This is a genomic window from Saprospira grandis, from assembly GCF_027594745.1.
GTDB lineage: Bacteria > Bacteroidota > Bacteroidia > Chitinophagales > Saprospiraceae > Saprospira > Saprospira grandis.
In genome coordinates this window covers 4,191,615-4,249,285 of the sequence record NZ_CP110854.1, presented here as the reverse complement: position 1 = coordinate 4,249,285, position 57,671 = coordinate 4,191,615, and the positions used below count along the sequence as shown (strand labels likewise).

General features: G+C 44.9%; 45 protein-coding genes and 2 pseudogenes (2 of these 47 cut by a window edge). 26 read left to right on the top strand and 21 right to left on the bottom strand.

Translation table 11 applies throughout. The annotated features are described in order from the left end of the window. Positions 1 to 16 carry the beginning of a bifunctional metallophosphatase/5'-nucleotidase gene (locus OP864_RS16695; protein ID WP_270099279.1) on the bottom strand. It extends 944 nt beyond the left edge of the window, so the window shows 16 of its 960 coding nt (coding positions 1-16); it begins with the start codon at positions 14 to 16; its stop codon lies off the left edge, out of view. A gap of 3 nt (positions 17 to 19) precedes the next feature. Beyond that, a complete protein-coding gene (locus OP864_RS16690) occupies positions 20 to 778 on the bottom strand; it encodes a 5'-nucleotidase C-terminal domain-containing protein (protein ID WP_270099278.1) in 759 nt (252 codons plus the stop codon). A 227-nt stretch (positions 779 to 1,005) separates the two neighbouring features. Here OP864_RS16690 and OP864_RS16685 point away from each other — a divergent pair, with 227 nt between their 5' ends. The 12 genes and pseudogenes from OP864_RS16685 (at position 1,006) to OP864_RS16630 (ending at position 16,459) form a co-directional block, all read left to right on the top strand. Then, on the top strand, positions 1,006 to 2,898 hold the full coding sequence (locus OP864_RS16685) for an SH3 domain-containing protein (protein WP_270099277.1): 1,893 nt from the start codon (positions 1,006 to 1,008) through the stop codon (positions 2,896 to 2,898). Positions 2,899 to 3,177: 279 nt separating this feature from the next. Then, the gene (locus OP864_RS16680) at positions 3,178 to 3,894 is read left to right on the top strand and encodes a hypothetical protein (RefSeq protein ID WP_270099276.1); all 717 of its coding nucleotides are present in this window, start codon (positions 3,178 to 3,180) and stop codon (positions 3,892 to 3,894) included. Positions 3,895 to 3,944: 50 nt separating this feature from the next. Beyond that, on the top strand, positions 3,945 to 4,481 hold the full coding sequence (locus OP864_RS16675; RefSeq protein ID WP_270099275.1) for a hypothetical protein: 537 nt from the start codon (positions 3,945 to 3,947) through the stop codon (positions 4,479 to 4,481). Between the two features lie 436 nt (positions 4,482 to 4,917). Next, a complete protein-coding gene (locus OP864_RS16670; RefSeq protein ID WP_270099274.1) occupies positions 4,918 to 5,349 on the top strand; it encodes a DUF6756 family protein in 432 nt (143 codons plus the stop codon). A gap of 317 nt (positions 5,350 to 5,666) precedes the next feature. Next, positions 5,667 to 5,822, top strand: a pseudogene (locus tag OP864_RS16665) (transposase); the annotation flags it as partial. Positions 5,823 to 6,535: 713 nt separating this feature from the next. After that, positions 6,536 to 7,441 (top strand): hypothetical protein, encoded by a 906-nt coding sequence (locus OP864_RS16660; RefSeq protein ID WP_270099273.1) that lies wholly within the window; start codon positions 6,536 to 6,538, stop codon positions 7,439 to 7,441. Positions 7,442 to 7,465: 24 nt separating this feature from the next. Then, a complete protein-coding gene (locus OP864_RS16655; protein ID WP_270099271.1) occupies positions 7,466 to 8,086 on the top strand; it encodes a hypothetical protein in 621 nt (206 codons plus the stop codon). A 581-nt stretch (positions 8,087 to 8,667) separates the two neighbouring features. After that, positions 8,668 to 8,979, top strand: a complete 312-nt coding sequence (locus OP864_RS16650) for a hypothetical protein (protein WP_270099270.1) — start codon at positions 8,668 to 8,670, stop codon at positions 8,977 to 8,979. A 638-nt stretch (positions 8,980 to 9,617) separates the two neighbouring features. Further along, positions 9,618 to 10,388: a cyclase family protein gene (locus tag OP864_RS16645; RefSeq protein ID WP_270099269.1), complete on the top strand. Its 771-nt coding sequence runs from the start codon at positions 9,618 to 9,620 to the stop codon at positions 10,386 to 10,388. A 97-nt stretch (positions 10,389 to 10,485) separates the two neighbouring features. Next, positions 10,486 to 11,151, top strand: coding sequence for a peroxiredoxin (locus OP864_RS16640; RefSeq protein WP_270099268.1), 666 nt, complete (start codon positions 10,486 to 10,488; stop codon positions 11,149 to 11,151). Positions 11,152 to 11,436: 285 nt separating this feature from the next. Beyond that, a complete protein-coding gene (locus tag OP864_RS16635; protein ID WP_270099267.1) occupies positions 11,437 to 11,835 on the top strand; it encodes a GTP cyclohydrolase in 399 nt (132 codons plus the stop codon). Between the two features lie 28 nt (positions 11,836 to 11,863). After that, entirely contained in the window at positions 11,864 to 16,459 is a 4,596-nt protein-coding gene (locus OP864_RS16630) for a CUB domain-containing protein (protein ID WP_270099266.1), read from the top strand. Positions 16,460 to 16,811: 352 nt separating this feature from the next. Here OP864_RS16630 and OP864_RS16625 read toward each other — a convergent pair whose 3' ends face one another. Next, positions 16,812 to 17,588 carry a DUF4846 domain-containing protein gene (locus tag OP864_RS16625; RefSeq protein WP_432423430.1) on the bottom strand — a complete coding sequence of 259 codons (777 nt, stop codon included), beginning with the start codon at positions 17,586 to 17,588 and terminating at the stop codon, positions 16,812 to 16,814. Positions 17,589 to 17,945: 357 nt separating this feature from the next. Next, positions 17,946 to 21,203, bottom strand: coding sequence for a CHAT domain-containing protein (locus OP864_RS16620; protein WP_270099264.1), 3,258 nt, complete (start codon positions 21,201 to 21,203; stop codon positions 17,946 to 17,948). A gap of 146 nt (positions 21,204 to 21,349) precedes the next feature. Between OP864_RS16620 and OP864_RS16615 the strand changes: the two genes are divergently transcribed. After that, positions 21,350 to 22,840 (top strand): hypothetical protein, encoded by a 1,491-nt coding sequence (locus OP864_RS16615; protein ID WP_270099263.1) that lies wholly within the window; start codon positions 21,350 to 21,352, stop codon positions 22,838 to 22,840. A gap of 322 nt (positions 22,841 to 23,162) precedes the next feature. Here OP864_RS16615 and OP864_RS16610 read toward each other — a convergent pair whose 3' ends face one another. Both OP864_RS16610 and OP864_RS16605 read right to left on the bottom strand, forming a co-directional pair. Beyond that, positions 23,163 to 23,483, bottom strand: coding sequence for a hypothetical protein (locus OP864_RS16610; protein ID WP_270099262.1), 321 nt, complete (start codon positions 23,481 to 23,483; stop codon positions 23,163 to 23,165). A 36-nt stretch (positions 23,484 to 23,519) separates the two neighbouring features. Beyond that, positions 23,520 to 24,143 carry a hypothetical protein gene (locus OP864_RS16605; RefSeq protein ID WP_270099261.1) on the bottom strand — a complete coding sequence of 208 codons (624 nt, stop codon included), beginning with the start codon at positions 24,141 to 24,143 and terminating at the stop codon, positions 23,520 to 23,522. A gap of 517 nt (positions 24,144 to 24,660) precedes the next feature. Here OP864_RS16605 and OP864_RS16600 point away from each other — a divergent pair. Both OP864_RS16600 and OP864_RS16595 read left to right on the top strand, forming a co-directional pair. Continuing rightward, positions 24,661 to 26,940 carry an ATP-dependent helicase gene (locus OP864_RS16600; RefSeq protein WP_015694487.1) on the top strand — a complete coding sequence of 760 codons (2,280 nt, stop codon included), beginning with the start codon at positions 24,661 to 24,663 and terminating at the stop codon, positions 26,938 to 26,940. Next, on the top strand, positions 26,940 to 27,731 hold the full coding sequence (locus OP864_RS16595; protein ID WP_270099260.1) for a hypothetical protein: 792 nt from the start codon (positions 26,940 to 26,942) through the stop codon (positions 27,729 to 27,731). Before OP864_RS16600 ends, OP864_RS16595 begins: the two co-directional genes overlap by 1 nt. Before the next feature lie 44 nt (positions 27,732 to 27,775). Here the strand turns inward: OP864_RS16595 and OP864_RS16590 are convergent, their stop codons facing one another. The 3 genes from OP864_RS16590 to OP864_RS16580 all read right to left on the bottom strand — a co-directional run bounded on the left by OP864_RS16590 (position 27,776) and on the right by OP864_RS16580 (position 29,909). Continuing rightward, entirely contained in the window at positions 27,776 to 28,768 is a 993-nt protein-coding gene (locus tag OP864_RS16590) for a cytochrome-c peroxidase (protein WP_270099259.1), read from the bottom strand. Between the two features lie 4 nt (positions 28,769 to 28,772). Further along, a complete protein-coding gene (locus OP864_RS16585) occupies positions 28,773 to 29,057 on the bottom strand; it encodes a hypothetical protein (RefSeq protein WP_270099258.1) in 285 nt (94 codons plus the stop codon). Between the two features lie 96 nt (positions 29,058 to 29,153). Beyond that, positions 29,154 to 29,909: an MbnP family protein gene (locus tag OP864_RS16580; RefSeq protein WP_270099257.1), complete on the bottom strand. Its 756-nt coding sequence runs from the start codon at positions 29,907 to 29,909 to the stop codon at positions 29,154 to 29,156. A 446-nt stretch (positions 29,910 to 30,355) separates the two neighbouring features. Between OP864_RS16580 and OP864_RS16575 the strand changes: the two genes are divergently transcribed. Both OP864_RS16575 and OP864_RS16570 read left to right on the top strand, forming a co-directional pair. After that, entirely contained in the window at positions 30,356 to 30,853 is a 498-nt protein-coding gene (locus tag OP864_RS16575) for a hypothetical protein (RefSeq protein ID WP_270099255.1), read from the top strand. Between the two features lie 193 nt (positions 30,854 to 31,046). After that, on the top strand, positions 31,047 to 31,538 hold the full coding sequence (locus OP864_RS16570; protein WP_015694480.1) for an acyl-CoA thioesterase: 492 nt from the start codon (positions 31,047 to 31,049) through the stop codon (positions 31,536 to 31,538). Here the strand turns inward: OP864_RS16570 and OP864_RS16565 are convergent. Further along, positions 31,535 to 32,017 (bottom strand): Lrp/AsnC ligand binding domain-containing protein, encoded by a 483-nt coding sequence (locus tag OP864_RS16565; RefSeq protein ID WP_270099254.1) that lies wholly within the window; start codon positions 32,015 to 32,017, stop codon positions 31,535 to 31,537. The genes OP864_RS16570 and OP864_RS16565 overlap by 4 nt on opposite strands. Positions 32,018 to 32,027: 10 nt before the next feature. Next, positions 32,028 to 32,873, bottom strand: a complete 846-nt coding sequence (locus OP864_RS16560; RefSeq protein ID WP_270099253.1) for an N-acetylglucosamine kinase — start codon at positions 32,871 to 32,873, stop codon at positions 32,028 to 32,030. 160 nt (positions 32,874 to 33,033) lie between these two features. On the opposite strand from OP864_RS16560, the gene OP864_RS16555 reads away from it, so the two are divergent. The 4 genes from OP864_RS16555 (at position 33,034) to OP864_RS16540 (ending at position 38,621) form a co-directional block, all read left to right on the top strand. Further along, a complete protein-coding gene (locus tag OP864_RS16555; RefSeq protein ID WP_270099252.1) occupies positions 33,034 to 34,734 on the top strand; it encodes a S41 family peptidase in 1,701 nt (566 codons plus the stop codon). A gap of 75 nt (positions 34,735 to 34,809) precedes the next feature. Continuing rightward, positions 34,810 to 35,229 (top strand): BrxA/BrxB family bacilliredoxin, encoded by a 420-nt coding sequence (locus OP864_RS16550; protein WP_015694476.1) that lies wholly within the window; start codon positions 34,810 to 34,812, stop codon positions 35,227 to 35,229. Between the two features lie 261 nt (positions 35,230 to 35,490). Further along, positions 35,491 to 37,329 carry a purple acid phosphatase family protein gene (locus tag OP864_RS16545; protein ID WP_270099251.1) on the top strand — a complete coding sequence of 613 codons (1,839 nt, stop codon included), beginning with the start codon at positions 35,491 to 35,493 and terminating at the stop codon, positions 37,327 to 37,329. Between the two features lie 218 nt (positions 37,330 to 37,547). Then, positions 37,548 to 38,621, top strand: a complete 1,074-nt coding sequence (locus OP864_RS16540) for a ligand-binding sensor domain-containing protein (protein ID WP_270099250.1) — start codon at positions 37,548 to 37,550, stop codon at positions 38,619 to 38,621. A 345-nt stretch (positions 38,622 to 38,966) separates the two neighbouring features. On the opposite strand, the gene OP864_RS16535 is transcribed toward OP864_RS16540, so the two are convergent. The 4 genes from OP864_RS16535 to OP864_RS16520 all read right to left on the bottom strand — a co-directional run bounded on the left by OP864_RS16535 (position 38,967) and on the right by OP864_RS16520 (position 42,293). After that, positions 38,967 to 39,680 (bottom strand): class I SAM-dependent methyltransferase, encoded by a 714-nt coding sequence (locus tag OP864_RS16535; RefSeq protein ID WP_270099249.1) that lies wholly within the window; start codon positions 39,678 to 39,680, stop codon positions 38,967 to 38,969. A 111-nt stretch (positions 39,681 to 39,791) separates the two neighbouring features. Next, positions 39,792 to 40,223, bottom strand: a complete 432-nt coding sequence (locus OP864_RS16530; protein WP_270099248.1) for a proline and serine-rich protein 1 family protein — start codon at positions 40,221 to 40,223, stop codon at positions 39,792 to 39,794. Between the two features lie 373 nt (positions 40,224 to 40,596). Then, on the bottom strand, positions 40,597 to 41,202 hold the full coding sequence (locus tag OP864_RS16525; RefSeq protein WP_015694468.1) for an RNA polymerase sigma factor: 606 nt from the start codon (positions 41,200 to 41,202) through the stop codon (positions 40,597 to 40,599). After that, positions 41,199 to 42,293, bottom strand: a complete 1,095-nt coding sequence (locus tag OP864_RS16520) for a glycosyltransferase (protein WP_270099247.1) — start codon at positions 42,291 to 42,293, stop codon at positions 41,199 to 41,201. The genes OP864_RS16525 and OP864_RS16520 overlap by 4 nt, the downstream gene beginning before the upstream one ends. Positions 42,294 to 42,331: 38 nt before the next feature. Here OP864_RS16520 and tgt point away from each other — a divergent pair, with 38 nt between their 5' ends. Beyond that, a complete protein-coding gene (tgt, locus tag OP864_RS16515; protein WP_349294461.1) occupies positions 42,332 to 43,462 on the top strand; it encodes a tRNA guanosine(34) transglycosylase Tgt in 1,131 nt (376 codons plus the stop codon). 6 nt (positions 43,463 to 43,468) lie between these two features. Beyond that, a complete protein-coding gene (locus OP864_RS16510) occupies positions 43,469 to 44,554 on the top strand; it encodes an LptF/LptG family permease (RefSeq protein ID WP_015694465.1) in 1,086 nt (361 codons plus the stop codon). Positions 44,555 to 44,941: 387 nt separating this feature from the next. Here OP864_RS16510 and OP864_RS16505 read toward each other — a convergent pair whose 3' ends face one another. Further along, entirely contained in the window at positions 44,942 to 46,099 is a 1,158-nt protein-coding gene (locus OP864_RS16505) for an N-acetylmuramoyl-L-alanine amidase family protein (RefSeq protein ID WP_270099245.1), read from the bottom strand. A gap of 9 nt (positions 46,100 to 46,108) precedes the next feature. Continuing rightward, positions 46,109 to 47,545, bottom strand: coding sequence for a hypothetical protein (locus OP864_RS16500; protein WP_270099244.1), 1,437 nt, complete (start codon positions 47,543 to 47,545; stop codon positions 46,109 to 46,111). A gap of 407 nt (positions 47,546 to 47,952) precedes the next feature. Between OP864_RS16500 and OP864_RS16495 the strand changes: the two genes are divergently transcribed. Further along, positions 47,953 to 49,722: a T9SS type A sorting domain-containing protein gene (locus OP864_RS16495; protein WP_270099243.1), complete on the top strand. Its 1,770-nt coding sequence runs from the start codon at positions 47,953 to 47,955 to the stop codon at positions 49,720 to 49,722. A gap of 62 nt (positions 49,723 to 49,784) precedes the next feature. Here the strand turns inward: OP864_RS16495 and gldG are convergent, their stop codons facing one another. Then, positions 49,785 to 51,530 carry a gliding motility-associated ABC transporter substrate-binding protein GldG gene (gldG, locus tag OP864_RS16490; protein WP_270099242.1) on the bottom strand — a complete coding sequence of 582 codons (1,746 nt, stop codon included), beginning with the start codon at positions 51,528 to 51,530 and terminating at the stop codon, positions 49,785 to 49,787. A 609-nt stretch (positions 51,531 to 52,139) separates the two neighbouring features. Between gldG and OP864_RS16485 the strand changes: the two genes are divergently transcribed. Beyond that, entirely contained in the window at positions 52,140 to 53,192 is a 1,053-nt protein-coding gene (locus OP864_RS16485; protein WP_270099241.1) for an NAD-dependent epimerase/dehydratase family protein, read from the top strand. An 8-nt stretch (positions 53,193 to 53,200) separates the two neighbouring features. On the opposite strand, the pseudogene OP864_RS16480 reads toward OP864_RS16485, so the two are convergent. The 3 genes and pseudogenes from OP864_RS16480 to argS all read right to left on the bottom strand — a co-directional run bounded on the left by OP864_RS16480 (position 53,201) and on the right by argS (position 56,414). Then, positions 53,201 to 53,657, bottom strand: a pseudogene (locus OP864_RS16480) (hypothetical protein). A gap of 232 nt (positions 53,658 to 53,889) precedes the next feature. Further along, entirely contained in the window at positions 53,890 to 54,390 is a 501-nt protein-coding gene (locus OP864_RS16475; protein ID WP_270099240.1) for a hypothetical protein, read from the bottom strand. 89 nt (positions 54,391 to 54,479) lie between these two features. After that, the gene (gene argS / locus OP864_RS16470) at positions 54,480 to 56,414 is read right to left on the bottom strand and encodes an arginine--tRNA ligase (protein WP_270099239.1); all 1,935 of its coding nucleotides are present in this window, start codon (positions 56,412 to 56,414) and stop codon (positions 54,480 to 54,482) included. A 1,101-nt stretch (positions 56,415 to 57,515) separates the two neighbouring features. Here argS and OP864_RS16465 point away from each other — a divergent pair. Then, positions 57,516 to 57,671 carry the beginning of a hypothetical protein gene (locus tag OP864_RS16465; RefSeq protein WP_270099238.1) on the top strand. The gene runs 2,046 nt beyond the window's last position, so the window shows 156 of its 2,202 coding nt (coding positions 1-156); it begins with the start codon at positions 57,516 to 57,518; its stop codon lies beyond the right edge, outside the window.

Sequence of the window (57,671 nt, the reverse complement as noted above, 5' to 3'; positions counted from 1 at the left end):
TTCGATTATAGTTCATGGCTTATTTTTTTTGGCTAATGCGGCCTTCTTTTCTGGCCTTAATGCTTTTCCCTTTGGCTGTTTGGGCCGAGATATATTCTATGGCGGCATCTCGAAGGAATTTGCCTGTTTCATAGCGCTTTTTCCCCTTGAAGAAGGTACAATTATCGCCGCCATTGGCCAGATAGTCAATGGTAGCAATGCGATATTTTTTATCGGCCTGAATAGCTTGGCCCTCCAAACGAATATTTTGGGGCGCAAATTCATCATCTATTTCCATCCGAACCGCCGAGCTAATGGGCCAGCCGCCTTTCATGCAGATATGCTCAAAGAGGGGGCGCAGCTCGCTGCCTTTCATCTCAATAACCACAATCATATTATCAAAGGGCATGAGCTCATAGATTTTCCCCTTCTTCAGGGGCCCTTTAGGGATAGAGGGCAGCCGAAGTCCCCCATAATTGAGGACGGCAAAATCAATGCTTTTGCCCGTATATGCTTGGGCCTGAATAGCCACCATATCGGCAGCAAAATTTCCCATATTAGATTCGGGCTGCTCCTTAATGAGGTCCACAGACAACTGACCGAGCTGCTCATTCATCTGGGCCTCCAATTGTTTTTTATAGGGGGCGTAGATATTGGCTATGCTGCTATCTGCCTGCTGATGTTCTTGGCTATTGAGGGGGTAATATTGCCCTTCTTCCTTGACAAAATGTTGGTAAGACTGGCAGCTCCCCAAGAGAAAGAGACAGAGGGCCAGAATAAAAAACTGTGGTTTGTTCATGATGTTTTTGGCTGTTTTCGGGCCGAAAATACAAAAAAGCCCCGCCATTTTGGCTGCAGCCCAAAGTTTAAGTTTTTGTTTATGGCCGATCTGCTTTGGCTGCAGGCAGTTTTTAAATCTGCCTAGGGACGGAGGGCAAAAAATTAAAAGATTTTTTGCATCTTGAAGAAGCAAAATAATTAGAGTTTCTGCTTCTAAAGTGGCCACTCTTCATCAAAAAAATACTTATGTCGCTCAGTCCGTATCCCTATATTTTTTGTCTGTTTAGTTTGTTGATGGCTGGCTCTGCCATGGCCCAAGATATCTTTTATAATAAAGTAGCGGGGCCTTTATTGCAAGCGCCAGAGGCCGAAAGCCCGATGGTTGAATTTCTTTTGCAGGGAGAATTGCTTTATCCGCTCCAAAAGGAAGAGGGGGGATTCGTTTTCCTAGAAAACCAGTCGGGCCGAAGAGGTTGGTTGGCCAAAAAGGAGCTGAGCGAGCAGGCTGTTCGTCCTCAGTACCGCTGTTTTATCTCTAATTTGCGTCTGCGCAGTCAGGGCAATTTGCAGGCGGCGGTGGTCGCCAAGTTGCAAGAGGGGCAGTTGGTTCGTTTTACGGGCCGAAGAAGTCCAAACAAAGAAAGTATTAGTATTCGGGGGCAAAAGTTGCCGCATTATTGGCTGGAGGTAGAAACTGCTAAAGGCCTTATTGCCTGGACCTATGGGGGCGGCTTAGAAAAGCTGGTCCCTATTCCCACAATCCCCGGCAATATGGAGCAAGAAGAGCCGCCCAAGCAGGGCCCTTTGCCCAAGGGGGAGACCCTTAGTATTCATTTAGAGTTGCCGCATTCTTCTAAAGTAAGGCAGGCGGAGTCTTTATTTCTGTGGTGGAACGCTCTAAGTCCCGAATGGAAGGCCTTTTACAATCAGATGGTCTTGCTCAAACCCTTGGAAGAGGCTTATTCGGAGGCGAGTTTGGCCGAAATAGAGCAGATTATGCGTTTAGAGGAGCTAGATCTTTCCCAGGATGATGCCTGTCAGACTGGTCCTTTTTATGCGGTGGCCCTAAAAGATTTATCGGGTTTGCGGGGCTTGCCCTTGCTCAAGCGTTTGCATGGCCGAGGCTTGCAGTTGGAGCGTTTAGCGGGCCTCAATCAGTTGCCTAGCCTAGAGGAGTTGAGCTTTACGGAATTAAAGTTGAAGCAGCTGCTCTTTTTGCCCAAAAAGCTGAAGAAGTTGCGTTTAGATTTTGCCCAAGAGCAGCAGTTTCCCATGTCGCTTTTGCGGGGGCAGGGCCAGCTAGAGGAGTTGGCTATTCGGGCCCAGAAGATTCAAGATATGCAGGTATTTATTCAGCTTCCCAAGCTCAAGAAGTTAAGTTTGCAGATTAGTGATTTGCGGAGTATTTCGGGCGTGAACAGCTTGTTTATGCTAGAGGAGTTAAGGCTAGAAGCCGAGCAATCTGATCTTGATTTGCGTCCCTTGGCAGCCCTAAGTCGCTTGAAAAAGCTCTATATTTTGGCCGATGAGCTACAAAATATAAATAGCATAGCCAATTTGCGACAGCTACAGGCCTTGGAGATCAATGTCAAGGCCAACCGCATCGATGCGCGTTTATTGAGTCGTTTTCAGCAGCTACGTTGGCTAAAGTTGAGCACGCCAGAGCTCCTTAAAGGGGAGAGTTTGCGGGAGTTAAAGGCCTTGGTCTTTTTTGCTTGTCAGCAAGATTTGCCTTTTTCGATTCAGCAGTTGCCTGGGCAGTTGCAGCAATTGGAGTTAGGGGCGCCAAGTTTTCAGCAATTAGAGCGTTTGGGGCAGTTTTCTCAATTGACTAGCCTTGATTTGCGGACAGCGGCTTGGCCTACTAAGGGGGCTTTTGTTGCGCCGCCGAACTTAGCCAAATTTTATTTGAGGGCGCCCAATTTGGCCAGTCTTCAGCAGTTGCCGCCCATGCCTCAGCTTCGTCTTTTGGACCTCAGTCAGTGTACCGAATTAAAGGAAATTGGGGCTTTGGCTCAGCTCAAGCAGCTAGAGTTGCTTTATTTGCCCAAGGCCATTTCTTTGCAAAGCGAGGCGGTTCAGGCCATTTATCATCCGGGCCTAACGATTCGGCATGAGGTGCTTTCTGCATGTTTTTAATTAGGGGATTTGGGGCCCGCGGCCAGCTATGCTGGCCGCCGCTATGCTGCGGGGCTCACAGGTCTGTTCGGCCCTTCAGCCGCCTTTGGCGGCTTTGGTCTGGCCTACGGCCACCCCTCCGCAGCGCTGGGCCGCACAACGGTCTTTTTTTCTTTGGGCTGTTTTCTTCGGCGGTTTTAGTCTGGCCTTCGGCCTAATAAACATCTTTTAGGCTGAGTATGAATTTTGGAACGACAACTACACCCTCAGCCTAAATAGGGGAAGTAAATTTTATGGAAAATGACAAATTATAGACAAAGACTTATTTTTCTGTGTGCAGTTATGTTGGTGTCTTTTGTGGTGAGAGGTCAATCAAAAGATCCTATTGTTAGAAGGGCGCTGAATAAAGAGATAAATATAGATTCTTTGAGTACTCATTTGACTGAGAATGAAAGAGTAGAGCTCATAGGAGCCCTTATTCAAGCTATGGAGGAAGATTCTGCGGCCTATTTTACATCTAAGTGGGATATAATTCTTAATGATTCAATAAAAACAGACTTTGAATGTCAAGGAGTTAGTTTTGAATTATATAGAAATAAGCCTCTTAATAAAGTTGTTTACTTTTATCTGGTCGATAGAGTGTTCTGGAAATCTATGGAAAAAGTAAATTATATGGAGTTGTATGAAGTTGGTTCAGAATATGGAGCAGTTTCAGAATGGCTATTTTTTACTTGTGGAGAGGGGGGCAAAAAGAAGGAGTATAAATATTGCGAAAAACCTATAGGAGAACTCAACTGCCAGCTTAATCAGGAAAATGTTAACAAGCTAAGAGAAATTTACTTGAATTGGTATAAAGAACTTCTTGAAAAAGGCTACTCTACTATGCATAAAGAAAATAAAGGCCCCCTTTACAACACAAATCTTCATTGGAGAGATGCTTTTGTAGAGGAAAAAATAAAGGAAAAAAATGAGCAGTTTTTTAGACAGTTTAAACGTTACCAACAGCATGAGCGATAAAACTTTTTTATTTAGGTCGTAGCGCCTGCCGAAGGACAAAAAAATAATATATGCGTAACTTAATAGTTGGTCTATTTGTATTATGTTTAATTCAGAGTTGTCAAACAAATAGACAAGAAAAGAGTAAAACTTTTGAAATTGATATAGAGAAATGGTACTCAGTCAATGTTAAAGATATAGAAGCTGACTGTGAAATAAAAAAGTATATTCTCCGAGATTTTCTTTTCCAAGTAAAGGAAGAAAAGTTAAGAAGAGTGCTTCTAGACTCTGTTTTATTGCATATCAAAACAATACCTGCAGACGAGCAGATTTATATATCTGAAATTATGAATAAAGGCTATAGTTTTTATTCGGTAGTCCTTAGGTTTACAAAGATGCGAAAAGCAGTTTATGCTAATTATTACGGAAAAGAAGAAGGTTTTAAATTAAGAATAGAAGAAGGTGTTGATATTAAACCAACTCTTAAATTAGAATGTGAGGAAGATGTGATAATGAATCATCCAGAGTATTCAAGTTTAGAACGAGCAATTATTGTAACCTCTTGGAAAGAGGGTAAATTTGAGACATTGAAAATCTTTGGTAAGTAAGCGTTTATTTGTATTAGTTCAGGCCCTCTCTTGCACATTGCTAGGCTTTTTTATTTTGGCCATGGGCTAAAGCCCTTGTTTGCTATCAATGATACGGGCCGATGGTTTCAACCATCGGCTCATTTTATTGCGTTTAGTATGGCTTCTTTTGTTGCTGTAGGTTTCAACCTACAGGTATATATATCCATCCTACAGGCGGCGAAGCCGCCGCAGGCCTAGGGATGGAAAAGGGGGCCGCGCAGCGGCAGACCGAGCCAGCTTGCTGGCGCAGGGCCGAGCAGACCTGCGAGCCCTGACACAGCCCGGCCGCCGAAGGCGGCAGGCCCCAAAAAATCTAAACCCTCAATAGGAAGAACAAATAAAAAAGAGTAATGTTAAACTAATACAAATGTATAAATATATTTATTTTAAGGATGTTTTGGATGCAATAAAACGTTTGTCTATAACGGACTATAAGGTTCTGTCTGAAGAAGAACTAGCCCCTATCTTAAGCCAAGTACTAGATCGGTTTACTACCTTAAAGGAGTACGAATTCTCTTTGTGGGAAAATATGATCAGGGGAGAGTGTTTTAGTATTAGAGATGAAGACAGTTGGATGTGGATGACTGATTTTCCAACTCAAGAACCATGTATTCTTATATTTGAGTATCGTAGAGAAAAAAGGGGATTTGAGTTTCAGCGGATGGAAGATCTAGTAAATGTGATAGGGGAGTCCTTTAATTTTGTATTTTATATCACCTCTAGAAAAATAGATTATCTCCTTACTCAGAATGATCATGATTATTTGATTGCTGCTGGTCGGGCAAAGCCTTGGTTAATTGATTACCTAGAGCAGCCCCGCAGAGCGACAGATGATTTTGTGGAGTAGTAAAATCTACTGTTGTAGACTAGGGAATCTAAAATCTTGAGAAATGATGAATAGATTGATGCTGTTATTGCTAATGTTGAATTTTTCTTGTGTTAGAAGTACAGGAGTTGTAGTGGAGAAACTTGACTTTTCGGAGACTATGAATATTTCAGATGTCAGGGATAGCGAATTTGAAATATTATATACTTGTCTTTATTCAAAAGAGGAGCTGCTTGAAAATGACCGTGGGTGCCCTTACCCCCAAAATTAGGACAGTAGTTTAAGGTGGAAAAACGAAAGAAAAAAGTCGTATAATGAAGCACTAAATTACAAAAGAGATGAGAAAGAAGCGTCGTAATTTCAGTTCTAAATTTAAGGCAAAAGTGGCCTTAGAAGCACTAAAAGAGCAATTGACCTTGGCAGAATTAGCGACAAAATATGAGCTACATGCAAATCAAATATCGGCCTGGAAGAAAGAACTTTTGGCCAATAGTTTTTTTGATAAGACAATATTAGATCATTATAACCCATATATGCGTGATGATAATGCAAACTGGCTATTGGAGATTAACAGGGAGGGAGGTTATCATTTTATATCTAGAAAATATAATGATGAAGATTTCTTTTTGGTGGAAGATTTAGCTTCAATTTTGGACCTAAATGTCGATTCGCTCCTTATGGAAAGGTAAGTTCTTGGGGCCTCCCGCCTTTGGCGGGCGCTACGTTTCGGGGCTCGCTGCTCGCTCGGCCCTGCGCGGGCTGCGCCCGCTGGGTCTGGCCTTCGGCCACCCCTGCACATCGCTAGGCCGCTCAACAGTCTTTTTTCTTTGGGCGGTTTTCTTCGGCGGTTTTGGGGTCATGGGCTGAAGCCCATGCTTGTAGACTGGGTAAACAGGTGGGCTAAAGCCCTTCTTTGCTGGAAAATGGAAAAAAATTAGCTCCAAGAAAAACAACAACTCCCCAACCACAACCGCAAAGAAAAATCCCCTCGAATGAGGGGATGACAATTTTTTCAATAGCCTAGGGCCTTGGCCCTAGGGTTGGCCGAAGGCCCGTCGGCCTAGGGGCCTGCAAGGGGGCCGCGCAGCGGCAGACCTAGCCAGCTTGCTGGCGCAGGGCCGAGCAGACCTGCGAGCCCTGAAAGGGCCCGGCCGCCAAAGGCGGCAGGCCCCAAAAAAAACATAAATCCTAAAATAAAAACCTGAAAATGAAAAAGTTATTATCCTTAGTTGTTTTGAGCTTGGGCTTATTGTCTTGCCAACCAGCGGTACAAGCACCAATAGTAGAAGAAAAACGGCCTTTGGCTGCAGTAGAAGAGCAGAAAATTACAGTAGAGGAAGAAAAAGAAGCAGAAGTTTGGCTTCAAAAAACGGCTAGGGCAAAGGACATTAAGTTTAAGCTGAAAGGAGAGGAGTTGTACTATTTTTTCAGTAAGGATTGTGTTTATCCTTTTTCTTATGAACGGCAGGAAAAGCAGTTATTGGTGTATTGGCCTAAAGAAATGCAGGTTATACGTAAATATAGTTCTTACTATGAACTAATTAGTGAGGACTGTCTAAAAGAACTGCCATTTTATGCTGCTGTGCAAGCCGATTCTCTTTTTGCGATTTATAAGCTGAATGCAGGCGAAGATCACTTTTTGGCTACTTATAGGGATAGCCTTTTGCCTCGAAAATATCCTCAGTTTTTTCCGGATAGCTTAGTGCTGGGAGAAAACTACCAACTACCTTTTGTGGTGCAGGAGGATAGTGTTTGGGGGAGCTCAAATGGCATCACTTTGAAATTTACGGAACGAAACATATTATATATGTATAATATGCAGTGTTATTTTGAATTTCCGATTAGTTATGAAAATGGGGCAGCAGTTATATATTGGGCTGATAGACCAGATTGCAAATGGGATATGATGCATTGGAAAGCTTGGGCTCGTCCTGTTCCAAAAAAAGGGGAGCCATTTGCTCGCTTAGAACTTTATGCTGCGGATAGCATAGCTGTACATTATTATTATCCGGAATGGAAGGCCGCCTATAATGCAGCGCAAGTGAAACTGGATCATTTTCCGGATACTTTTTTTCGTGCTGATATAGCTTATAAATTTAATGTAGAAGAGTAAAGGGGGGTAAAATGGAAGAATGCAATGAAAGTATATTGTTTATTAGTGATTTTAATCTGCTCTGTAGCTTGTCAGTTAGAGCAAAAAACTGATCGCTCAGAGGGGAAAGAAAATGGGCTAAAAAAGGGGTATTTAGAGCGTAAGGAAATGAAAGACTCTGTTTGTTTGTCGCAAACATTATCTTGGGATGACTATGCAATGACTGTAAAAACAGTGCATCTTTTTGATTCGGCAGTAGATAAAGAACCTATATTTATTCCGGCTATTTGGTCTCAGAAAATAGAGTTTAGGAAAGGGGGGAAGTTGTTGCAAACGCATTGGAGTCCGGCCTTATCTACAGAAAGAAAATTGAGCCGAACTAAGAAAGTCATTCTGGAGAATGTAATTGATGAGGTAGGTGTTTTAGCAGGCAGACATGGCTGTATGTTTTTTTTAGATGGGGTTAGTCCTTGTAACTCTTGTACAGAGATGAAGCTGGTATTTAGCCTAGAGGGGAAGCTGTTGTTTGCCGCTTATGGATCGAGATATGAAAAACATTTTCGCTATGGAAATTGGGAGCAGATCATTGAAGAATATGGAATTGGAGAAGAAAATTTTATTGAGAGGATGGAGTTAGAAGGGGTGTTGGAAGGGCCAAGGTATTAGTGTTTTGGTCCTAATTTTAGTGTAAGAATATTAGTTAAGCTAACAGCCCCAAATAGCAAAAAGACAAATAAGTAGAGCTATGATTTTATTGATATCTTATTTAGTATATTGGATTATATGCCTTTTGCTTTACTATTGGGTGTATAATTTGCCTGAGGCTATGCTGCAAACTTTTTTTTATACGGTATACTATATATTAGGTAATTTAGTTTTTCTTCTGTTTTTTGATGACCTTGGAATAAGGATAGCTATAGTGCTTTCTAATATTTTTATGATTTTTGTTTTAGATTCTTTATTTCTATATCATAACTCATTTTTGGAAATAGTGAAAAATAAAAAGATATTAGCGGTATTTGTTGTTGGTTTGCTTATAGCTTTTACAAAATATTACATAAAGTATAGGTTGTAGAAAAATGAGGTAGCTGTTCCTAAATGGAGTTAGCCCCTTGGTTCAAAAGATTTTAATGAAGAGGATTAACTTTATATACATTGTTTTTTTTAGCATTTTAGGGAGCTGTTCTAATGCTAATTGTACTACTGATAACCCACGTTATTTATGTTCAAATTTTGATCAAAAAAATATGGACTTATTTAGATGTTCTCTTCAAAGGGTCGATAGTTTATGGAATGGCTTCACTGAGGTGGAAAAATCTAATGTAGTTGAGTCTTTAATTAAAAGAATTCGACTCTATCAAAGAGATGCGACATTGAGAGAGCACCTAATCTATGTTGATGATATGGATGATTTTTACGAGGAGCAGTTAGTTCTGATAGGAGAAATATCGTCTTTTCTTAAGGAGAAGAAAAAATGGTATTTTTTGATCGAAGAGGCAAGAGATAAAGAGGATAATGCTTATGCTTTGATTGTCTTTGAAAAGATCTTGTCAGATTGATTTTATAGGAGATTTGGGGCCCGCGGCCAGCTTTGCTGGCCGCCGCTATGCTGCGGGGCTCACAGGTCTGTTCGGCCCTTCAGCCGCCTTTGGCGGCTTCGGTCTGGCCTACGGCCACCCGCTCCGCAGCGCTGGGCCGCTCAACGGTCTTTTTTTCTTTGGGCTGTTTTCTTCGGCGGTTTTGGGGCCATGGGCTTCAGCCCATGCTTGTAGACTGGGTAAACAGGTGGGCTAAAGCTGTAGGTTAAAACCTACAGCCAATTAACGAATACATTTTAATATAAAATGGAGGGTTTTAACCCTCCATAAATAAACAACTTTCCTTGTATTAGAAGACATTATGGGCCGATGGTTTCAACCATCGGCTCATTTTTATTGCGTTTGGTATGGCCGCTTTTGTTGCTGTAGGTTTCAACCTACAGGGCCGAAGGCCCGTCGGCCTAGGGATGGAAAAGGGGGCGGCGAAGCCGCAGACCGAGCAAAATGAGCCTAGCGAATTTTGCGAAGGGCCGAGCAGACCTGCGAGCCCTGACACAGCCCGGCCGCCGCAGGCGGCAGGCCCCAAAAAGAAAAAAAGAAGAAGGTTTAGAAAAGCTTGATTTTTTTTCTAACTATGGGAGTAATTAAAAGCGGAAAAAATGAGAAAGCGAAAAATAGTAGACTTATCTAAGGCGATACGAGAAAACAAGCGAGACCCTTGGTTTATGCGAGTAAAAATTAAGCATAAGCCGCATCGGCGGGCGCGATGGTTGATCCGATTATTGGGCTTACCGTTTCGATTATTTCCAAAAAACTTTGAGGGTTGGGCCGATGATTATATTAGTATGGGGGTGCATGCGGTGACGCATATCGATGCGCCCTGGCACTACTCGCCGACTACGGGGGGGCAGCGGGCCAAAACCATAGATGAAATTGATTTGGAGGATTGTATGGGGCCAGGCTTGCTGATCGATATGTCGCATAAGGCCGGTTTTGACCCCATTACAGAGGAGGATATCACTGCTTTTTTGGAGCGAGAAAACTTGGCCGTAGAAGCGGGAATGATCGTCTTGATTCGGACAGGAGCGGATCGTTATAATGGGCAGCCTGATTTTCATAAGCGGGGGACGGGCATGAGTGCAAAGGCCACGGCCTATTTAATTGATCGAGGTGTAAAAGTGATGGGGATCGATGCTTGGGGTTGGGATACGCCCTTGCCCGAGCAGATTCGGCAGGCGAAAGCGGCCAATGATGCAACTGTTTTTTGGGAAGCGCATTTAGTGGGCCAAGAAAAGGAATATTGGCATATGGAGCAGCTGGTTAATTTGGGCGCATTGCCTTATTCGGGCTTTGAGGTCGCCGTATTTCCCTTAAAGATAGTGGGAGCATCGGCGGCGCCAGCTAGAGTACTGGCCTTTTTGGAAGAATAAGCCGCTTTGTTAAGAGAGTCACAGAAAGAGAAAAAGGATGGTAATATCTTTATCGACATCAAATAATAGCAATTAGCTAAATTAAATTCAAATAACTATGGACAACCAACAAGAAGAAAATGTAGAGGTATATAACATGCCTCGAATTGGTGATCAGGCGCCTGATTTTACTGCGGTAACGACTACAGGCACTATTACTTTTTCTGATTATGCAAAAGATAAATGGGTCGTCTTGTTCTCGCATCCTGCAGACTTTACGCCAGTATGTACCACTGAAATGAGTGGTTTTGCTTTGCGTAAGGCCGAGTTTGAGGCCCTAAACACCGAATTGATGGGCTTGAGTATTGATAGTATTCATGCGCATTTGGCTTGGGTAAACAATGTACGTAAGAATACGGGCGTCTATTTGGACTTTCCGATTATTGCCGACATTGATATGAAAGTATCTAAGCTATATGGTATGTTGCAGCCCAATGAAAGTGATACGGCTGCAGTGCGTGCGGTCTTCTTTATTGATCCGGCCAAAAAAGTGCGTTTAGTGATGTACTATCCCTTGAATGTGGGCCGTAATATGGATGAAATTTTGCGTGCCCTAGAGGCCTTGCAAGTATCTGATGAGCATAAAGTAGCTATGCCTTTGGATTGGCGTAAAGGAGATAAGGTCATTGTTCCTCCGCCCAAAACATTGGAGCAAATGGATGCTCGTTTGGCTGATGATTCTTGCGAAAAAATTGACTTTTATTTAGCAAAAAAATTGCTATAGCTATTGTAGTTTAATTAGCAATAGACTATTCTAGTTTTTTATTTCTGTCAAGCAGTTGTTGATTCTGGGTCTTTTCTCTTCGGATAAAGGGCCCTTTTTATATGCGTAGAAGCCTGATTTGCAAAAAAATGAAAAAAAAGAGGGGCTGAGGGGGATAAATTAGCTTAAAAAGACGTTTAACATATTATAAGTCCCAATTCTTCCTTTGGTTACAACAAAAATTCACTAATTTTAAACTAAAGCAATAAAATTTCAGAATTACTTCACTTCACAAAATCCCAAGATATGAGATTTACCCTTACGTTAATTTTATGTGTATTTGCTGGTTCTTTTAGCCTAAGCGCACAAACCACTCTACAACCCACAGAACCCTCGGACAAGATTGCAGCGGTTTATGGGGCCAACTACCAACAGCAAAATCCGGGCATTTATGCCAAGCTGCAAGACCTCTTGCAACATCGGGTAGAGTATCTGCATCATCCGATTGAGGCTGATGAAAAATTTCCAAAACTATCAGAGCTGTCTTTACGCAATAAGAATAATCGCAGCCTGAGTAGAGACCGAGAATTTAACCAGCTCACTTTTAATCCTTTAAAATACGGAATTGAGCTGTTTCCCAAAACAAAAAAGGTCTATCGTTTTGATAATGAGCCTTATTTAATTGTCATTCTCCCCGTAGAGTAATCCATTTTTTACCTAACCCTTATTGGATATGAAACATTTTTATCTCTTTTTATTGACTGCCTTTTTTTCGGGCCTCTCTTTTTATAGTCATGCACAGACCTATACCATGACGAACGGAAGCATTACGGCTTGTTCGGGTACTTTGCTCGATCCAGGTGGAACTGGCGACTACGGCAATAATGAGCTAGTGACTTACACGATTTGCTCAGGTAGTGCTGATCAAGTTCAACTGGTGTTCAGTTCGTTCTCTACAGAAAGCTGCTGCGATGATTTGACGATCTATGATGGAAATAGCACTTCTGGAACCCTAATTGGTACTTATGCAGGGACTACAAACCCAGGCACAATTACCTCTACTACAGGTTGTTTGACCTTGGTATTTGATTCTGATGGCTCTGTAACTGATCCTGGTTTTGAGGCCACTATTAGCTGTGTGCCTTCTGGCGGCGGCGGCGGAACGAGCTATACCATGACGAATGGAAGTATTACGGCTTGTTCGGGTACTTTGCTCGATCCAGGTGGAACTGGCAATTATGGCAATAATGAGCTAGTGACCTACACTATTTGCTCGGGTAGTGCTGATCAAGTTCAATTGGTATTCAGCTCTTTCTCTACAGAAAGCTGCTGCGATGATTTGACGATCTATGATGGAAATAGCACTTCTGGAACCCTAATCGGTACTTATGCAGGCACCACAAACCCGGGCACAATTACCTCTACTACAGGTTGCCTAACCTTGGTGTTTGATTCTGATGGCTCTGTAACTAGCTCAGGCTTTCAGGCCGCAATTAGTTGTATACCTTCTGGTGGCGGCGGCGGAACGAGCTATACCATGACAGACGGCGGAAGCATTACGGCTTGTTCGGGTACTTTGCTCGATCCAGGTGGAACTGGCGACTACGGCAATAATGAGCTAGTAACCTACACTATTTGCTCGGGTAGTGCCGATCAAGTTCAATTGGTGTTTAGCTCTTTCTCTACAGAAAGCTGCTGCGATGATTTGACGATTTATGATGGAAATAGCACTTCTGGAACCCTAATCGGTACTTATGCAGGCACCACAAACCCAGGCACAATTACCTCCACTACAGGTTGCCTAACCTTGGTGTTTGATTCTGATGGCTCCGTAACCGATCCCGGTTTTGAGGCTGCAATTAGTTGTATACCTTCTGGTGGCGGCGGCGGAACGAGCTATACCATGACAGACGGCGGAAGCATTACGGCTTGTTCGGGTACTTTGCTCGATCCAGGTGGAACTGGCAATTATGGAAATAGTGAGTCAGTGACTTATACTATTTGTTCAGGTAGTACCGATGAACTAGAGCTGGTATTCACTTCTTTCTCTACAGAAAGCTGCTGCGATGATTTGACGATCTATGATGGAAATAGCACTGCAGGAACCCTAATCGGGACTTATGCAGGAACCACAAGCCCCGGTACAATACTTTCTACTACTGGCTGTTTGACGCTTGTGTTTAGTTCAGATGGCTCGGTAACTAATCCCGGCTTTGAAGCCACTATTAACTGTGTTCCCGATTTGGCAGGAGGTATTGTAATGACTAATGGCGGAACAACCACTTGTTCGGCCACCTTTACCGATGATGGCGGATTAACTGGGAACTATAGCAATAGCCAAACCTTAGAATATACCATCTGCCCAGCTACCGCTGGCTCAAAAGTACAGGCAGATTTTACCGCCTTTGCCCTAGAAGATGGCTTTGATTTCTTAGAAATTTTTGATGGTAACTCTACTGCCGCCCCTTCTCTAGGTACCTATACCGATGTGCTAGGCCCTGGCTTGGTATCAGCCACGCCTTCAAATACTTCTGGCTGTCTAACCTTCCGTTTTACCTCTGATGGTTCAGGAACCCTAGCCGGTTGGGAGGCTACTGTAACCTGTGTAAGTAGCTGCCAAACGATCAATTCGGTCCTTGTCTCTACTTCTCCTGCTGCCGATGCCGATGGTATTATCCGCCTTTGTCAAGGCCAAACGCTTTCTGTAGTAGGTAGCGGAACTTTCTCTACTTCTGGAGCAGGCGCTACTTATGATTGGACTTTTGGTGGTGGTGGAACCGCCTCTGGAACCTCAGCCTCTTATACTTATACAACGGAAGGTAGCTATGAACTCAATCTAGATATTACAGATGTAGACGGCTGTATGAATGATAATGTACTCGATCAAGTGATTGAAGTATCTACTACTCCTACATTGGCCACTACCGCCACGCCAGAGCCCCTCTGTTTGGGCGAAAGCTCTGCCCTAGATGCTACTGTAGCAATGAATACTTTTGTATTTAATTGTGCACCTCCTGTTAGTGGAACTACCTTTTTACCAGATGGCTCAGGGGTTTCTTACTCTACTTCTACAACCGTAGATTGCTATCCCGCAGCTACCACAATTAGCTCCGCTGCAGATATTCAAAGTATCTGCCTAAATATGGAACACTCTTATCTTGGTGACCTCCAAATGACAATTCGCTGCCCCAACGGACAAACAACTGACTTGCATACTTATCCCGGTGGTGGCGGAACCTTCTTAGGAGACCCTATCGATAATACTACTGGTGGACCAGGTACTGGTTATGACTATTGCTTTACTAATACAGCTACAGATTTATTAGTTAATGGTCCCACAGTTACAGCACCTACCGAAAATAGAAATACAATCGCTGCCGGCGATTATCTCCCCTCTGGTAGCTTTGCCGACCTGGTTGGCTGCCCCGTAAATGGAGATTGGACACTAGAAATTACAGATAATCTCGGTTCTGATGATGGCTATATCTTTAGCTGGCAAATGAGCTTTGGCGCTGCTGTACAAACTGTAGGTAGCTTTACACCCACTATCGCTAGCCAAGGCTGGCAGGCAGCTGCCGACCTAAGCTCAACCTCTATCACAACCGCTGATGTTACTCCTGCCACAGCAGGAAATCAGTGCTATACTTATGAGGTGGTCGATAACTTTGGCTGTAGCTATACTATTGACGAATGTGTATTGGTTAATGCACTACCCACTGGCGCCATTAGCGGAACAACCGATATCTGCGATGGAGATAATACTACCCTTACGGCTACTGGTGGAACTACCTATAACTGGGATAATGGCTTGCCCACTGGCGCAAACCAAACCGTTTCTCCGCTCAATACCACAACTTATAATGTGACAGTAACTGATGCTAATGGCTGTACGACTACGGCCGCAGAAACAGTAAATGTAACTTATAATTCTACTACGCCTACTATGGCCCCCATCGCAGGGACCTACTGCCCAAATACAGATGTTGTCCTTTCTGCCGCCGGCGGAACCGCAGGTACAGCCTCCGATATTTATTGGTATTCTGGCCCCAACGGTACGGGAACACTCCTCGGTATCGGTAGCTCAATCAATTACACGATCCCCTCTGGAGGATCTACTGTTTATGTGCGCAGAGAAGGAAGCTGTAACAGTACCGCAGATGATAGCCAACCCATTTTGGCCAAGGATTATATCTATGCCCTCAATGGTACTTCTACCAATACTTATTGTACCGATAATATGGGCTGGCACCATTTCTATAACGGAAATGAGATTATTTTCTCTGTACGTGGAGACCTCAGCGGCGCCCCCGCTGGCTATCCTATCGCTACTATTTATGATAATGGCGCTTACTACCAACAAACTCAAGGCCCAGCTACCGCAGTTGATTGTGCTACCGCTGGCGACCCCGGAGAAGAACGCTTCGAAATGGAACGTAGCTGGAACCTCGACTTTGGTGGAGGTGCACCCATCGGCGGATATGAAGTGCGCTTCTACTATGAACCCGCAGAAAAAGCCGCTATCGAAACGGCTGCCGCAAACTGGATCGCTAGCTATCCCGCTTGTGCTTATACTTACAAGTATGCTACGCCCAATGGCTTCTACTGGTTCAAAAATTCAGGCAGCAATTATCTGGCCCCTCTCTATGATGATGTCCACTATAGCGCCACTGTTGGAGCTACCACTAATGGCGTGAATTACTCAGAATGGAGCGGTATTCCCGGTTTCTCTGGTGGATCTGGCGCAATTATCCTAATTCCAGACCCCCTACTCAATACCGACTGGAGCTATCTCCGCGCAGCTGCAGTTGGCCAAATTCACCGCATTTATTGGGGCGTAGCCCAAGAAGCAGAAGTGACGCATTATGTGGTAGAACGCTCTGCCGATGGAATCAACTTTAGTGATATGCTAGAGGTCGCCGCTCAAGGCCCTTCTGCTAGCGAACTAGATTATACCGCCGATGATGTCGCTCCCCTAACGGGAATGAATTACTATAGAGTAAGAAGCTTCCTCGCTAATGGCGAAAGCGAACTTTCTGAGGTCCTTGCCCTCAATTTCGCCCGCCCCGATCAACTAGCAGCTAGTTTCTTCCCCAATCCTACCCAATCTGAACTCTTCTACCAAGTGGAGGGCAGCATGCAGGAAACCGTGGAAATCCAACTCTTTGATCTGCTCGGTAAAAAGATTCTTAGCCAATTGGTCCAAATCCAAACCGGACAAAATCAATTGCAAATCAATCTACCCGAAAATCTACCCGCAGGCAATTACTTGATCCGTGCCCAGCACCTCGAGTCTGCCCGTAGCTATACCGACAAAATTCAAATTGACTAGTAACAATTAGAATTTAAATGACAACTGCTCTTCTCCATCTTGGGGAAGAGCAGTTTTTTTATACTGAAATTCGTTCCGCTGTTTTGGGGCCTCCGCTGCGGCTTCGCCTTGCGGCGGTTACTCCCTTCGGTCGTCGAAGACGGCCTAAAGACCTTGTTGTCGTTTATTCCCGTTGGTCATCGAACTGGCGCCTCTTCGAGGCTGGTTGTCAGGGCTCGCTGCTGTTTTAGGGGCCTCCCGCCTTCGGCGGGCGCTACGTTTCGGGGCTCGCAGGTCTGCTCGGCCCTTCGCCGCTTTCAGCGGCTCGGTCTGGCCTGCGGCCACCCCTGCACATCGCTAGGCCATTTTGGCCCTATTTTCTACCCGAAAAGCTATGCAAACTCCCAACTGGGAAGTTCCATTCTGGGGTGTACAAAATTTCATCTTCCGCCAAAGAAAACCATGGACTTCCCCCAGCTTGCAAGTTGCGCAACAAATGAATTTCTTGAGCCGGCATATAGCTTTGGGCCAATAAAAATTGCTTTTTGCCTGCTTTGTTTTGCGCTACGCCCATCACCAAAACGGCATGCCCCGGAAATCCCCCCTGCAAAAATAAATCGCCAGCCTCCAATTGGGCCAAGGGCTTTTTGGGCAGCTCGGCGGCCAAAGAAGCCGTGCCCGCAAACATAAATATCCGCTTCAAATAGCTCCGAAAGTTAGCATAACTATAATCTGCCGCCCCTTTGGCCGCCGAAAAATAAACCCGATTGCCTTTGACTATCGGCTTTTTGCCCTTGGCCCAATCCGAAAAACCAACCCGGTCTCCAGAAGTGAAGTTGAAGAAAATGCGCTCATAGTCTTTTTGGGCATAGGCATATTCGGCATAGAGCCGCATGATGGCATCGGCGCATTGTTGCAAATCCGATTGGCCCACATCTATTTGGATGACTCTGGCCGCCCCCGCCTGATAGGGCTTTTCGGCCCCATTATATAAATGGACCTTATGGCCCTCAGGATATAAGGGAAGCCTGGCCAACCAAGCTCCAAAACTGCCCGCCTTGGCCGCCTGCCAATGATAGCCCGCTGGCGGAGCCATAGCATCTTCTATGCGCTCGGCAAAAATAGCTTGCTCCAACCAAGGAAATTGCATGCTGTCTTTTTTAGTTGGCGCTTGATTCACTACAGCAACCGCCCTTTGCTGGCCTTTCTCTTGGGCCGCTTCTTGCTGCAAAGCCTCAACTTTGGGCGTATCTTGGCAGGCTCCAAAAAGAAGTCCCGCTATAAGTAGGGCAAATGGTTTTTTCATAAAGCAAAGAATTTATAGATAAAGGGCCGAAGCCAAAAGCCGAAAGCAAGGAATAAAGTGGAGCGGATGAGCGCTGCGCAGCGGTGGCCGAAGGCCAGACCCAGGGCAAGCAAAGCGCAGCCCGCAGGGCCGAGCAGACCTGCGAGCCGCGCAGCATAGCGACCCGAGCCGATAGGCGAGGGGCAGCCCCAAAAAATCCCCTTACTTCTGATATAAACCCGCCTTTTGGTCCTTTTTCTTCCAGCGCAAAATGATGTAAAGCAAAATGAGAATGGACAAGCCGCTGGCAAAAACAGTAGCCAACAACATCAGTTTGGAGGACCAGAAATCAGCCGATAGTTTTATAGGATGATCGGCCCCCAACTGGATAAATGCGGCCCAAAAAGCAGGATGCTGAGCCACTCCTTCGGCATTAGATAAGTACTGAAGTTTGGCCGCCTGTAGGGCCTTGGATTTGGCCTGCCCCTCGGCCAAGTTTTTATAATAGGCTTGCATCAAATAGGCGGTGCTCACATCATTGACCTGCCAAAGAGAGACCAGCAGGGCTGGCACTTTGGCATACATGAAAGAACGGGCCAAAGAGGCTACGCCATTGCCCTGCTCAAACTTTCCGAGCCCAGTTTCACAGGCAGAAAGGACCAGTAAATCGCTGTTGAGCTCTAGTTTGGCAATTTCATGGGCCTCTAAAAAGTTGTTTTCTACACTATCGTTATTTTCACTAAAAGCCAAGGCCGATAGCAGCGGCTGCCGAGGACGCAGCAGGCCGTGCATGGCCAAGTGGATGACCGAAAAATTAGGGGCCAAACGCTTAAAATTAGCCTCATTGGCCAAGCTATCGTAGAAGAATTGTCCAGAAAACTCCTGGGCCAAAAAGTCAATCTCTTGTCGAGCGGCAGGCAAGGGACTCAGATGCGAGCGCAGGCGCTGCTCTTGCATAGAGCGCAAAGCGGAAGTTGGTCCAGCCTGCCCCTCATAGCTAGCGGCAAAGCCCAAAAACTGCCCATTATTTTTGGGCTGTTGTTGCTTGTTTTCCTGCCAAAGGGCCAAAGAATAGTTGTAGTAGATGGCATAATCCTTCACCAAATAAGGCAGCTCGGCATAGCTGCTGTTGGCCTGGGGCGCTGCCCTGAGCAGGGCCTCAAAAGGGATATGGGCCAAGGCAGCATCTGGAATAATCAGCAGTTGATCGAACTGCTTTTTCTCGCCCAAAATAGGCGCCAATAGCTGCTGATAAAGCAGTTGCCCCTCTTGGAGGTAGAGCGTTCGGGCCTTTAGCGAATCAGATTGAATAAAGGGGTAGTCACTCAAGCTTTTTCTAAAATCATTGATGCTTTTATTTAAGTCTTCTAACTGAATAGGGAGCTCTTTGGCAATCAATTCGCCCTCCTTGGGCAGCAGAAAAGCATAGATTTTTTCGGGCGTTACCATATAGTTAATCAGGGCTTCATTGGCTCGGAGCTTCTTTTGCAAAGCCTGAATATCTAGCGGTTTTATCTCTTCCAATTGGGCCAGTTGAGGATATTTTTGGGCCAATTCTAGACGCAGTTCATCAATTTTGAGTTTGGCCGTATTGGCTGCCCGCAACAAACTATCTTTTTCTGATTTTTCAGGCGTTTTTTGGGCCGCAATCCGCAGCTCTTTCCAATCGTCGATCAGCTTGGCCTGTTTTTCTTGCCATTCTTTAGGCAGTTTGCTGAGGCTGCGCCCTGCCTTTTGGGCCAAATGCTGGCGGAGCAAAACCGTTTTATTAAAGTCAGAAAAACTAAAGGCCCGAAGATAATTCTTCTCTTGCATGGCCTGTTTACTAGCCAAGAGGACCCACCTTTGCTGCGCCCGCAAACTGCGCAATTTATCGGCTTCGGCACTCATGTTTTTTCGCTCATTCTCTAGCAGCGAAATAGCCGTTTGTTCTATTTGTTCTAGGCGGTTTTTATAGTCTTGAGGCTGCTTGCGTTGCAAATAGTCATAGTAGAGCCCCAAACTCTTGAGTAAGTCGGTATTTTGTACGGGCGCATGCTCCAAAACTTGCTGCTGCCATTGTTCTTCGGCCGCCAGGCCCACATTTTTATTGGTGCAATGTCGAACCACTTGGTCAATATAGTCTAAGGCTTCTTCATCTTGCTCGTTGGCAAAGAGGTAGATGGCCAGACTGTTTTTGCTGCGGAGCAGTTTGGGGTTGTCGGGGCCCAAAACGGCCTGTTGAATGCTTAAGATTTCTCTATTGAGGGCAATGGCTTTGTCCATATCGCCCTTTTTTTCCCATAAGATGGCATAATCATATAAGATGCGGGCATAGATCAGGCTTTTTTCGCTTCTATGCTGCCGAACCCAAGCCAAAACCTCCCGATAAGCGGCATCGGCCAACTCATATTTTTCTGCTACAGTATATACATAGGCCAGATTGGATAGGTTGTTTACATAGCTGCCATGGCTGCTGCCTTTGGCTTTCTTGATGATGGCTACCGATTGTTTTACCGCGGCTAGACTTTTCTCAAATTCGCCTAAGCGCATATAAACGGCCCCAATATTATTTAAACTAGTGGCATAATCTAGATTATCTTCTCCCAAAAGGGCCTTTTCAATATCGGCGGCTTCTTGCATGAGGGGCAGGGCATCATGTAGGCGGTCGAGCTCAATATAGAGTGCCCCTAAATTACCTAAGGTGGCCGCATATTTTTTGTCTTGAATATTTTGGGTCTTATAGATTTTAAGCGCCTCTAAGAGAAGGGGCTCGGCTTCTTCATAAAAACTCAGGCGATAATAGTAAGTAGCCAAGCTATTGAGCTGACTGGCATAGGCCTTACTTTCTGGACCAAAGTTTTCTTTGGCTGCCTGCAAAGCTTGCTGAAAAAGCTGAAGGGCCTGATCCACCTTGTCTTGTTCTAGGGCCAAGTTGGCCAGTTCTTTATAGACCCGCAGCAAGTCTTTACGAGCCGCTTTGGGCTGCTTGAGCAGCCGCTGGGCCAAGTTCTTATAGCGCTGCTCAGCCTCTTCTATTTTTTCGAGCATCCGTAGCGAATAGGCCAGGTTGATCTCATTGTCTACTTTTAGGCTGTCGGCTTCACCTAGGCGATTGTAAGCTTGCTCTAAGGCCTCAAAGCGAAGAAGGGCCTGCTCAAAATCAGAGCGCTTTTGGCTATAAAAAAAGCCCAATAACCCCAAGGTTTCGGCATATTCTTTTAGGGCCTGAGGGGCATTTTTTTGCCAGTTTTCGGCGGCTAAGTACTGGGCTAGGGCCAGACTATCATCCCCAGGGCCTTCATCTAAACCCCAAGCTAAAAAGAACTGCAAACGAGCTTTGTCTCGGGGAGAAATATGGCTCATCTTGAGCTGTTCTTGGGCCAATTGGACCATAGCTTCATACTCGCCTTTATCCGCCATCTCCTCAAAGGATTGTTCCGAGATTTGGGCAAATAGGCATAAGGGGAAAAAGAAAATGAGGGCAAATAAGAATTTCATGGGCTTGCTTGTTTTGTCTGCACAAAGGTACAAGCTATTCCGAGATTTGCGGCCAACTCTAGCCGATTATTTCCCTCCTTTAGCCGATCTATTCGAGGGCCAAAACTAAAAATAGTATCTTTGGGCAAATCACCTAAAAGAGTTTTATGCCTTACTATTTATTTTTTCTATTGTTGCTGGCCCTGCCGCTTTCGGCCCAAAAGATGGCCAGTGAAGATACCTTAGTCGTTACGCCCAGAATGCTGGCCGAAGAGCCTGAGGAGCTCATTGCGCAGTTTGATACCAGCCGCCAAAGTCCCTACATTCTCTATTTTCCTATGCGCTATGCCCGCTTTATCTTTACGCCAGAAGATAAGGCGCTGATTAACAGCCTGACAGACACTATTGTGGAGCGCATTGATTTGGTCTATACCGTTTTTCGACAAGATAAAAGCTTCGATCAGGTGAAGTTGAATGAGGACCGCTACGAAATGCTGCATTGGTTTTTTCCGCAAGCTTTCAAATCTAATCTTATTGAATGGCGCTTGGTGGCCCAAGATGGCGCCATCGATTATGCCACGGCCCGCACTTATTTTCACGGCTTCGTCATTTACCTCAAACCGCACCGCCTCACCGCCGAAGATGGCAGCATCCTGCGCACAGTAGATGATGTCCGGGTAGATCGCCCGACTAGCCGCCTTTTGCCCCCAGAAGAAGAAATTGCCTTTATTGAACGAACGATGGATGCAGCCCTAGGCAAAACGGCCTATAAAACGGTCCAAGATTCTACCATCGAATGGGTGGAAAAACGAACCTGGACAGGTAAATATTTGCATAGCAACCCCAAAAAACGCAAAAACGGCAAACGCTATAATAAGAAAAAGGGCCTGTTTGGAAAAAAACGCCCAAAACAGTATGTCACCAAAAAGGTCAAGGAGGTAAAACTAAGCGAAAGAAAGATCGCTTACCGAGAGCCGCCCTCTGCCGCCTCTATTTCCGAGGCCCTAGAACAACTCGATAGCGATACGGTGGTTTATAAGTACCTCACTGAAAAAGCCGAGGATTGGTCGGGCCACCTGATTGTCCAAGATGTAACGGGCAGTATGTACCCCTATATCACCCAAACCCTGATCTTTATTCAGTCGCAGGCCAAAATGGATAGTACCAAAAAGTACCTCTTTTTTAATGATGGCGACGATCATCCCGATGGCATGCTGGGCCGCTCTGGTGGAACCTATTTTGTGGGCTCGCCTTCTCCCGACCGTATCAAGGAGGTGGCTTTTTCGGCCATGAAGGCGGGCCGTGGTGGCCGACCTTCCGAGAATGATTTGGAGGCCGTATTGGCTGGTTTGGGCCGCTATCCCGACTGTACGGGCGTGCTCCTCATTGCCGATAATTTTGCCCGAGTACGCGATATGCCGCTGCTCCGAAAAATCGAAAAAATGGGCAAAAAGATTGACGTCCTTATCTGCGAAACCGGCAAGGAGGGCCAGGTGGGCGTAGATTATATTCGCATCGCTAGCCGAACCGGCGGCTCTATCTACACCCTAGAGGGCGAGTACCTCAACCTGGGCGATATGCAAGAGGGCGAAATCCTAGAAATCGGTCCACAACGCTTCCGCAAATCTGGCAAGGATTTTATTTTATTGAATCCTTAGTTATTTAGGATTTGGGGCCTACGCTGCGGCCTGCGGCCTTGCGGCGCTACGCTTTGGGGCTCGCAGGTCTGCTCGGCCCTTCGGCGGCTTTGCCGCCTCGGTCTGGCCTGACGGCCACCCCGCCGCATCGCTAGGCCTGCGGCTCGCTGCGCTCGCCTGTCCGCCGCAAGTTTGCCCCTCCACATCGGTTACTCCCTTTGGTCGTCGAAGACGGCCTAAAGGCCTTGTTGTGGCCATTTGCGCCCTGGCCCTAAAGGGCCAATAAAAGAGCAGCCCCCTGAGCTATAGCTCAGGGGGCTGCTTGCTTGGGGCCAAGCTAGGCTTACTCTTTCACTCTAGCCAAGGCTTTGATATTGTCGCTGCCCGTTTTCATCATATTGATATAAAGGCTATCATTTTCAATTTTGACTACCGACATATTGAGGCTAACCTTCCCTTCTGGGTTGATCAATTCAATGGTATTGCCAAAAATGTGGTAAGTTCCTTTTTGAACATTGTCGCCGCCAAGTTTTAGCTGCATGCTGTCATTGGCCTGAAATTTAACGAAGATCAATTCATTTTGCCAGCTGCCAATAAGTTGTTCTTTTTCAAAGCTGCTACAAGCGGTCACTAAAAGGAAGCTAAGGAATAGCAGTGGAAACATAAGTTTAGGTAACATCTAAAAAGGGTTAAAGGGTAGTTAATAAGCCTCACAAATGTCTTGCATCAGCGCCGAGAAGTCTTTGGGGGCTTTATATAAGTGATCATTATAAGAGGTGGCGCTCAGCTTTAAGTTAATCATTTGTTCATTAACTTTAGTAAGGGTAAGCATAATATTGCCAAAAATTTGGTCCATTTGTTCTCCGTAGGCTAGGCCAAATTCTCTAGGGGGCTTGAGGTAGTAGCGGGCTACTTCTTCTTGCAGGCCATCTCTTTCTGTTACTTTGAGCTCGGCTAGTTGTAGGCGGTAGCCTGCTTGTTTAAACTGCTGCTTAAAAAAATCAAAAAGGCATTCAAAGTCCATAGGGCGCCAGCGGGCCTCATCAAAGTGGATGACAAAGCCACTAACAGAAGGAATAATCATAAAGTGGATGGCTGCTTCGGCTTGGCCGCAGCAGCAGTGGTCCTGATATTGGGCATAGAGCCAATCGAGCATTTGCTCTTTGGTATTAGAGGCTAGCCATTTTTGGAAGTAGGCCAAAAAGTTTTCTTTTCGGTCTAGGGGTTCATGCCGAATAAGCTTTTCTTCGCTATTGGCATTAGTTTCAGGCTGTTGCTGTTTATTTTCTGCAAAAAGCCCCTTAATTTGTTTCCATAAACTCATATATATTGGCAAATCCTAGTTTTTTTGAATGAGGCGATCCATATTTTTTTTTGGAAGTAGCTTCCTTTAGGGTCGCTTTTTTATTGGATTGGTCGTAATTTTGGGCCAGCTTTGCGCTGATTCTGTCTATGCAAACAGTTTTACCCCTTGATGGTTCATCTCTATCAAGGCTTGGACCAATTGCGGCGGACAGGCGAGCGCAGCGAGCCGCAGGCCTAGCGATGTGCAGCAGTGGCCGTTAGGCCAGACCGAAGCCCAAAGGGCTGAAGGGCCGAGCGAATAGCGAGCTGCGAAACGTAGCGCCTGCCGAAGGCAGGAGGCCCCCAAAACAGCAGCGAGCTGCGCAACGACAACAAGGTCTTTAGACCGTCTTCGACGACCAAAGGGAGTAACCGCCTGCCGTAGGCTGACAACAAGGCTGCAAGCCGCGGTTCGACGACTGAAAGGAGTAACGCCCCAAAAAATAACAGACATTTGAGGAGCAGATTGTTTTTGCAAACCGAGAAGAAAGAAAAAAATGAGTGATTATTTATCAGGATTAAACGATATACAATATAAGGCGGTCACGCATATAAACGGCCCACTGCTGGTGATTGCTGGCCCAGGCTCGGGAAAAACGCGGGTATTGACCTATCGCATTGCGCATTTGGTTAAAACGGGGATTCCGCCTTGGGAAATTTTGGCCCTGACCTTTACCAATAAGGCGGCGCGAGAAATGAAAGAGCGGATTGCTGGAGTAGTGGGAGATAAGGCCAATCAGATTTGGGCCGGGACGTTCCACTCGATTTTTGCTCGGATTCTGCGTTCGGAGGCCGAGAAAATTGGTTTTCCCTCCAATTTTTCGATTTATGACGCCTCGGATGCTAAAAGTGCCATTACGGCTATTATTAAGGCTCAGGGTTTAGACCCCAAAGTATATGCGGCCAATAAAGTATATAGTCGGATTTCTATGGCTAAAAACCAATTGGTTTCGCCACAGGCTTATGCGACCGATCCAGACAGAATCATGCAGGATAAGTCGGCCAAAATGCCTTATGTCTATAAAATCTATGACCTTTATGTAAAGAAATGTGCCCAATCTGGCGCCATGGATTTTGATGATTTACTGTATCAGATGCACCGATTGTTGGACTTGAATCCCGACAATGTGGTAGAAAAATATCGCAAAAAGTTTAAATACGTTTTGGTGGATGAGTTTCAGGATACCAACTCTTTGCAGTATGGGATTATCCAGTTGCTGGTGAATTATCCAGGCAGCCCCAGAAATATTTGTGTGGTAGGCGATGATGCGCAGTCGATTTATGCTTTTCGGGGAGCGACCATTCAGAACATTTTGGATTTTGAGCGAGATTATCCCGAACTAGTCGTCTATAAATTGGAGCAAAACTACCGTTCGACCAATTATATTGTGCAGGCGGCCAATGATGTGATTGCCTATAACAGCAAGCAGATTCGGAAGAAAATTTTTACGGATAAAGGAACGGGCGAGCAGATTAAGGTGATGCGGGCCGTAACGGATAAGGAAGAGGCGCGTTTGGTGGCCGAATCTATTGTGGAGATGAAAAATCGCCTGCATCTGAAGAATGAAGACTTTGCGATTTTGTATCGGGTCAATGCGCAGTCGAGGGTGTTTGAAGAAGCCCTGAAAAACAAGCGTTTGGCCTATAAGGTCTATGGGGGCATGTCATTTTATGAGCGCAAGGAGGTAAAGGATACCCTTTCTTATTTGCGGACCATTATTAACCCCAAGGATGAGGAAGCTTTGGCCAGAATTGTCAATTATCCAACAAGAGGTATTGGCGATACGAGTTTGACAAAACTCCGAAATGCTGCTGCCGAAAGAGGTTTGGGCCTTTGGGAGGCTTTGAAGGCGGCGCCTCAGTTAGGCGTTGGGGGCCGTGCTGGCCGCTCTATGGTAGAATTTGTGGCCATGATCGAAACCTTTCAGCGTTGGGCCAAAGATGATGATGCCTATGAGTTGGCCAAAAGAGTGGTGCGGATGACCGGCATTAACGATCAGCTCAAAAAGGATAAAACGGCAGAAGGAAAAGCTCGGGTAGATAATGTTCAGGAGCTTCTAGACGGCATCAAGTCTTTTGTAGAAGAGGATGAGGTGGATGAGCTGCTTGATGATGTACTGGACAAAAGTTTGACCAGCTACCTACAAAATATTGCCCTAATTACTGATTTTGACAATGATGCCAATGAAAACGATCGCGTCAAGTTGATGTCGGTACATGCCGCTAAGGGACTAGAGTTTCCCGCTGTATTTATTGTAGGCCTAGAAGAGAATTTGTTTCCCTCTACCATGGCCCTTAAGGCCAAAGATAGCCGCTCGGCCACCGATGAAGAGCGCCGCTTATTTTATGTGGCCATTACTCGGGCAGAGCAGTACCTGACGCTATCTTATGCCTCTAGCCGCTACCGTTTTGGCAAAATGCAGTATAATAATTCTAGCCGCTTTTTGGAGGAGATTTCGCCTTCTTGTTTAGCTTTGGCTCAGCCGATGGGGAATCGGGCTACGGTTTCTGGGGTGAAGCGCTATCAAAATAGCCGCCCAATGGCCAACTCTGGTCGACAATTACGCAAGAGCGAACTGCCGAAAATCAAAGATTTTCGGCCCAGCCCAGTGCAAAAGCTTCTTCCTGGCGTAAAAGTTATGCATGAGCGCTTTGGCAAGGGCAAAATTATAGCAGTAGATGGAGGCGACAAAAAAGTGGCCACGATCTTATTTGGTGAACGAATTGGCGAAAAACGCATTATGCTTAAATACGCCAAACTTATGATTATAGACTAATGGGAAGACTAGCCGTCATTTTAATTACCGTCATGGTAGTCACTACTTTTTTCTCCATTCATATTTTACTGCGCTATTATAATCGCACAAGAAAGCGATCGCTCAGTAAATTGTCGGATAGAGAGTTGCTAGCGGCTTTTGCCATGAACAATTATGTATTAAGCATTCCTCAGCTTCAAACGATGTCCTCTCTGACCTCTGCGGAGCTGAGTTTGCGCATGCAAGCCTGGATGAACTTATCCGCTTTTCGGAGCCTTTATGATGGCTCAAATAAGGTCTTGTATCAACTCAAGGCCAATTTGCCGCAGTTGGATCGGCCCTTATCTACGGCCAATAAATCGCCTAAGGAGTTGTTGGAGGCTTTTCGGCCCTTGCACTCTGGCCGAGAAATCAATGTGGCCGAATTGGTTTGGGTTTTTGATCTCGAGCTCAATGAAGCCCGTAAGTTGCTCAAAGAATGGCTAAAAGCAGATTTTCTAAAAAGCTACTACGATGGCCATTTTCAGCGCTATTATACCTTTAAGGAGCAAGAGCTAAAAGGCAATTTTAAACTGGCCAAAGAGGTAGAAGCAGAGCGCATAGAACTAGATGATGCCAGCTTGCTTAAGCTGGCGGTAGAGCATGGCGGAAAATTAACCGCTAGCCAGCTTTGCTTAACCACCAAAAGCAGTTTAGACGAAGCCCAAGACCGCCTAGATGAACTTTATGATAAGGGCGTCTTTTTCTTGGATATCGATGAGCAAAAAGGCAAAATTAGCTATGTGCTCAGAGAGCAAGATCTGAAGATTTAAATAAGCAAAGGGCCGAAAACCATAAGTTTTCGGCCCTTTTTCTTTTAGTCTGTTCCCTGCACAAACTCCCAATCGGTTAGGCTTTCCAAAAAGGCGATTAAATCGGCTTTTTCTTGGGCCGATAGCGTAAAGGCTTGCATTTGGGGACTTTTATTAAAGTGGGCTTTTCCGCCAGAGGCAAAGAAATCCACCACTTCCTCAAGGCTTTGCATACTGCCATCGTGCATATAGGGGGCCGTAAGGGCAATATTGCGAAGGCTAGGGACCTTAAATTTGCCAATATCGCTATCTAAGGCGGTCACTCTTCGGCGGCCGGGGTCACCATTATAGTCATAATCGGCATAAAGGCCAATATTAACAAATTCTTCATTGGAGAAGTTGGGGCCGCTATGGCAATCTCTACAGCCTTTGTCCTGAAAAAGCTGCCAACCTCTTTTTTCTTGGCTATCCAAGGCATTGCTATCACCCTGATAATAGTAGTGATCAAAGGCAGATTGGCCAGTGAGTAGTGTCCTTTCGTAGCTCGCAATAGCACGGGTAAAGGCAAAAGTAAGGGGTTTTCCCGGATAAGCCTTTTCTAAAAGGGCGGCATATTCAGGATGTCGAGCGAGCCGCTCCACTACGCCTCCCAAATGAAAATCCATCTCGTTTTCATCTTCTACTGGGGCCACTACTTGTAGCTCTAGGTTGGGGACACCCCCATCAAAGAAAAAGTTTTCTCGATAAATGAGGTTGGTCAAAATGGGCGCATTGCGAAAGCCCAAGCGCCCCTCTATACCTGGCGAAATTACTCGATCGTCGGCAAAACCCAATCTTCTAAAGTGGCAAGAGCCACAAGAAATGCTAGAATCTCTAGACAAAATGGGGTCAAAAAATAGCCGCTTGCCCAATTCTACCCTTAAGGGCGTGGGCAGATTGTCCTCAGGCAGATCTACTTCTGGAAAACCGGGCGGCAGATCTAGGGCATAGCTTTTTTCTTCTTTTTGGCAGCTGCTCAGCAGCAGTAGACTCAGGAATAAGAGGGGGAGGTATCGCATAGGCTTATTTTTTAGCCAGTTGAAGTAAAATTTGGCGAATTTTGAGCAGTTGGCCCATAAAAACCGCCATAGAGAGGCCCAAAAATCCTAGGGCCAATTCATAAGATTGCCCACTATTGACGGCATAAATGGCCCAAGAAGAAAAGGCGAGCATCAAGAAATGAATCAGCCAAAAAGAAGTGGCCGGCAAGGGGGCTTCTTTCTCTAAAAGCAAAAATAAAATCTTTGTTCCAATAGCCGTTCCCGCATAAAGGGCAACAGCAAAAAGCGCTAACAATAAATAGGTCATAGTTCTAAAATTAAAAAAGCCAGAACAGGCCAACGCCCGCTCTGGCCAGATGACTAAAGTACAACCTCAGTCTATCATCAAACGAATAGCATCCAATTATTCTACACCAAAGGCAGTAGCCATGTTGTCAGCCACTTTAGTAGCCAAAGGCATATTGTCCATAGTCATGGTTTGGTAGTCGGTAGCCAAGTTAGTGTTGGTGAAAATAGTAGAAAGGTCAACCGCTACATTAATGGTGTGGTTTTCTTCCATGTCTTCATGGGCAGTCAATTCTACAGCGCGCAAGAAGTTGTTTTTTCCAACATGCCAGTATGCAGTGCTATCGGTAGTACCGTCACCGTCCGTGTCGATTTCTCCCTCAAACTTCATGAAGATGTAACCAGAGTTCCAGCTCCAGTGCATACGAGGACTCTGAGCAGCCAAAGGATCATTGGCATCACGGCTAGTAAAATCAGCTTCAGTTTGGCCGTTGGTTACTGAGTCCACCCCTAGGTTAAATTTAACCATATGTAGGTGGTCGCCAAAGCTAGCGGGTACAGTTCCTAGGGCATAGTCCATCTGGCTGGGTTTGGCCAAAAGGAAAAGATCATCAAAGCTGTGCATCTCGCCAGCATCATTCATAATATTGATTCCAGAAACATAGAACTGGGCCAAAGTGAACTTCACGGCTACACCATCAATGGTATATACTTGGTCGTAGGCAAAGTCTTCTGTACCTACTTTGTAGTGCAAATGCATGCTGAGGTCTGTATCTGTGGCTGTATCCTCTTCATCTTTTTTACAAGAGCCCATAGAAAAAACCAAGGCAAAAGCAGCAATTGCTAGGCTAAATTTAGACAGTAGATTAAACATAAGTTGGTAAATTAAATAAGTGATTAAATGTAGGCGCTTTTATATTTATAGAAGAACCATAATTTTCTTTTTTTGGGGCCCGCGGCCGGCTAGGCTTCGCCTAGGTCGGCCGCCGCTATGCTTCGCCGCTCGCAGGTCTGCTCGGCCCTGCGTTTTTTTCGCTTTGCTCAAAAAAACTGGGTCTGGCCCTTTGGGCCACGGCTGCGCAGCGCTGGGCCGTTTTGCCCCTTCGGGGCATTTGCAGCTGGGCTTTGGGCTAGCGCTTCTTGTCTGAGCTTTTATTTTATCTTGTGAAAACAATCGACAAAAATCCCTATCTTTCGGCCCCTGACAAGGGCAAATATAGTGGGTGGAATAAGCATTTCACAATCTTTTTTTGCTCTCAATAAAGATAGTTTTTTTCAATTTTCTTATTAGTGACATTTGTTATATAAAACCTGCCAGTTATGCGAAATATCAGCCTTTTTTTCTTTCTCTTTCTGCTCTTTAGCCTTACGGCTTGCAAAAAGCCCCAGCCGGTCACAGTAGAGCAAAAAAGGCCCAATTTTTATCTGCCTGCCGAGCTGGGCAATATTGTGCTCAATATGAGCTTGAAAGAGTTGCAGACTAAACGGCCCAAAATGGCGCCCATCAATTATGTGCAAGATGCCCTTTCTTTCCGCAAAGAGTTTTATGAAGAAATTGGCCGAGATAGCATCAAAAGAGTCTTTTATTATATGGATAGCGATTCGCCGCAGCCGCTCTATGAAATTTTGGTCGAGTACCAAGACAAAAACTATATGAAAGAAGAAGCCGAGCGCCTTTTGGGCCAGCCCAATAGTAATAACGGCAGCGAATGGCTTTTTGATTCTCGCCAAGGCTTTAAAATTCGGGCTTGGTTGCATGAAAACCGCCTTGTTTTTGCCGGAGAGATTCCGGGGACCGAATGGAGCGAGCTCGATTAACTAATTTTTTGGCCCAACAGCCAGGCGCTATTCGGCTGAGGGATGGATAGCAGTGGCCCAAAGGGCCAGACCCAGGGCTTTTGAAGCGTAGCGAAAAAGCCCGCAGGGCCGAGCAGACCTGCGAGCTGCGACACAGCCCGACCCGAGCCGATAGGCGAGGGGCAGCCCCAAATTATCTTTAGAACAGAAAAATATGCCAACAAACGAAAGAAAAACCACCTTTACTTTTTTGGCCGAACCTACCGATGTAAATTTTGGAGGCAAGGTGCATGGTGGTGCCGTCATGAAATGGATTGACCAAGTGAGTTATGCCTGTGCCGCTAGTTGGAGCGGGCATTATTGTGTAACCGTTTATGTGGGGGGAATTCAGTTTTATCGGCCCATTCAGATTGGGCAAAGGGTCCGTCTAGAGGCCAAGGTAATTTATACGGGCAGTAGCTCTATGCATATTGCCGTAGATGTCTATTCTAGAGACCTGCGAGAAGGCGACTGGAAAAAGACCACGCATTGCATTATTATTTTTGTGGCCGTAGACGAAAATGGCAAAACCGTAGCGGTGCCCAAATGGACCCCCAAAACAGAAAAAGATAAGGCGCTTGAGGACTATGCCAAGCGCCTTATGGAACATAGACAGCGCATTCAGGAAGAAATGTCGCCCTATGTAAAAGAACAAACCGGAGCCTAAACCTCCTCCCTGCTTTCTAGGGAAATGGTGCGGTGGATGCTCTCTTCTAAGGAAATAAAGGTTTCGGTGCGTTGCACCCCATCTATTTCCTGAATCTTTTCGTGTAAGACCTCTCGCAAATGCTCGGTATCTCTACAGATAATGCGAACAAAAATGCTGTAATTGCCTGTGGTATAATGTGCATTGACGACCTCGGGGATATGGTAGAGGGCATCAACCACTTGGCTATAAAAAGAGCTGTTTTCTAGATGAATGCCTAAGAAAGCACAAATATCGTAGCCCAATTTATTGTAGTCTACATTCAAAAAAGCCTTTTTGACCAATCCAATACGGACCAGGCGCTTCATGCGAACATGAACGGTGCCCGGAGATACATGTATCCGTTTGGCAATATCTACATAAGAAGTATTGGCGTCTTTGAGTAAAATGTTGAGGATCTTTCGGTCCGTTTCATCAATGTTTTCTTTCTTTCCCTGCATCTGTAGTACTTTAGGTCAAATGATAATGGAGAAGTTGAGGTAGTGGATTGGCTAATATGCTGGCTTTGGATAATTGGGCAGCAGCAAGGGCTGCTTGCAGTTCCTTTGCAAAAACCGCAGCAATACTGCCTGTAAAATAGAGGGGGGCGTTTTTTGCGGCCTCAAATATAAGTAGCTGCTGGCAGATAAAGTCCGAAAAATGAGAATTTAAGGTCTTTTCTACATAAATATTCCTTCTGTATGAGGATAAGAATCGAGAAAACTGCCCCAAAAAGGCATTGGGTCGCTCTTGTGCATAGAGTTGGGCAATAAAGTTGGGCGCCTGAAGGATGGGGAAGTCCTGCGCAAAGGCTTGGGCCAAATCAGCGGGCATCTTTTTATAAAAGTAGTCTTTAATGAGCTGTTTCCCTAGGGCATTAGCGCTGCCTTCATCTCCCAACAAATAGCCCAAAGAGGGCCGCAGTTGTTGGATGGTTTCGCCATCAAAAAAGCAGGCATTGCTGCCTGTGCCTAAAATACAATAAAAACCAACCTTTGGCGGCCTATTAAATGCTCTAACTGTAGCCCAAAGGTCTGATTTTACTTCTATTTCTTTGGCTTGTGGAAAAGCCTGCCCCAAAATTTTTTGCATTTTATTAGCGGCTTCATGGGCTCCGCAACCCGCCCCATAAAAATGAATGGCAGAGATGGGCTGGCCTTTTTGGGCCAAAACAATGGGCGCTAGGCTTTGTTCTAGTTGGGCTTGGCTATAACTGACGGGGTTCATGCCCATGGCCTGCATCTGTTTATACTGGCCATCTTGGGCCAAAAAATACCAATCTGTTTTTGTTGATCCACTATCGGCTATTATCTGCATAGGCTCAAGGGGTTAAGGCTGTTTTTGAATGGGAAAAGGGGAAAAGCCGCCGAAATTATAAATTTTAGCATAAAAAAATAGGGCTTTTTTCATTTTCTTTGTGCTTTGGTTGCCAAAGAACTGTTTTTAGTTCTGCTTGTTCTATAAAACGCCCCCATCTTTGGCCCAACTAGTTTTCCACCCTCATCTCAAATCGTTTATGTCTCAGCACGCTCCTTCCAACGGTCCTCTTTCTTTTCTACAAAAGGTTCAAATCTGGCTGCCCGCCCTCATTGGTATTTGCCTAGCCTTGGGGCTATTTATGGGCCTGCTTTTGCGCCAACCTAGTCGCCCAAGTTATCAGTTTGATGCCGATAGTCCTCATTCGGGCGATATTAGCCGCTTTAATGGGAAGGTAGAAGAGGTGCTCCGCTTTGTCGATGCCCGCTATTTGGAGGGCGTAGAATTGGGCGAGCTAGAAGATGCCGCCATTAAAGCGATTTTGGACCAGCTCGATCCGCACTCTAATTATATTCCCAGCCAAAAACTACAGGCCGTCAACGAATCTCTAGAAGGCAACTTTGAAGGCATTGGCGTAGAGTTTTTCTTGCTCGATGATACGGTTTCTATTACAACGGTCCTAAAAGATGGCCCCGCCGATCAGGCCGGCCTAAAAGTAGGCGATAAGTTCCTGAGAGTAAATGATAGCCTTTTTGCAGGCCAAAAATTGGACAATGAGGAAATTGTCAAGCGCCTTAAAGGTCCCGCCGGCTCTACCGTAAATATTAGCGTCTTGAGAAGAGGAGAAACCGCCCCCCTAAATATCGCCATCAAAAGAGGCGAGATTCCCGTGAAAAGTGTCGATGCCGGTTTTATGTGGGACGATAAAACGGGCTACATCAAAATTAGCCGCTTTAGCAGCAAAACCTATAAGGAGTTTATGGAGGCCCTAGAGCCTTTGGTAGAGGAAGAAGGGATGGAAGATCTAGTTATTGATCTACGCCAAAACCCAGGCGGCTACCTCAAGGAAGCTACCGAAATCCTCAATCAATTGTTTAAGGATAAACGACTTTTGGTCTATACCGAGGGCCGTAGCTACAAACGCAAAGAATATAAATCTACTGGCCGCAGCTTTTTTAAGGTGGGCCGAGTTGCAGTTTTGATCGATGAAGGCTCTGCCTCCGCCTCAGAAATTATGGCGGGCGCTATCCAAGATAACGACCGCGGCATTATTGTGGGCCGCCGCTCTTTTGGTAAGGGTTTGGTCCAAGAACAATACGGCCTGAGCGATGAATCTGCTCTTCGCCTTACGGTCGCTCGCTATTATACGCCCTCGGGTCGCCTGATTCAACGCCCCTACAAAAAAGGCGATGAAGCAGGTTACGATCAAGATTTTGAAAGCCGCCTAAAATCTGGTGAACTTTATGAAAAAGATAGCATTAAAGTGCTAGACTCTACGGTCTATAAAACAACGGGCGGCCGCTTGGTTTATGGCGGTGGCGGAATCATCCCCGATATTTTTGTGCCTCTCGATAGCCTTAACCGCAATGATTTTTATGTCAATGCCCGCTTCAATTTGCCCGCCTTTGTTTATCGCTATCTCGATCAGCGATTCCAAACTTTTGAGGGCCAAAAAGCAGAGGGTTTCCTCAAAAATTATCAGCCTTCCGAAGAGCTTATGCAGGCTTTTCAGCAGTATCTAACGGAGCAAAAAGATTTGCAATTTGATGCCGCCGCCTGGCAAAAAAGCCAAAGCAGCCTCAAGCGCTATATCAAAGGCTATTTGGCCGAACAACTCTTTGGCGAAGCCTATTTTTATAAGGCCATGGCCAAAGAAGATCCCATGCTCCAAGCTGCCGTTAAGGGTTTGAAAACAGAATAAAGGGCAATTTTTAGCACATCTTTTCTATCTTTGCCCTCTCCAATCAAATATTATTCAATCGAAAATAATAATCGTATGTATCCAGAACATCTGACTACACCTATGGCCAAAGATCTTACCGATCATGGCTTTAAAGGACTAGAAACTGCCGAAGAAGTAAAGGCCATTTTGGGCCAAAAATCAGGAACCGCTCTAGTCGTGGTCAATTCTGTCTGTGGTTGCGCCGCTGGCAATGCCCGCCCCGGCGTAAAGTTGGCCCTCGCCCAAGCGAGCAAGCAACCCACCGAAGCCGTTACCGTTTTTGCCGGTGTGCACAAAGAAGCCGTAGACACGGCCCGACAGTTTATGTTGCCTTATCCTCCCTCTTCGCCTTCTGTGGGGCTCTTCAAAGATGGGAAGTTGGTCCATTTTCTAGAACGTCACCATATCGAGGGCAGTACAGCCGAAATGATCGCCGCCAATCTTAAGGCCGCTATCGAACGCTTTTGCGATTAAGCTCTTTTTTTGCCCGATAAACCCAAGCGCTCAACTCAAGCACTTGGGTTTTTTTATGCGTTTTTGACTACCTTTGTGCATATTTTGGGGCTTGCCCGCCTCTGGCGGGCCGGGCTGGGTCGGGGCTCGCTGCTCGCTCGGCCCTGCAGTTTTTTCGCTGCGCTCAAAAACTTGGGTCTGGCCTTCGGCCACCCCTTTCCATCCCTAAGCCGGCTCGCTGCGCTCGCCTCTAGACGCAAAAAATCGTTCAATAAAAATCAGATGATGCGATATTGTTTATTTTTCCTTTTTCTCTTCAGTTTTTCTTTTTCTTGGGCCAAGCCCATCCGTTTTCGGGCCGTTTTGCGCCAAGACCCCAGCCAAAGTATTAGTATTGGTTGGGAACAAGCCTCTGGCAAGGCGCCCGTGCTCTATTATGGCCCCAATGATTTGGGCCAAAAAGCCAAGGCTTACCCCCTCAAACAAATTCCCCAAAAGAGCTATAAGGTAAAGGGCATGCTGACCTACTTTGCCCGTTTGGCCGATTTGCAACCCAATACCAATTACTATTTTGTGGTTTGCGATGAAGAGGGCTGTAGCCAACGCTATTCCTTTAAAACTTTGCCCAATTCCCCCAAAGAACGGCTCTCTATTGTGGCCGGGGGAGATTCTAGAAATTATCAGGCGGCCAGAAAAAATGCGAACCGCTTGGTGGCCCGCTTGCGCCCGCATTTGGTGGTTTTTGCTGGAGATATGACTGCTTTGGGTACGCCCAAACAATGGCAGGGCTGGCTAGACGATTGGCAGGAAACCATTACGCCCGATGGCCGCATTACGGCTATGGTGGTGGCCAGAGGAAACCACGAGCTCTCTAATGAAACCTTATATAAGTTGTTTGATTTGCCCAATCCTAAGGCTTATTATGCACTGAGTTTGGGCGGCAATCTCATGCGCTTGTATACCTTAAATAGTATGATGCCCGCCGCAGGCTTGCAGGCCGAATGGTTGGCCGAGGATTTGGCCGAACATCAGGATCATGGCTGGCGATTTGCCCAATATCATCATCCTATGCGCCCTCATGTGAAGCGAAAATCAGAGAAAGAGGAGTTGGCCATGGCTTGGGCCCCTTTGTTTGAGCGCTATGGGGTGCAATTGGCCCTAGAATGCGATTCGCATACCTCTAAATATACTTGGCCCATTCGCTACAGCCAAGAGGAGGGCCATGAAGAAGGCTTTATCCGAGATGATAAAAATGGAGTGGTCTATATTGGTGAAGGCGGCTGGGGCGCCCCCCTCCGCAATGCCGATGACACAAAAAGTTGGACCAGAGCCGCAGGCAAACTCAATCAAGTGAAATGGTTGTTTGTGAGCCTAGAAAATATTGAAATTCGCACCGTCAAATCAGATAATGCTAGCCTAATTGGTTATTTAGGTGATGATAGCCGCTTTAGCATGCCCAAAAATATTATGCTTTGGCAACCCCATCAAGAAGACCATATTGATTTGGCCAATAATTATTTGTTGCGCTATAAACCTCCGACCGATAAGGCCAAAACTGCTTTAATGGAACTAAAGGCCAAGGCCGAACAACAACGCCTGCGCCTGTTTTGGGCCTGCAAATATGAAGGGCAAAATTATCGCTTCCTCATTCAGCATTCTCACAATAAAATTTATTGGTCTACCTTGGCCAATTTGGAAGGGGCTGGCCCTTCAGAAGAACTGCCCAACCACTACGAATTTGCCGATATTCAGGACCGCCCCCTAAGCCAGCAGTCTTATTATCGCATTTCGGTTTTGGATGAAGATGGAAAACTATTGGACCGCCAAGAACTGCTGGTAAAAGCAAGCCAAGAAAATGAAGAACGCATCCCGCTTCTGTCTGTCAATTTGTTGCGCAAAAAATTAGCGGTTCCTCTTTCTTTGCATCAAGCCGAAGAAAAAGTCCGCTTCGAGCTTTTTGATGTAAATAGAATTAGCCAAAGACGTTATACGATGGCCCTTGGCGCAGGCAAACAAGAGGTGGAGCTCAATATTCAAGGTCTAAAAACAGGAGATTATCTTTTAGAGATTAGCTATAATGGCCGATTGGAAAAAAGAGCGATTCGCTTATATATTCCCTAAGATAAATTTTTTATTCGCTCATAGTTGGTCCTTTTTCTAGTTTTAGCAGGCGGCGAAGCCGCCGCAAAGGAGCGTAGCGACTTGGCTTAGGGATGGAAAAGGGGGCGGCGCAGCCGCAGACCGAGCAAAAACTTGTTTTTTGCGAAGGGCCGAGCAAACCTGCGAGCCCTGACACAGCCCGGCCCGCCCAAAGGGCGGGCAAGCCCCAAAAAAAGAAAATGAAAAAAAACGCTAAAATAATTGCGCTCTCTTTGTTGTTCTGTCTAAGTTTTTCTTGCGCAGAACAGAAAGTACCTAGCAGCAAAGAAGAAAAAACGACTGCTGTTGTTCCAAAGCCTAGGCTAAAGTTTAGCTCTGCAATTACAGCTATACATCGGGATCGCAGCGGAAATTATTGGTTGGGCAGTCAAAAAGAGGGCCTTTGCCGTTATGATGGAAAAACCTTTGAATACTTTGCTGTTTCTGAGGGGTTGGCCGATAATCAAGTTCGTTCTATACAGGAAGATCAATTGGGCCGAATTTATTTTGGCACGGCTCAGGGGGTATGCCGTTATGAGCAAGGAAAAATTATTCGCTTAGTAGAAAATAGTTGGGCGCCAGCGCTAAAAGAGAAAGATTTTGGCCAATTTGACCTCTGGTTTAATGCGGGGACAAAAGAAGGGGCTTATTGCTACGATGGCGAAAAATTAAGCTATTGGGCTTTCCCTTTGGGCGACAAGCGAGATGTTAATAACGCCTATGCGCTAACCGATTTTTCTAGAGGAAAAAATGGAGCCTTGTATTGGGCCAGTTATGCTGCCGCTTTTATTTATGAGGGGCAGGGCGTTCGGCGAATTGATAATGAGGCTTTGGGCCTTAAAGCAGAAGAGGGCCTGCACATCAGAAGTATTCTGAAAGATACTAAAGGACGTTTGTGGATTGGCAATAATGGAATCGGTGTTTTCTGTATGCAGGGCGATACGGTCCAGCATTTTTCAAGAGAAAAAGGGCTGCTGATGCCGATAAAAACCTTTAGAGAAAATACAGAAAAAAGGGCGTTTGCTCAGAATAAAGGTTTGCAATCTGTTTTTCTTATTGTGGAGGACCAAAAGGGAAATATTTGGTTTTCTGACCGAGATACTGGTCTTTGGCGCTTTGATGGGGAGCATATTCAACAGTATAAAGTGGCTAAAAACTTGGCTGTAGGAATGGCGCTCAGCTGTTATGAAGAGCAAAATGGAGATTTACTTTTTGGCTTTAGTAATGGAAAAGTCTATCAATTTGATGGGCAGCATTTTTCAGAACGTTTTTAGAGCGGGTAAATTTCCTTGCTCATTTTTTTATAAAAAACGTTCTATACTGCTGTTTTTTGGGGCCCGCGGCCGGCTAGGCTTTGCCTAGGTCGGCCGCCGCTATGCTGCGCCGCTCGCAGGTCTGCTCGGCCCTGCGTTTTTTTCGCTGCGCTCAAAAAACTGGGTCTGGCCTGCGGCCACGGCTGCGCAGCGCTGGGCCGCACAGCTTTTATGTTTTTTCAGGGCTTTTTTCTTCGGCCCTCAAACGGCCCTTTCAATTAGCGGCTTTCAATTAGCAACTGGAGCAAAAAAAGGCCGAAGATAAATATCTTCGGCCCTTAGGGTTTGTAAAATGCGTAGCGCATTTTATTTTGCCTTAATTACATATTGGTAAGGCAGCAGCTCTTCTTTTAGCTCAAAATTGACAAAGCCAGCAGCTTTGAGTTCTTCTAATACTTTTTCCTTGGCAATTTTATGGTCCATAGCGGGGCCAATAGGCAATTCCTTCTTAAAAAAGTCAATAATAATGAGTTCGCCATTGGATTTAAGGCCTTTTTTGACTGCCTTAAAATAGGCAATACGGTCCTCAATATGATGGTAAGTATTGCTAATGAATACAAGATCTACTTCTTGATCCTTGATTTTGGGCGTCTCATAAGGCATGAGGCGAAGCTCTACATTTTCAATTTTATCGGCAGCAATGCGTTTCTGCAAATAATTTTGAAAGCCAGTGTCTACATCGGCGGCAATTACTTCTGCGCCAGCGGCGGCAAATTTCACAGAAAAGTAGCCAGAGCCTGCGCCAATATCCATAATTTTTTTGCCCGACAAATCGCCTAGATAATCCAAAACTTTTGCGGGTTGTTGGTATTCATCTCTTTCTTTAGACTCAAAGCGTTCCACCAATTCTTCAATTGATTGGCTGTGCATATGTGCGTTAGCCGAGCCATGATGATGTTTGTGATGATGCTTTTTTTCTTGCATGGGCTCTTTTTGGGTGGTTTTGTCTTTTGTTTCTTCTGCTGCGGGGCTAGCACAAGCGCCGGCAAAAAGCAGCAGCGCTAAACTTAATTTTTTCATATTTTATTCATTTGTTATGGGCCAAAGATAAGGAAGTTGCTTTTTTTTTCTGTGAGTAAAGGGGCAGGCTTTAACAAAAAAAAGGACTAGCGTTGAGCTAGTCCTTTTTGCTTAGCGGTTGTAGCACCACTCTACAAATTCTTTGCGGTCAATACTACTAGTGAAAACATCTTGAAGGTCTACATAATTATCTATATCATAAGTATAGTCATAGGCAAAATGCAGAAATTCTTCTCGGTCAAAAGAGCTAGACCAAAGGGTAACTAGTTGTCTAATTTGAGAGACGGTATAGCAGCCTTCTCGGGGAATTTGTGCTTTGGCCACATCCATGCGGTCAAAGCTACTACTATAGCTGGCCAAATTTTGTCGTGTTCTTTGAAATTGATTATTGGTGATTGGGGCATTGCAGCCTACTCTTCCGGTATAGCCGGGCACGGGGCCGCCCAAAACAACGCCACCGCCATTACCAATAGCGGAGGGATCGACAACAATACAAGAGGCCATAATTAGGCAAAGGCTGAAAAAAGTTAGAAAAATTCGCATGAGCGTAAATTTTTGAAAAAGTTCAATGATAAGGTCAAAGTTAAGGTTAATCTGCGGCTCCGTTTTCCAAGAGCATGCCAAAAATAAAAGCATTTTTTTGCATTGGAAATAGTGGAGAGATATTTTGGTCCACTGGGGGGGGCGAAGCCGCCCCTGGCCGCAGGCCAAATGGCCCAGCGCTGCGGAGGGGTGGCCGTCAGGCCAGAGCGAGCAAAAAAGCGCAGCTTTTTTTGCGAAGGGCCGAGCGAATAGCGAGCCCCGCAGCATAGCGGCGGCCGCCCCAGGAAAAAGGGCGGCCGCGGGCCCCAAGGGAATAAAAAAACCGTCCTCCTCGGCAAGCGAGAAAGACGGGGACTATTTTTCAAAGCAGGTTTTATAAACCTCTTTGGGCTTTTGCATTTTTCAGGATATCGTAGAGCAACTCTTTGGCCCTAAAAAGTTGGGCTTTGACGGTGCCCAGGGGCATATTGAGTTGTTCGGCAATTTCTTGGTAAGAAAGTTCTTCAAAATAACGCAGCTCAATCATTTGGCGATATTTATCGCTCATGCGCTCCATCAGTTCCTGCATAATGCGTCGGCGCTGCTGTCGGATGAAGCGCTCCTCTGGGTCCAGCAAATCGGCTTTGAGGCTATTGCTATAATCGGCCCCCCCTTCATCGGAAATGGGTTCATCGATCGAGAGCATTTTCATTCTTTTTTTTCGGATAAAGTCGATACAATTATTGCTAGCAATTTTGAACAGCCAGGTACTAAAGGCATAGCTAGGGCTGTAGCTATCGAGTTTTCGGAAAGCTTTGCCAAAGGCTTCGATGGTTAGATCTTCGGCATCATCTTTATTTCGGACCATTTTGAGCATCATGTGAAAGATGGAATTGCGGTAGCGGTCCATCAGTTGGGCATAAGCCATTTGGTCATTTTCTTCTACAGCGAGGGTAACGAGTCGGTAATCTTCTGCTGCTCTATCGGATAGTTTTTTCATTTCCAGTAGCTGGGCTTTTTTCGCAAAAATTGGAGGGCCATAAAGGGGTAATAGAGGAGGGCGAATAGTTCGGTCCAAAAAAGTTGGCTCCATAAATCTTCTTGCTCTAAGGTAAGCAAAGTTTTTTGCCAAACCCTATAAAAAATTAAAATTCTGAGGGGCCAAAGTAGGGCGAGGTAGGGGAAAGGGCCAAAGCAGAGAGCGAGGCAAAAAAACGGCAGGCCCAAAAAACTGCTCGACCAGAGGGCGAGCATCCATTTGGTTGTGTTTTGATAAAACTCGCTGCTGCTGTAGTGTCTGCGTTTTTGGCGAAAAAGCGATCGCCAAGTTTTTTTGGGGGCCGAATAGACAAAGGCCTTTGGGTCGAGGCAGTTATGGATGGGGAAATTTTGGGCAGCAGAGACCAAAATATCGTCATCGCCAGAGGGGGTATTGATGCTAGCGGCTAGGGCAGGGGCGGCGGCTTCAAATACCTTTTTGTGGTAGAGTAAATTTCGCCCCACCCCCATATAGGCTTGATTATAATGGGCGGCCGAAAAATATTGCAGGGCCACTAGGGCGGTTTCGTATCGGATCCAGCTATTGAGCCAAGTTTTTTCGGAGAGGTAGGGGCCAAAGCCTAAAACGAGGCCGGGCCCATTTTCTGGCCGGGCTTGCATCATCTTTTTGGCCCAGAGCGGAGAGGCGGCTTGGCCGTCGGCATCGGTGAGTAAAATCCAATCGTACTTAGTTTGAGGGATGGCCCAGAGCGGGGCTTCTTTTTTGCCCAAATATTTTTTTTCTCGATAAAAAAGGGGGCGAAGTTGAGGGTATTCTTGGGCCAATTGGGCCAAAATAGCGGGACTTTGGTCGCTAGAGTCGTCATCTACCCAGACGAGCTCGTAGATTGGATAATCTTGGGCTAAAAGTTTCCGTAAATTTTTCTGTAAATTAGCGCCCTCATTACGCGCTAGCACGACAATGCTCAAGGGCGGGAGCTGCTCGCAGCCCTTTGTTTGAGGCGCTTTGGCCCATTGATAAAAACGATAGGCAAAACCCATTTGGAGCCCAAAAAAAATGAAAGCCAAAGCCGAGAGCGCGATCCACATCATTAAAAAAACTTAATTGCATGCCCGAGTTGCATACAGAAATGAAATTTGAGCTAGAACATAGCGACCCGCACAGTCAGGCCCGCGTAGGGACACTACAAACGGCGCATGGCCAAATTCCCACTCCGATTTTTATGCCCGTAGGGACAATCGGAACCGTAAAAGGGGTTCATCAAAAAGAGCTGAGCGAAGATATTAAAGCCAAAATAATTTTGGGCAATACTTATCACCTTTATCTTCGTCCAGGGACCGAACTGCTCGAAAAAGCGGGCGGATTACACCAATTTATGAATTGGCAGGGCCCTATTTTGACCGATAGCGGGGGATTTCAGGTTTTTTCATTGGCCCACCGCCGAAAAATCAAAGAGGAAGGAGCTACTTTCGCTTCTCATATTGATGGAAGCAAACATTTGTTTAGCCCAGAAGGTGTGATGGATATTCAGCGTTCTATTGGGGCCGATATTATTATGGCCTTTGACGAATGTACGCCTTATCCCTGCGATTATCGCTATGCCAAAAAATCTATGGAGCTTACGCACCGCTGGCTCAAGCGTTGCTATACTCGCTTTAAGGAAACAGAACCCAAATATGGCTATCCGCAGTCGCTTTTTCCCATTGTTCAGGGAAGTGTATATAAGGACTTGCGCCTAAAATCTGCCGAAACGGTGGCCCAATATGCCGATTTGGGAATTGCCATTGGTGGACTCTCGGTGGGAGAGCCCAAAGAAGAAATGTATGCCATGACGGATTTGGTTTGTAGCCAATTGCCAACCGATAAACCTCGCTACCTTATGGGCGTGGGAACTCCCGCCAATATTTTGGAGTGTATCGCTTTGGGCGTAGATATGTTTGATTGCGTAATGCCTACCCGAAATGCTCGACATGGTTTGATTTTTACCCGAAAAGGAAAACTCAATATCAAAAACAAAAAGTGGAAGGACGATTTTTCTCCTATTGATGAGGATGCGCCCAATCCCACTAGCCGACAACATACAAAAGCCTATTTGCGCCACCTCTTTACGGTTAATGAACTTTTGGGGATGCAAATTGCTACCTTGCACAACCTCAGCTTTTATCTGGAGCTGGTCCGAGAAGCCCGCGAACGCATTTTAGATGGAAGTTTCCGCGCTTGGAAAGACGAATTGGTGCCTATTTTAGAGCAAAAACGCTAGCCTTTTATGCTAAAAATTATTGATCGCTACATTCTTTTTCGCTATCTCGCCACTTTTTTCTTTATCATTCTGCTGATGGGCATGCTCACGGTCGTTATTGATTTTTCTGAAAAGGTGGATAGCTTAGCCAATGGCCCAAAATGGACCGAGGTGGTCTTTGACTACTATCTCAATTTTGTGCCTTATATCAGTAGCATGCTTTTTCCACTCTATGCCCTGATTGCGGTCATTTATTTTTGCTCCCGCCTAGCCGCCAATTCCGAAATCATTGCCATTATTGGTAATGGAATTAGCTTTTGGCGGCTATTGCGGCCCTTTATGATGGGCGCGGCCATTATTGCCGGCTTTCATCTTTATGCCAACCACTTTATTTTTCCAGAACTCAATAAGGGCCGCACCCGATTTGAAAATACTTATATTCGGAAAAATAATTTTGATGGCCCCAAAGATAATATTCACCTTTTTGTGAGCCCTCAAGAAGAAATTTATATCCAACATTATAACCGCAAAGATAGTACAGGCCGCAATTTTGCCCTGATTCGCTACGATAGCAATGGGGTAGACCGCCCTTATACCTTAGAAGCGGGCCGCATCAAATTGATCGAATACCCCAATAAATGGGAGCTGATTAATTATCATGCCCGCTATGTGGATGATATGGAAGAGACGATTGTGAAAGGCGCAAAAATGGATACTTTACTGCCGCTCAGCTCTGCCGATTTGGCCCGAAGAAAAAACCTGAAGGATGCCATGAATAGCCGAGAAATTATGGAGTATATCGAGCAGGAAAAAGCCAAAGGCCTAGGCAGTACCACGGTTTTTGAAGTGGAATATCACCGCCGCTCTGCCGATCCCTTCAGCATTCTAATTCTTACGCTCATCGGGGTGTCTATTGCGGCCCGAAAAACCCGAGGCGGAATGGGCATGCATATCGTTATGGGCATGCTGGTTTGCGCGCTCTATATTTTTATGTCTAAGTTTTCGATGACCTTTTCTACCCATGGCGGACTCTCGCCTCTTTTGGGCGTTTGGACCCCCAATATCATCTTTACTTTTGTGGCTTTTTATCTGGTCGGTAAGGCGCAGAAATAGTTCGTTTTTTTGGGCCTCCCGCCTGCGGCGGGCGCTACGTTCGGCAGCTCGCTGTTCGCTCGGCCCTGCGGCCTGACGGCCTGGGTCTGCGGCTTTGCCGCACTGCCTACCATCGCTAGGCCGCTCAACTGCATTTTTGCTTTTGGCCTTATTCTTTGGCCTTTTAATGACTAAGGGGCAGAAAATATGATATATTTTCTGCCCCTTTTTTCTTTGGTCCTAAAAGGCCCGAAGGGCCGCAGGCTTAGGGATGGAAAAGGGGGCGGCGAAGTCGCAGACCCAGCAAAATGCGAAGCATTTTTGCGCAGGGCCGAGCAGACCTGCGAGCCCTGACCCAGCCCGGCCCGGCCAAAGGGCGGGCAAGCCCCAAAAAATAAAAAACAAGGCCTAATAATCTTTGATCAAGCCCTCGGCTAGCCAATCGGCTAAGGCTTGGCGGTTGGCGGGCAGCAAAATGCGCTTTTGGTCCTTAGGGTTTTGAATATTGCCCACCTCAATAAAAACGGGAGTGGGAGTGACCTCTCTAAGCATATGTAAATCCCTAGCTTTTACGGTGCCTTTATACTCTCCAGACGCCCGATGTTGCTTGTATTTTCCGCGAATATGTTGATGCAAACGGCGGGCGAGCTCTCGGCCACGCAGACTTTCGGGATAATGGTAGAAAAATAAATCGATGCGTTGTTTTTTAGAACGAGAATCAACATGAATTTCGACCAAACGCTGGTAGTAAAGGCCTTTGCGCAAATTTTCTCGATACAAATCGTTAATCACATCAGAGCGTTGACTGAGGCGTTCACTTTGTCCTTTTGGAATAGATTCGTTGGGCCAGCAGCGCTCATCTTCATCTTTGGGCAAATACTCCAGTTGGCGAATCCCGTCATTGGCATCTCGAACAATGAGGTAGACCAAAGCGCCATGCGAGAGCAGTTCTCGGGCCAGACGCAAGGTAATATCATAAGCATATTCGTCTTCGCAAATGGGTTTTCCCTTGTAGTTGGCCACCGCGCCAGGATCGGGCCCACCATGTCCAGAAACTAAATAATAAACAGCACCCGCCAGGCGCTTATCTTTTAGAGGCACATCGGCAAAGTTTTTCCCTAAAATGGGAAAATGTCGCCCTTTAGGGACATGTTTGTCTAGGTCTACCGCACAAGCTTTTAGATGATGAGGGTACCAAAGGGGCGCATTTTTGCTTTTGAAGCTCGTTTTTAGGCGAAAAAGCTCCATACTTTCATTGTAGCGTTCGATTTGTTTGGCTCTTTGCCAGCTCGAAATTCCAACAGTAGAGCGAATGGAGCGGCCATTATATTTATACTCTAAGATGGGGAGTTTATAGTTTTTGCCCACCATTAAATAGTCGGTTTCTTTCAGCTTATTGAGTTGGCAAAACTTTTTGAGATTGCAAGGGCTGCGGTCTAGGCCATAGCGGCCCAAAAGCACCAAAATGCCATCGCCTCTTTTGGCGGTTACGCTCAAATAAGATTGGGCGTTTAAGGGGAGCAGGCTGAGGAGAATAAGAAAAAGGGGGGCGAAAAATAATTTCATAATGAAGGATTAGAGTTGTTGAAGGAACCATCTTCTTTCGGTCAAAATGCTACAATCTTCAATTTGTTGCCGTAAGTTTTTTTTCTCTTGGCGGTCGTAGGGATTGAGCTGCAATAATTTGCGGCAGAAGCTAATAATATTGAGGTAATTTTCCTGATGATAGGAGCGCAATTTTTGCGCTCTTTTTTTTCTATTGACAAAGGCTCGAAAGCTAGCCAAAAAGGACTCCAAAAGGTCAAATTCTTCTAGCGCATAATAAATTTTGAGCAGCATTACTCTGGCGTTGAGCTGCATAAAAAGGTCGGCAAACTCTTGTTGCAAAAGCAATTCTTGCGCTTTTTCATATTGTTCTTTTTCGAGGGCGAGTTTGGCCCAAGAAAAGCGGGCATAAGCAGCCTGATAGGCTTGAGGTAGGCAGTTTTCATAGGCTGTAACAAATTGGGACACCCAATCGTAGGCCTTGAGCCAAAGGCCCACGCTCACTATGTTTTTAAAGGCAAAAGGACTAATTTGGCCTTGTTCGAGCAATAAATTTTCGCTTAGTTCAGCCCGATAAAGGGCAAACATTTCCTCAAAGTATTGTTCGTAGCCAGGCCGCTGTAAATTGACCTGCTTGGTGCAAAAGTTTATCCCCAATTGATAAAGTTCTCGCAGTTGATCGGCGGGCAAAATATTTTTTTCGCTTAAAAGCAGCGCCTTAAATTTCCGAAAATCTTCTTCGGCCTCTAAAGAGGATTGCAGACGATAGCAATGGTAATAAAGGGCCAGCGCTTTATCTTCTAATAGTTCTTCATGGGCCTCAATTTGGGCCAAAACAGCAGGCAGTAAGCCAAAATCATATTGCGTTTTATAGACAGCCTGATGCGCCAAAAATAAACAAGCTTGCCGCAATTTCCGCAAGCGATATTCGCTATCTAACCAATGCCCCAAGGCGGGCAAATTCTTAGGCGCATTTCTACTTTTTCCCGCTTTGGCCTCCTCCTGATAGCGCAATTTGGCCAAGGCATATTGCCCTTTTCGGTAGGCGGTTCCTCGTTCAGATTGTCGCTCCAATTGCCGCTCCCATTTTTGGCTTTGCTGCTTCAAATGCTTGCTCAAACCAATTTTTTGATAGGCTTGGGCCAAAAGTTCGGCCTTGTATAAAGGTTGCTCCTCCAATTGCTCGGCAATTAAAAATTCCTCTATGGCTTGCAACAAAAAAGATTGGGCATAACGCAAAAGCGAGTCCTCTTCCTTACTATAGGTTCGTCCAAAAACGGCCCGAAATACCCGCGCTTTTTCCCAAGATTTGGGCGGCGCCTCTGGCCCTTGCTCCTCCATATAGCGCCAAAGCGCCCAAAGATCTTCCCTCTGGTTATGCGCCGGAGATTGTAGCCATTTTCTGAGGCCCAAGCGCTGGCTGGCCGAAAGCAAGGCAAATAAATGAATTAACTTTGATTTATACATTTGTTTTTATTTTGGGGCCCGCGGCCGGCTAGCCTTCGGCTAGGTCGGCCGCCGCTATGCTGCGCCGCTCGCAGGTCTGCTCGGCCCTGCGTTTTTTTCGCTGCGCTCAAAAAACTGGGTCTGGCGCTTCGCGCCACGGCTGCGCAGCGCTGGGCCAAATCTAAGCGTTTTTAGGAAAACTACTTTTTGACAAAATTTAGCCAAAGGTAAGTATAAAGCTTAAAAATTAAATTTCATTTTTGACAATAGTCTAAATCTGGCCCACTCTCTTAACTCAAGATTTCTTTTATTTGTAATATGGAAGTAGTCTTAAGTAAGGCCACTAAAGAAAAGGGAAACCAATTTTTTAGTCTGGCTAAAAAGAACAGCTTTATAAATTACCCCTCCACTGCAAAATAAAATATCTTATGAAAATCAAGCTAATTTTTCTTCTGGCTCTTTTTGCCTGTCTGGGCCAAGGGCAAGCGCAAAACGCATTCTTAAGCGGCAATTTGTATCAGGATCAAGACCAAAACTGCACAGTCTCTGCTTTAGATGTTGTTTTTCCCAAAGTTCTCCTTTCCCTAACGGATTCTGTATCTGGCCAACAATATTTTGAAACGACTTCGGCCACGGGCTATTACAGTTTCAATGTGCCCGCCGGATTATATAACCTAGAGGTTCATTTTCCCTTCGAACACGATTTGTATACAGCTTGTAGCTATAATAATAGCCCTGTTTTACAGCCCAGCCAAAGTGATACAGTAGATATTTTGGTCCAAACAACTACCTATAGAGCAATTCCCTTTGTAGAATTAAGTACAGATTTTATCCCTGATTGCGGACAGGCCGATTATCAAGTTTATATGGCCAATTTAGGCACAAGACCACTTTTTAACGCCAGTCTTTTGCTAGAGCTGGATAGCAACCGCATGAGTTTGGATACCGCAACTACACAACTGCTTGCCTTAGGAAATGAGCGCTATCAGTTTAATTTGCCTTATTTGGGCCAAGGACAAGATTCTGCCTTTCATTTTACTTTTTCGGTAAATACAAATTGTAATGATGAGCCAGGAAGTATGCATAAGGTCCGAGCAGAAATAGGACCGCATAGCAATAACTACTCAGCAGGAGAATTAGCCCTTTCTGCCGATTGTTTGGGCGATTCTATTCGCTTTGTGGCCAGAAATATTGGTGTTGCGCCTCTAAATAACCAAGCGCTGATCGTTATCGAAGATGATGTGATGTACAGCCAACCCAATATTGGGACCTTAGATTCTTTGAGTAACGACACGATTATTATTCCAACAAGAACGCGTTCTACTTACCGCATTCAGGCGCCACAAACACAAAATAACCGCTTGATTTCTAGTCAAATGAGTTGGGCCAGCCTAGAAGGCTGTAAACCTGATGCACAAGGAGGATATGATACAGGTTTTGCAGGGCAGTTTTATCAGGATCATGCCTCGGCACATATTGCTTATGACGCCCAGGAAAGTCAGGCCCAAAGATCAAGCAATCTTAGCCGGGCTTTTCCAAAAGGATATGGGACTAACCAATATGTAGAGCTATTTACTCCCCTAGAATTTCAATTGGTTTATGAAAAACAAGGTACAGATACTACTGCGGTATTAACTTTGGTCGATACTATTTCGCCTTGGTTAGATCCCAGTAGTTTTCAGTTGGCCGCTCATAGTTTGACCGATTTAGATTGGAGTATTTCTCAGCAAGGAATTTTATCTTTTCGCTTTAGCAACTATAATTTGGTCCAAGGGGATCGAGTTTTTGTAAATTATCAGCTTTATCCTAAATCTAATGCCCTCAACCAATTGGCTTATCAGCAATATTTGGCCGTAGAGGATGGTTTGGCCAAACAGCCAGCGCCCCAGATTTATAGAACTTTTGGCCAAAATTTTATTATTAGTAGTTATAGCCATGAATTGGCAGCTCCTTTGGCCCAAAAAGTAAAAATTTATCCGCAGCCCGCCCGCCATAGCCTAAATGTAGAGCTCCTTTCTGGAGAAACAGGCCCTTTAGTCTTTGAAATCTACAATTTGGAGGGCCAATTGCTCCACCAACTAAGGACCGAAGGTCCCCGCGCTCAACTGAGTTTGCCCGAATTGCCCCAAGGCATTTTGATCTATCGTTTGCGCAGCGATAAAAAATTGATCGATCAGGGACAGTTGAGTATTTTTTAAAAAAGTATTGCTACAAAAGCAAAAAAGCGAGCAGGAAAACCTGCTCGCTTTTTTTAGCGCTTTTATTTTGTGTATCTGCGTCGACGTAAATAATAATAAAGCAAGCCAAAAAGGCCCAAAATAATTAGGGGAAGGCCCAGATTGATAAATTGCCAGAGACTTTCTTGATCAAAGGCGCGTTTTTGGTCCAAGGGCCGCAAACGAATCTCTCTATTGCGGAGATTGACTAGGCCAGAGTCATCCGTGAGGTATTCTACGCAGGCCAAAAGAAATTCTTGGTTGGCAAATAGTTTTGGTCCAAAATCGGGGAGAAAACCTGCGCCCAAGGGATAATGCCTTTGGCTGGGCGCATGATAATTATTATAAGCAATATCGCCATCAGAGATAACAATCATCTTGCTGGGGCGGCTGCTCATTCGGATGGGGTAGTTGCCCGCCTTTTTCCAAATTTCTTCGGCTCTTGGCGGTAGGCGATTTTTAAAGTGAGACTCAAATTCTCCTTCTAATAAAATGGCTACGTTTTGCGAGCCTTTGGTAAAAGCTTCTGGTCCAATAGCAGGATCAATAACGCCAAAGCCAATACGAGTAGGTGGATATTGTAGCTTACTATATTTAGAACTTCTTAATAAGGGCGTCTTTTTTACATTTGTTTTTGTCCCCACTGTATCAATACTAGAGGGATATTTGGTCAAGACAAAATCTAAGTTTTTTACAATCGGGTGGTCAATGACCGATTTTCCTGTTTCTAAACGTTCTTCTGGCGTTGCAAAAGGCTTGACCAAAGGATAGTAAAACCATTTTGGATTTGATTTTTGGTTGGGGCCAGATCGTAGGCCGCCAAAAGCGGCGGCATCATAAGAGGCAATTAAATTATTATTGACCCGAACACCATAATTAAAGAGCAACTTCTGAAGATCGAGCTCTCTGGGCATAGGAACATGAATGCCGTTAGCTTTTCCTAGACTATCATCTTCCATGTCTAGGGCATCGATCATCCAAAGAATGCGGCCCCCATTCATAACATATTGGTCCAATTTAAACTGATCATCATAGCTAAATTTTCGTTTGGGTTTGGCCACCACCACCAAACTCACCGAAGAATCAATTTGATTGAGGCGAGAGAGGTCCACATGTTTGGTCCCATAATTTTCAGACAGTGCTTTTTCAAAGCCATAAATATGGCGCAGCGGCAATTCTCCATGATTATTGATAAAAGCGACTACAGGTTTATTTTTTAGCTGCAATTTTTTGATGGCCGCCGCAAATTTATACTCCAAACTATTGATCGAAGCAGAAATATCGCTGGGTTGATAATAGCCATCGCCTAGCTCTACCATATTGATGACTTCAAAGTTGTAGCCAGAGCGAACGATAGCAAAAGGAAAAACCAAAATCATTCGGCCTTGTCGCGCATCTTTAATTTGTAGCGGCATAATTTTTTGCTTGGCCAATTGTTTTTGCAGGGCTTTTACCTCTTCTTCTGTACCATCTAAGGGATTGACAAAGCGATAATTGAGCATGCCGGCAGAACGCTCTTTAAATAATCCCATTAAATCTTTGAGATTATTTTGTAGGTGGCGAAAATCAGAGGGAAATTCTCCGTCTAATAAAATTTCAATGCTTACCGAAGCCGTATCATTGGGCAATTTGGCCAAAAGTTCTGCTGTAGCAGGATTGAGCGTAAATCGCTGGTCCTCGGTCAAATCAATTTTGCCATAAATAAAGCTGCCCAAAACATTCAACACAATAATGATGACGGCCATAAGGGCAAATTTTAGCAGAGAGTTCGCTGCTTTTTTAGATTTCATTGGATAACAATTAGAGATGTTTGTAGAGAACCCAAAATTTTGAGCTCAGAAATACTAAGGGCCTCAAGATACAACCCTTTGGGGATTCTGAAAAATTTGTTCCTTAGCGAAAAAGACCAAGAAAAAAAGGGGTAGAAAAATCAAACTGATTTTTCTGCCCCTCACTAATTGAAAGCCGCTAATTGAAAGAGAATTGGAGGGCCGAAGAAAAAAATAAGAGAAAAAAAGAGGGTTGTGCAAAAAAAGGCGAGCAAAGCGAGCCTTTTGGCCTAGCGATGTGCAGCAGTGGCCATTAGGCCAGACCCAGCAAAAAAAACTTGTTTTTTTTGCGCAGGGCCGAGCGAATAGCGAGCTGCGGAACGTAGCGCCGACGACCGAAGGGAGGCGGAGGCCCCAAAACAGCAGCGAGCTGCGGAACGACAACAAGAACTTTAGTTCGCAGTTCGACGACCAAAGGGAGTAACCGCCGACGACCGAAGCGAGGCGGAGGCCCCAAAAACAGCCGCTAAAAATAAAAATGCAGAGATTTATGTTCTTTTTTCCTTTTTTTCTGTGGACTACTTTATTTTTTATGCGAGATCTTTGTCATGCAACAAAAATAAAGGAACTATGCAAATGGATAAAAGTAAGCCAGTAATGGTAACGGGAGCTACAGGTTATGTAGCTGGATGGTTGGTAAAAAAATTATTGGAAGAAGGTTTGACGGTGCATGCAGCTGTGCGACAGCCAGAAAACAAGAAAAAAACAGCGCATTTGGATGAATTGGCGGCGAATAGTCCGGGCGAAATAAAATATTTTAAAGCCGACTTACTCACAGAAGGCGCTTATTTTGAAGCCATGCAGGGCTGCGCTCTTGTTTTTCATACGGCTTCGCCCTTTGTTACGGCCGTAAAGGATCCGCAAAAAGATTTGATTGAGCCGGCTGTAAAAGGAACCGAAAATGTTTTGGCTTCCGTCAATCAAACGCCATCGGTGCAAAAAGTAGTTTTGACCAGTAGTTGTGCGGCCATTTATACGGATGCTTCGGAATGCAAAGGGCATCCGAATGGGGAGTTGACAGAAAAAATTTGGAATACAACCGCTTCTTTAAAGTATCAGCCTTATTCTTACTCTAAAACTTTGGCCGAAAAAAAGGCTTGGGAAATGCAAAAGGCGCAAAATCGTTGGGAGTTGGTGACGATTAACCCCGCATTGGTGATGGGGCCGCCACTCAATCCAAAAGCAACAACTTCAGAAAGTTTTACGATTATGAAACAACTTGGCGATGGAACCTTTAAAATGGGCGCGCCAAAATTGGGAATGGGCATTGTTGATGTGCGTGATGTAGCCGAAGCGCATTTTCGGGCCGCTTTTCACCCCAATGCAAAAGGGCGTTATATTACGGTGGGGCACAATAGCGACATCTATACGGCTAGCCAAACTCTTTTGCCTAAGTACGAAAAATATCCTTTGCCCAAAAAAGTGGCGCCCAAATGGTTAATTTGGTTAGTGGGGCCAATGGTGAACTCGGCAATGACGAGAAAATTTGTGCAAAATAATGTGGGACATGCTTTTAAAGCCAATACCAGCAAAATTCGTCAAGAATTGGGCATGGAATTTTTACCCTTGCAAAAAACAATGCAGGATAGTTTGCAAGCTTTAATTGATGCAAAAGTATTGTAGAGAAAATGCTAGGCGGCCTGTCGGGATCGGTAATTTTTTGCAGTAGGCGATAAAATTTCCCAAGCTTTCATTAAAACTTGATAGTAGTTCATCAAAAAACGATCAAATAAAGCTAAGGGCGTTTTTAGGGCCAGCAATTTGTTCGTTTTTGGCTGCAGCGGACTTTTTTCGCTCTTTTTTTGAGGCAAATCTTTTTGCGAAGCCCCTTTTAATAGGCCCAACTGCAAGAGTTGTTCATAAATTAGCTGCAGTTCCGAAAGCTCCGCTGCAATTTCTTGCGGTTGGCCCAAAGCCTTAAAAATGAGTAGAAATTCGGCAAAGAGAAATTTTCTACGACCAATAAAATCCGTCAAGCCTTTGTCCCGCAATCGTTTGCGTAAGGTAGGATAAGAAATGCCGTAAAAGGCCTTAATCATTTTCTTGCTATATTTTATAGTCCCGCATTTTTTCTTGGAGCTTCATCATCGCTTGTATTTTTTTGTTGTTCCTAAAGTTAAGCTTAAAATTTTAGAGTTACAACAGTTTGAAATACAATTTTTTGTCTTTTTTGAAAAATATTTATCGCTGAGGAGATTTTTCCTCAGCGATTTTTTTTGTGTTGTTTTAATTGAAAGTGGCTAATTGAAAGGGGAGGAGAATAAGAAAAGCCCATACAGAATTTCTGTATGGGCTTTTTGATTTAAGCAAAAAACTTATCCTAGATAGTTGACTTAAGAGCCTTAGGAACAAATTTTTTCTTGTAAGTAGTGTACTCTTCTTCAGTAAGTTCTTCCACTACATAGTTACCTTTTTTGTCATAAGTAACTTTTGCATAAGCAGGGAAGTCTTCTTGCTCATTGCTAGTAAGTGAAGGATCGATAAGGGGTGTACCTTCTACAATGTAACCATTTTGGCCATAAAGGAAAAAGTAGAAAGATTTAGAATAGATAACTCCATCAGTTAGGGCAACTGCACCAGGAGTTACTTCAATAGCTCTATCAATAGCTTCTTTTAGATTAGGAAAACCTGTAGGAATAACTAAGATAATGTGAGCAATGTCTTGTCCTTTAACACGCTCTTTTCCCTTTTTGAAGTTTGCAGCATTGCTAAGATCTACATTTTTTGTAGAAATGATGGTAAAGTCAACCATGCGCTGTTGGCAAGACCCCAAGCTAAAAACGATTAGCATAAGGAGAGAAAGACGAACAAACTGTTTCATTTGTTTGAATTTATTAAGTAATTTAAAAAAAATAATATTGGCCGCAATAATAGCACTTTTTTTAAAAAAAAGTAAAACAAAATAAAAAATTACATCCGACTAGGCATTTTCATACCTAAAATAGCTCCGGCCTGCGCAATCACTTGAGCTACGGCCTGGCTAAGATCTAGACGGAAGCTACTCGCTTGAGGGGCATCTGCATCTAGAATTTTTACGATATTCCAAAACTGATGATAAGTTTTGGCTAGTTGATAAAGGTAGTTGGCAATTTCGGCGGGATTATATTGCTCGGCTGCTCTTTGGACCAAGTTAGGGAAAAGCTCAATATTTAACAGCAATTCTCTTTCAATCGGCTCCAATTTATGCTCGGCATAAGTGGTTTTGCTAAAATTTTTCTCGGCAAAAGCTCTTTGCACCGACTGGCAGCGAACAAAAGCATTTTGAATATAAGGGCCCGTTTGTCCTTGTAAGTCAATAGACTCTTTAGGATCGAAGAGCATTCCTTTTCTGGGCTCTACTTTTAAAATGAAAAATTTTAGTGCGCCCAAAGCAACGGCCTCATGAATTTCTTTTTGTTCTTCCATGGGCAAAGCGCTAAGCATATCGCGTTCATTAGAGGCTTTGGCCACCTCATCAATTAGCGTTTGCATCAAATCATCGGCATCCACCACGGTCCCTTCACGAGATTTCATTTTTCCTTCGGGCAATTCTACCATACCATAAGAAAGGTGATGGCAATTTTTTGCATAAGGTTGCCCGAGGCGGTTCAAAATTTCAAAAAGAACTTGGAAGTGATATTCTTGTTCATTGCCTACCACATAGACCATACGATCCATTTTATAATCTTCATAGCGAAGCAAAGCGGTGCCCATATCTTGAGTGATGTACATAGAGGTACCATCTTTACGTAAAACCGCTTTTTGGTCCAATTTGGCATCGGTCAAGTCAATCCAAGTAGATCCATCATCTTTTTTGAAAAAGATCGGCGAATCACTCTTCAAATTATTTTCAACCAGTTCTTTTCCTTTGAGGTAGGTATTCGACTCATAATAATTTTTGTCAAAATCTACCCCCATGCGCTTATAGGTAGAAGCAAAACCGGCATAAACCCAATTGTTCATTTTTTCCCAAAGGGCCTGCACTTCTGCATCGCCAGCCTCCCAAGCTTGTAGCATTGCCTTGGCTTTTTGGCCCAATTCGCTACTCTGATTGAAATAACTATTTTTATAAACAGACTTAAAAAAGTAAGCTTGCAGCGCTTCTTCTGTGGGGGCTGTCTTTTTATCTTTCGATTTTTTGGTCAGCTCTTTTACGGCCTTCTTATATTTTTTCTCATCGGCTAAAAAGGCAGCAAAAGCAGCTTGTCCAGCTTCAGTTGCCTGCCAAATTTTATATTCTGCCTGAAAAGCTTGCTCAAAGCGCACATAATATTTACCCACCAAATGATCGCCTTTTAATCCGCTGCTTTCTGGCGTTTCGCCTTCGCCAAACAGTTGCCAGGCCAACATAGATTTACAAATGTGAATCCCACGATCATTGATGATTTGTACTTTTTTTACCGAATAGCCCGCAAATTTGAGCAATTCTGCAGTAGAATACCCCAAAAGGTTGTTGCGAACATGCCCCAAATGCAAAGGCTTATTGGTATTGGGCGAAGAATATTCGACCAAAATTTCACTCTCTTTTCTTGCGCCTTGCCCATAATTTGGATTGCGAAGCAAATCGGCCAATAATTCTTGCCAATAAAGATCGGCAATTTCCAAATTGCAAAATCCTTTGGCCACATTAAAAGCGGCCACTTCGGGACAGTTTTCTAGCAAATATTGTCCTACCTCCTCAGCTACCTGCTCTGGTTTTTTACGAGCCGCTCGAACAAAAGGAAAAACTAAGACAGAAAGTTGGCCCTCAAAATTTTTAGGGGTTTGATTGATCTGTAGTTGTTTGTCGGCCAAATTTTCTAGGCCATAAAGCGTATTCAATCCCTCTTTCAGGGCCGTTTTGAGTCTTGTTTCTATATAAATCATTCCTTAAACTTAAATTTTTTGCAAATAAAACCTTTGTTGACGGAAAAGAAAAGCTTTGCCCCTAAAATCTTCTTTTTTTGGAGGAGTATTTTGTTTTGGGGCGTTACTCCTTTCAGTCGTCGAACTGGCGCCCTAAAGGGCTTGTTGTCGCTGCGGCTTCGCCTTGCGGCGCTACATTTACTCCCTTCGGTCGTCGAACTGCGGACTAAAGTCCTTGTTGTCGCAGCTCACTGCTGTTCTGGGGCCTCCGCTGCGGCTTCGCCTTGCGGCGCTACGTTTCGCAGCTCGCTGCTCGCTCGGCCCTGCGCAAAAAAACAAGTTTTTTGCTGGGTCTGGCCTGCGGCCACTGCTGCACATCGCTAGGCCGCACAACCTTAGTTTTTTCTCTGATCGTTTTTCTTCGGCCCTTAAATCCCCCTTTCAAATAGCGGCTTTCAATTAGCAATTGGGTTAAAAACAACAGAATTTTTTCTGCTAGATGTTATGAGCCGATGGTTTTAACCATCGGCTCATTTTTTTGGATGTAGAATGGTTCTCTTTTTTGCTGTGGGTTTTAACCCACTGGTTCTAGAAAAGCCAAAGAAAAAAACTGCCCCCAAAAAAAAGCGAACAAGGACTTTCTCCGTCAGTTCGCTCAAGTTAGCAAGCCTGGGCTTCAGCCCAGGGCATAAATAATAGCAATTGTTTTTATCCCTAAGTTTTTAGTTTAGAATTGTTTTAGGGCCATGGGCTAAAGCCCATGGTTGCAAGTCTATGCAAACTGGCGGGCTGAAGCCCTTGTTTGCTGGAAAATGGGAAAAATTTTAGCTTCAAGAAAAAACAACAGCCCCCCAACAACAACCGCAAAGAAAAATCCCCTCGAATGAGGGGATGACAATTTTTTGCTTAGCCTAGGGCCTTGGCCCTAGGGTTCCTATGAAATTTATGGGGGAGATAAAAATTTCCCTTTCAATTAGCAGCTTTCAATTAGTAATTGGGCCAAAAACTGCCCAATTTTTTTAGCGTCTAAAAAAAACAACTTTTAGCTGTAACGCTTTTATTAAAAGGCATTTTACCTTAAACTGGCAAAAAACGCCTTCATTATTAAATACGAAACAAAAAATGCACAAAATTATCCTGTTATTTTTGGGACTTTTTTTATCCTCTGCAGTTTTTGCACAAAGCTGGCAAAAAGCATACGATGCCGTTTGGCCTAGCCAAAATGGGCAATATTTAGCCAAAAGTGAAAACAAGCAAGGACTTTTGTCTGCAACTGGA

Excerpts from the sequence above, each read along its gene's own strand:
- OP864_RS16690 (WP_270099278.1), bottom strand. The coding sequence starts at position 778 with ATGAACAAACCACAGTTTTTTATTCTGGCCCTCTGTCTCTTTCTCTTG.
- OP864_RS16685 (WP_270099277.1), top strand. The coding sequence starts at position 1,006 with ATGTCGCTCAGTCCGTATCCCTATATTTTTTGTCTGTTTAGTTTGTTG.
- OP864_RS16680 (WP_270099276.1), top strand. The coding sequence starts at position 3,178 with ATGACAAATTATAGACAAAGACTTATTTTTCTGTGTGCAGTTATGTTG.
- OP864_RS16675 (WP_270099275.1), top strand. The coding sequence starts at position 3,945 with ATGCGTAACTTAATAGTTGGTCTATTTGTATTATGTTTAATTCAGAGT.
- OP864_RS16660 (WP_270099273.1), top strand. The coding sequence starts at position 6,536 with ATGAAAAAGTTATTATCCTTAGTTGTTTTGAGCTTGGGCTTATTGTCT.
- OP864_RS16655 (WP_270099271.1), top strand. The coding sequence starts at position 7,466 with ATGAAAGTATATTGTTTATTAGTGATTTTAATCTGCTCTGTAGCTTGT.
- OP864_RS16650 (WP_270099270.1), top strand. The coding sequence starts at position 8,668 with ATGGACTTATTTAGATGTTCTCTTCAAAGGGTCGATAGTTTATGGAAT.
- OP864_RS16645 (WP_270099269.1), top strand. The coding sequence starts at position 9,618 with ATGAGAAAGCGAAAAATAGTAGACTTATCTAAGGCGATACGAGAAAAC.
- OP864_RS16640 (WP_270099268.1), top strand. The coding sequence starts at position 10,486 with ATGGACAACCAACAAGAAGAAAATGTAGAGGTATATAACATGCCTCGA.
- OP864_RS16635 (WP_270099267.1), top strand. The coding sequence starts at position 11,437 with ATGAGATTTACCCTTACGTTAATTTTATGTGTATTTGCTGGTTCTTTT.
- OP864_RS16630 (WP_270099266.1), top strand. The coding sequence starts at position 11,864 with ATGAAACATTTTTATCTCTTTTTATTGACTGCCTTTTTTTCGGGCCTC.
- OP864_RS16625 (WP_432423430.1), bottom strand. The coding sequence starts at position 17,588 with ATGCAATTTCCTTGGTTGGAGCAAGCTATTTTTGCCGAGCGCATAGAA.
- OP864_RS16620 (WP_270099264.1), bottom strand. The coding sequence starts at position 21,203 with ATGAAATTCTTATTTGCCCTCATTTTCTTTTTCCCCTTATGCCTATTT.
- OP864_RS16615 (WP_270099263.1), top strand. The coding sequence starts at position 21,350 with ATGCCTTACTATTTATTTTTTCTATTGTTGCTGGCCCTGCCGCTTTCG.
- OP864_RS16610 (WP_270099262.1), bottom strand. The coding sequence starts at position 23,483 with ATGTTTCCACTGCTATTCCTTAGCTTCCTTTTAGTGACCGCTTGTAGC.
- OP864_RS16605 (WP_270099261.1), bottom strand. The coding sequence starts at position 24,143 with ATGAGTTTATGGAAACAAATTAAGGGGCTTTTTGCAGAAAATAAACAG.
- OP864_RS16600 (WP_015694487.1), top strand. The coding sequence starts at position 24,661 with ATGAGTGATTATTTATCAGGATTAAACGATATACAATATAAGGCGGTC.
- OP864_RS16595 (WP_270099260.1), top strand. The coding sequence starts at position 26,940 with ATGGGAAGACTAGCCGTCATTTTAATTACCGTCATGGTAGTCACTACT.
- OP864_RS16590 (WP_270099259.1), bottom strand. The coding sequence starts at position 28,768 with ATGCGATACCTCCCCCTCTTATTCCTGAGTCTACTGCTGCTGAGCAGC.
- OP864_RS16585 (WP_270099258.1), bottom strand. The coding sequence starts at position 29,057 with ATGACCTATTTATTGTTAGCGCTTTTTGCTGTTGCCCTTTATGCGGGA.
- OP864_RS16580 (WP_270099257.1), bottom strand. The coding sequence starts at position 29,909 with ATGTTTAATCTACTGTCTAAATTTAGCCTAGCAATTGCTGCTTTTGCC.
- OP864_RS16575 (WP_270099255.1), top strand. The coding sequence starts at position 30,356 with ATGCGAAATATCAGCCTTTTTTTCTTTCTCTTTCTGCTCTTTAGCCTT.
- OP864_RS16570 (WP_015694480.1), top strand. The coding sequence starts at position 31,047 with ATGCCAACAAACGAAAGAAAAACCACCTTTACTTTTTTGGCCGAACCT.
- OP864_RS16565 (WP_270099254.1), bottom strand. The coding sequence starts at position 32,017 with ATGCAGGGAAAGAAAGAAAACATTGATGAAACGGACCGAAAGATCCTC.
- OP864_RS16560 (WP_270099253.1), bottom strand. The coding sequence starts at position 32,873 with ATGCAGATAATAGCCGATAGTGGATCAACAAAAACAGATTGGTATTTT.
- OP864_RS16550 (WP_015694476.1), top strand. The coding sequence starts at position 34,810 with ATGTATCCAGAACATCTGACTACACCTATGGCCAAAGATCTTACCGAT.
- OP864_RS16545 (WP_270099251.1), top strand. The coding sequence starts at position 35,491 with ATGATGCGATATTGTTTATTTTTCCTTTTTCTCTTCAGTTTTTCTTTT.
- OP864_RS16540 (WP_270099250.1), top strand. The coding sequence starts at position 37,548 with ATGAAAAAAAACGCTAAAATAATTGCGCTCTCTTTGTTGTTCTGTCTA.
- OP864_RS16535 (WP_270099249.1), bottom strand. The coding sequence starts at position 39,680 with ATGAAAAAATTAAGTTTAGCGCTGCTGCTTTTTGCCGGCGCTTGTGCT.
- OP864_RS16530 (WP_270099248.1), bottom strand. The coding sequence starts at position 40,223 with ATGCGAATTTTTCTAACTTTTTTCAGCCTTTGCCTAATTATGGCCTCT.
- OP864_RS16525 (WP_015694468.1), bottom strand. The coding sequence starts at position 41,202 with ATGAAAAAACTATCCGATAGAGCAGCAGAAGATTACCGACTCGTTACC.
- OP864_RS16520 (WP_270099247.1), bottom strand. The coding sequence starts at position 42,293 with ATGATGTGGATCGCGCTCTCGGCTTTGGCTTTCATTTTTTTTGGGCTC.
- tgt (WP_349294461.1), top strand. The coding sequence starts at position 42,332 with ATGAAATTTGAGCTAGAACATAGCGACCCGCACAGTCAGGCCCGCGTA.
- OP864_RS16510 (WP_015694465.1), top strand. The coding sequence starts at position 43,469 with ATGCTAAAAATTATTGATCGCTACATTCTTTTTCGCTATCTCGCCACT.
- OP864_RS16505 (WP_270099245.1), bottom strand. The coding sequence starts at position 46,099 with ATGAAATTATTTTTCGCCCCCCTTTTTCTTATTCTCCTCAGCCTGCTC.
- OP864_RS16500 (WP_270099244.1), bottom strand. The coding sequence starts at position 47,545 with ATGTATAAATCAAAGTTAATTCATTTATTTGCCTTGCTTTCGGCCAGC.
- OP864_RS16495 (WP_270099243.1), top strand. The coding sequence starts at position 47,953 with ATGAAAATCAAGCTAATTTTTCTTCTGGCTCTTTTTGCCTGTCTGGGC.
- gldG (WP_270099242.1), bottom strand. The coding sequence starts at position 51,530 with ATGAAATCTAAAAAAGCAGCGAACTCTCTGCTAAAATTTGCCCTTATG.
- OP864_RS16485 (WP_270099241.1), top strand. The coding sequence starts at position 52,140 with ATGCAAATGGATAAAAGTAAGCCAGTAATGGTAACGGGAGCTACAGGT.
- OP864_RS16475 (WP_270099240.1), bottom strand. The coding sequence starts at position 54,390 with ATGAAACAGTTTGTTCGTCTTTCTCTCCTTATGCTAATCGTTTTTAGC.
- argS (WP_270099239.1), bottom strand. The coding sequence starts at position 56,414 with ATGATTTATATAGAAACAAGACTCAAAACGGCCCTGAAAGAGGGATTG.